General features: G+C 37.2%; 56 protein-coding genes and 2 pseudogenes (2 of these 58 running past the window's edge). 40 read left to right on the top strand and 18 right to left on the bottom strand.

Annotated elements, in window-relative coordinates; translation table 11 throughout:
• The 5 genes from ACQKMF_RS10565 to ACQKMF_RS10545 form a co-directional block, all read left to right on the top strand.
• Positions 1 to 350, top strand: the 3' portion of a protein-coding gene (locus tag ACQKMF_RS10565; RefSeq protein ID WP_427572981.1) for a DUF1796 family putative cysteine peptidase. It extends 343 nt beyond the left edge of the window; 350 of the gene's 693 nt are visible here — the last part of the coding sequence; the start codon falls outside the window, past its left edge; the stop codon is at positions 348 to 350.
• 355 nt (positions 351 to 705) lie between these two features.
• Positions 706 to 1761 (top strand): ABC transporter substrate-binding protein, encoded by a 1056-nt coding sequence (locus ACQKMF_RS10560; RefSeq protein ID WP_427572979.1) that lies wholly within the window; start codon positions 706 to 708, stop codon positions 1759 to 1761.
• Between the two features lie 27 nt (positions 1762 to 1788).
• Positions 1789 to 2604, top strand: a complete 816-nt coding sequence (locus ACQKMF_RS10555; RefSeq protein ID WP_427572977.1) for an ABC transporter ATP-binding protein — start codon at positions 1789 to 1791, stop codon at positions 2602 to 2604.
• A 20-nt stretch (positions 2605 to 2624) separates the two neighbouring features.
• Positions 2625 to 3449, top strand: a complete 825-nt coding sequence (locus ACQKMF_RS10550) for an ABC transporter permease (protein WP_427572975.1) — start codon at positions 2625 to 2627, stop codon at positions 3447 to 3449.
• Positions 3450 to 4051: 602 nt separating this feature from the next.
• Entirely contained in the window at positions 4052 to 4948 is an 897-nt protein-coding gene (locus tag ACQKMF_RS10545; RefSeq protein WP_101221607.1) for a DMT family transporter, read from the top strand.
• Between the two features lie 113 nt (positions 4949 to 5061).
• Here ACQKMF_RS10545 and ACQKMF_RS10540 read toward each other — a convergent pair whose 3' ends face one another.
• Both ACQKMF_RS10540 and ACQKMF_RS10535 read right to left on the bottom strand, forming a co-directional pair.
• Positions 5062 to 6882 (bottom strand): LamG-like jellyroll fold domain-containing protein, encoded by a 1821-nt coding sequence (locus ACQKMF_RS10540; RefSeq protein WP_427572973.1) that lies wholly within the window; start codon positions 6880 to 6882, stop codon positions 5062 to 5064.
• A gap of 376 nt (positions 6883 to 7258) precedes the next feature.
• The gene (locus tag ACQKMF_RS10535; RefSeq protein WP_427572971.1) at positions 7259 to 7669 is read right to left on the bottom strand and encodes a hypothetical protein; all 411 of its coding nucleotides are present in this window, start codon (positions 7667 to 7669) and stop codon (positions 7259 to 7261) included.
• Between the two features lie 494 nt (positions 7670 to 8163).
• On the opposite strand from ACQKMF_RS10535, the gene ACQKMF_RS10530 reads away from it, so the two are divergent.
• Positions 8164 to 8721, top strand: coding sequence for a GNAT family N-acetyltransferase (locus ACQKMF_RS10530; RefSeq protein WP_427572969.1), 558 nt, complete (start codon positions 8164 to 8166; stop codon positions 8719 to 8721).
• Between the two features lie 479 nt (positions 8722 to 9200).
• On the opposite strand, the gene ACQKMF_RS10525 is transcribed toward ACQKMF_RS10530, so the two are convergent.
• On the bottom strand, positions 9201 to 9527 hold the full coding sequence (locus ACQKMF_RS10525) for an antibiotic biosynthesis monooxygenase family protein (RefSeq protein WP_402942052.1): 327 nt from the start codon (positions 9525 to 9527) through the stop codon (positions 9201 to 9203).
• Between the two features lie 178 nt (positions 9528 to 9705).
• Between ACQKMF_RS10525 and ACQKMF_RS10520 the strand changes: the two genes are divergently transcribed.
• The 8 genes and pseudogenes from ACQKMF_RS10520 (at position 9706) to ACQKMF_RS10485 (ending at position 18177) form a co-directional block, all read left to right on the top strand.
• Positions 9706 to 10581, top strand: coding sequence for a hypothetical protein (locus ACQKMF_RS10520; protein ID WP_427572967.1), 876 nt, complete (start codon positions 9706 to 9708; stop codon positions 10579 to 10581).
• 65 nt (positions 10582 to 10646) lie between these two features.
• A pseudogene (locus ACQKMF_RS10515) lies at positions 10647 to 11197 on the top strand (dihydrofolate reductase family protein).
• 144 nt (positions 11198 to 11341) lie between these two features.
• Positions 11342 to 12307, top strand: coding sequence for an alpha/beta fold hydrolase (locus tag ACQKMF_RS10510; protein WP_427572965.1), 966 nt, complete (start codon positions 11342 to 11344; stop codon positions 12305 to 12307).
• An 18-nt stretch (positions 12308 to 12325) separates the two neighbouring features.
• Positions 12326 to 12997: a response regulator transcription factor gene (locus ACQKMF_RS10505; protein ID WP_402942060.1), complete on the top strand. Its 672-nt coding sequence runs from the start codon at positions 12326 to 12328 to the stop codon at positions 12995 to 12997.
• Positions 12994 to 14007 (top strand): sensor histidine kinase, encoded by a 1014-nt coding sequence (locus tag ACQKMF_RS10500; protein ID WP_427572962.1) that lies wholly within the window; start codon positions 12994 to 12996, stop codon positions 14005 to 14007. The genes ACQKMF_RS10505 and ACQKMF_RS10500 overlap by 4 nt, the downstream gene beginning before the upstream one ends.
• 191 nt (positions 14008 to 14198) lie before the next feature.
• Entirely contained in the window at positions 14199 to 15068 is an 870-nt protein-coding gene (locus tag ACQKMF_RS10495) for a cation diffusion facilitator family transporter (RefSeq protein ID WP_101221616.1), read from the top strand.
• A gap of 451 nt (positions 15069 to 15519) precedes the next feature.
• Positions 15520 to 17148 (top strand): ribosomal protection-like ABC-F family protein, encoded by a 1629-nt coding sequence (gene abc-f, locus ACQKMF_RS10490; protein ID WP_427572960.1) that lies wholly within the window; start codon positions 15520 to 15522, stop codon positions 17146 to 17148.
• Positions 17149 to 17589: 441 nt separating this feature from the next.
• The gene (locus ACQKMF_RS10485) at positions 17590 to 18177 is read left to right on the top strand and encodes a cupin domain-containing protein (RefSeq protein WP_264896952.1); all 588 of its coding nucleotides are present in this window, start codon (positions 17590 to 17592) and stop codon (positions 18175 to 18177) included.
• 681 nt (positions 18178 to 18858) lie between these two features.
• Here ACQKMF_RS10485 and ACQKMF_RS10480 read toward each other — a convergent pair.
• The gene (locus ACQKMF_RS10480; RefSeq protein WP_402942069.1) at positions 18859 to 19206 is read right to left on the bottom strand and encodes a potassium channel family protein; all 348 of its coding nucleotides are present in this window, start codon (positions 19204 to 19206) and stop codon (positions 18859 to 18861) included.
• A 203-nt stretch (positions 19207 to 19409) separates the two neighbouring features.
• Between ACQKMF_RS10480 and ACQKMF_RS10475 the strand changes: the two genes are divergently transcribed.
• Entirely contained in the window at positions 19410 to 19835 is a 426-nt protein-coding gene (locus ACQKMF_RS10475; protein WP_427572957.1) for a VOC family protein, read from the top strand.
• Positions 19836 to 20056: 221 nt separating this feature from the next.
• On the opposite strand, the gene ACQKMF_RS10470 is transcribed toward ACQKMF_RS10475, so the two are convergent.
• A complete protein-coding gene (locus ACQKMF_RS10470) occupies positions 20057 to 20329 on the bottom strand; it encodes a ribbon-helix-helix domain-containing protein (RefSeq protein WP_427572955.1) in 273 nt (90 codons plus the stop codon).
• 757 nt (positions 20330 to 21086) lie between these two features.
• On the opposite strand from ACQKMF_RS10470, the gene ACQKMF_RS10465 reads away from it, so the two are divergent.
• Positions 21087 to 21989 (top strand): aldo/keto reductase, encoded by a 903-nt coding sequence (locus ACQKMF_RS10465; RefSeq protein WP_427572953.1) that lies wholly within the window; start codon positions 21087 to 21089, stop codon positions 21987 to 21989.
• Between the two features lie 516 nt (positions 21990 to 22505).
• Here the strand turns inward: ACQKMF_RS10465 and ftsZ are convergent.
• Both ftsZ and ACQKMF_RS10455 read right to left on the bottom strand, forming a co-directional pair.
• A complete protein-coding gene (gene ftsZ / locus ACQKMF_RS10460; RefSeq protein WP_427572951.1) occupies positions 22506 to 23528 on the bottom strand; it encodes a cell division protein FtsZ in 1023 nt (340 codons plus the stop codon).
• A 587-nt stretch (positions 23529 to 24115) separates the two neighbouring features.
• Positions 24116 to 25006, bottom strand: a complete 891-nt coding sequence (locus ACQKMF_RS10455) for a recombinase family protein (RefSeq protein ID WP_427573188.1) — start codon at positions 25004 to 25006, stop codon at positions 24116 to 24118.
• Between the two features lie 265 nt (positions 25007 to 25271).
• On the opposite strand from ACQKMF_RS10455, the gene ACQKMF_RS10450 reads away from it, so the two are divergent.
• The 10 genes from ACQKMF_RS10450 (at position 25272) to ACQKMF_RS10405 (ending at position 35831) form a co-directional block, all read left to right on the top strand.
• Complete coding sequence (locus ACQKMF_RS10450; protein WP_427572949.1) at positions 25272 to 25694, top strand: hypothetical protein; 423 nt, start codon at positions 25272 to 25274, stop codon at positions 25692 to 25694.
• Between the two features lie 84 nt (positions 25695 to 25778).
• Positions 25779 to 26573 (top strand): hypothetical protein, encoded by a 795-nt coding sequence (locus ACQKMF_RS10445; protein ID WP_427572947.1) that lies wholly within the window; start codon positions 25779 to 25781, stop codon positions 26571 to 26573.
• A gap of 623 nt (positions 26574 to 27196) precedes the next feature.
• The gene (locus ACQKMF_RS10440; protein WP_427572945.1) at positions 27197 to 27874 is read left to right on the top strand and encodes a GNAT family N-acetyltransferase; all 678 of its coding nucleotides are present in this window, start codon (positions 27197 to 27199) and stop codon (positions 27872 to 27874) included.
• Positions 27875 to 28491: 617 nt separating this feature from the next.
• Positions 28492 to 29025 carry a hypothetical protein gene (locus ACQKMF_RS10435; protein ID WP_427572943.1) on the top strand — a complete coding sequence of 178 codons (534 nt, stop codon included), beginning with the start codon at positions 28492 to 28494 and terminating at the stop codon, positions 29023 to 29025.
• A gap of 478 nt (positions 29026 to 29503) precedes the next feature.
• Positions 29504 to 29863 carry a helix-turn-helix domain-containing protein gene (locus tag ACQKMF_RS10430; RefSeq protein ID WP_427572941.1) on the top strand — a complete coding sequence of 120 codons (360 nt, stop codon included), beginning with the start codon at positions 29504 to 29506 and terminating at the stop codon, positions 29861 to 29863.
• Positions 29864 to 30791: 928 nt separating this feature from the next.
• Positions 30792 to 31391 carry a nucleotidyltransferase family protein gene (locus ACQKMF_RS10425; RefSeq protein ID WP_427572939.1) on the top strand — a complete coding sequence of 200 codons (600 nt, stop codon included), beginning with the start codon at positions 30792 to 30794 and terminating at the stop codon, positions 31389 to 31391.
• 135 nt (positions 31392 to 31526) lie between these two features.
• Positions 31527 to 33686, top strand: coding sequence for a xanthine dehydrogenase family protein molybdopterin-binding subunit (locus ACQKMF_RS10420; protein WP_101221627.1), 2160 nt, complete (start codon positions 31527 to 31529; stop codon positions 33684 to 33686).
• Positions 33683 to 34147 (top strand): (2Fe-2S)-binding protein, encoded by a 465-nt coding sequence (locus tag ACQKMF_RS10415; protein WP_034312987.1) that lies wholly within the window; start codon positions 33683 to 33685, stop codon positions 34145 to 34147. Before ACQKMF_RS10420 ends, ACQKMF_RS10415 begins: the two co-directional genes overlap by 4 nt.
• The gene (locus ACQKMF_RS10410) at positions 34144 to 35010 is read left to right on the top strand and encodes an FAD binding domain-containing protein (RefSeq protein ID WP_427572937.1); all 867 of its coding nucleotides are present in this window, start codon (positions 34144 to 34146) and stop codon (positions 35008 to 35010) included. Before ACQKMF_RS10415 ends, ACQKMF_RS10410 begins: the two co-directional genes overlap by 4 nt.
• A gap of 26 nt (positions 35011 to 35036) precedes the next feature.
• The gene (locus ACQKMF_RS10405) at positions 35037 to 35831 is read left to right on the top strand and encodes an XdhC family protein (RefSeq protein WP_427572935.1); all 795 of its coding nucleotides are present in this window, start codon (positions 35037 to 35039) and stop codon (positions 35829 to 35831) included.
• Positions 35832 to 36172: 341 nt separating this feature from the next.
• On the opposite strand, the pseudogene ACQKMF_RS10400 reads toward ACQKMF_RS10405, so the two are convergent.
• Positions 36173 to 36270, bottom strand: a pseudogene (locus ACQKMF_RS10400) (IS6 family transposase); the annotation flags it as partial.
• Between the two features lie 99 nt (positions 36271 to 36369).
• Here ACQKMF_RS10400 and ACQKMF_RS10395 point away from each other — a divergent pair.
• Entirely contained in the window at positions 36370 to 37479 is a 1110-nt protein-coding gene (locus ACQKMF_RS10395) for a hypothetical protein (protein WP_402942089.1), read from the top strand.
• Between the two features lie 156 nt (positions 37480 to 37635).
• Here the strand turns inward: ACQKMF_RS10395 and ACQKMF_RS10390 are convergent, their stop codons facing one another.
• Both ACQKMF_RS10390 and ACQKMF_RS10385 read right to left on the bottom strand, forming a co-directional pair.
• Complete coding sequence (locus ACQKMF_RS10390) at positions 37636 to 38190, bottom strand: HPP family protein (protein ID WP_063234631.1); 555 nt, start codon at positions 38188 to 38190, stop codon at positions 37636 to 37638.
• Positions 38191 to 38578: 388 nt separating this feature from the next.
• Positions 38579 to 39160 (bottom strand): CGNR zinc finger domain-containing protein, encoded by a 582-nt coding sequence (locus ACQKMF_RS10385; protein WP_402942091.1) that lies wholly within the window; start codon positions 39158 to 39160, stop codon positions 38579 to 38581.
• Between the two features lie 316 nt (positions 39161 to 39476).
• Here ACQKMF_RS10385 and treP point away from each other — a divergent pair, with 316 nt between their 5' ends.
• From treP to treR, 3 genes are all read left to right on the top strand, one after another.
• Complete coding sequence (gene treP, locus ACQKMF_RS10380) at positions 39477 to 40928, top strand: PTS system trehalose-specific EIIBC component (protein WP_101221630.1); 1452 nt, start codon at positions 39477 to 39479, stop codon at positions 40926 to 40928.
• A gap of 81 nt (positions 40929 to 41009) precedes the next feature.
• Positions 41010 to 42680 carry an alpha,alpha-phosphotrehalase gene (gene treC, locus ACQKMF_RS10375; RefSeq protein ID WP_427572931.1) on the top strand — a complete coding sequence of 557 codons (1671 nt, stop codon included), beginning with the start codon at positions 41010 to 41012 and terminating at the stop codon, positions 42678 to 42680.
• A 31-nt stretch (positions 42681 to 42711) separates the two neighbouring features.
• Positions 42712 to 43425 (top strand): trehalose operon repressor, encoded by a 714-nt coding sequence (gene treR, locus ACQKMF_RS10370; protein WP_427572929.1) that lies wholly within the window; start codon positions 42712 to 42714, stop codon positions 43423 to 43425.
• A 117-nt stretch (positions 43426 to 43542) separates the two neighbouring features.
• Here the strand turns inward: treR and ACQKMF_RS10365 are convergent, their stop codons facing one another.
• The 3 genes from ACQKMF_RS10365 to ACQKMF_RS10355 all read right to left on the bottom strand — a co-directional run bounded on the left by ACQKMF_RS10365 (position 43543) and on the right by ACQKMF_RS10355 (position 45471).
• Positions 43543 to 43890 carry a DMT family transporter gene (locus tag ACQKMF_RS10365; protein ID WP_427572927.1) on the bottom strand — a complete coding sequence of 116 codons (348 nt, stop codon included), beginning with the start codon at positions 43888 to 43890 and terminating at the stop codon, positions 43543 to 43545.
• Positions 43891 to 43914: 24 nt separating this feature from the next.
• On the bottom strand, positions 43915 to 44244 hold the full coding sequence (locus ACQKMF_RS10360) for a DMT family transporter (RefSeq protein ID WP_427572925.1): 330 nt from the start codon (positions 44242 to 44244) through the stop codon (positions 43915 to 43917).
• Positions 44245 to 44979: 735 nt separating this feature from the next.
• The gene (locus ACQKMF_RS10355) at positions 44980 to 45471 is read right to left on the bottom strand and encodes an AAA family ATPase (RefSeq protein WP_427572923.1); all 492 of its coding nucleotides are present in this window, start codon (positions 45469 to 45471) and stop codon (positions 44980 to 44982) included.
• 253 nt (positions 45472 to 45724) lie between these two features.
• Between ACQKMF_RS10355 and ACQKMF_RS10350 the strand changes: the two genes are divergently transcribed.
• A complete protein-coding gene (locus ACQKMF_RS10350; protein ID WP_427572921.1) occupies positions 45725 to 46186 on the top strand; it encodes a GNAT family N-acetyltransferase in 462 nt (153 codons plus the stop codon).
• A gap of 71 nt (positions 46187 to 46257) precedes the next feature.
• Here ACQKMF_RS10350 and ACQKMF_RS10345 read toward each other — a convergent pair whose 3' ends face one another.
• Both ACQKMF_RS10345 and ACQKMF_RS10340 read right to left on the bottom strand, forming a co-directional pair.
• The gene (locus tag ACQKMF_RS10345; protein WP_260357963.1) at positions 46258 to 46491 is read right to left on the bottom strand and encodes a spore coat protein; all 234 of its coding nucleotides are present in this window, start codon (positions 46489 to 46491) and stop codon (positions 46258 to 46260) included.
• Between the two features lie 200 nt (positions 46492 to 46691).
• Positions 46692 to 47612, bottom strand: coding sequence for an aminoglycoside phosphotransferase family protein (locus ACQKMF_RS10340; RefSeq protein WP_427572919.1), 921 nt, complete (start codon positions 47610 to 47612; stop codon positions 46692 to 46694).
• Between the two features lie 147 nt (positions 47613 to 47759).
• Here ACQKMF_RS10340 and ACQKMF_RS10335 point away from each other — a divergent pair, with 147 nt between their 5' ends.
• The 3 genes from ACQKMF_RS10335 (at position 47760) to ACQKMF_RS10325 (ending at position 49524) form a co-directional block, all read left to right on the top strand.
• Entirely contained in the window at positions 47760 to 48089 is a 330-nt protein-coding gene (locus ACQKMF_RS10335) for an alpha/beta fold hydrolase (RefSeq protein ID WP_402942105.1), read from the top strand.
• Between the two features lie 114 nt (positions 48090 to 48203).
• Positions 48204 to 48524, top strand: coding sequence for a hypothetical protein (locus ACQKMF_RS10330; RefSeq protein WP_427572917.1), 321 nt, complete (start codon positions 48204 to 48206; stop codon positions 48522 to 48524).
• A 310-nt stretch (positions 48525 to 48834) separates the two neighbouring features.
• Positions 48835 to 49524: an N-acetylmuramoyl-L-alanine amidase family protein gene (locus ACQKMF_RS10325; protein WP_260357265.1), complete on the top strand. Its 690-nt coding sequence runs from the start codon at positions 48835 to 48837 to the stop codon at positions 49522 to 49524.
• A gap of 1006 nt (positions 49525 to 50530) precedes the next feature.
• On the opposite strand, the gene ACQKMF_RS10320 is transcribed toward ACQKMF_RS10325, so the two are convergent.
• Entirely contained in the window at positions 50531 to 51169 is a 639-nt protein-coding gene (locus ACQKMF_RS10320) for a LexA family protein (RefSeq protein ID WP_101221640.1), read from the bottom strand.
• A gap of 134 nt (positions 51170 to 51303) precedes the next feature.
• On the opposite strand from ACQKMF_RS10320, the gene ACQKMF_RS10315 reads away from it, so the two are divergent.
• Positions 51304 to 51528, top strand: a complete 225-nt coding sequence (locus tag ACQKMF_RS10315; protein ID WP_101221641.1) for a helix-turn-helix transcriptional regulator — start codon at positions 51304 to 51306, stop codon at positions 51526 to 51528.
• Positions 51529 to 52285: 757 nt separating this feature from the next.
• Positions 52286 to 53818, top strand: coding sequence for an esterase/lipase family protein (locus ACQKMF_RS10310; protein ID WP_427573186.1), 1533 nt, complete (start codon positions 52286 to 52288; stop codon positions 53816 to 53818).
• A 380-nt stretch (positions 53819 to 54198) separates the two neighbouring features.
• Here the strand turns inward: ACQKMF_RS10310 and ACQKMF_RS10305 are convergent, their stop codons facing one another.
• The gene (locus ACQKMF_RS10305; RefSeq protein ID WP_101221642.1) at positions 54199 to 54486 is read right to left on the bottom strand and encodes a hypothetical protein; all 288 of its coding nucleotides are present in this window, start codon (positions 54484 to 54486) and stop codon (positions 54199 to 54201) included.
• 364 nt (positions 54487 to 54850) lie between these two features.
• Here ACQKMF_RS10305 and ACQKMF_RS10300 point away from each other — a divergent pair, with 364 nt between their 5' ends.
• Positions 54851 to 55465, top strand: a complete 615-nt coding sequence (locus ACQKMF_RS10300; protein ID WP_157830958.1) for a glucosaminidase domain-containing protein — start codon at positions 54851 to 54853, stop codon at positions 55463 to 55465.
• Positions 55466 to 55670: 205 nt separating this feature from the next.
• On the opposite strand, the gene lexA is transcribed toward ACQKMF_RS10300, so the two are convergent.
• Complete coding sequence (gene lexA, locus ACQKMF_RS10295; RefSeq protein ID WP_101221643.1) at positions 55671 to 56294, bottom strand: transcriptional repressor LexA; 624 nt, start codon at positions 56292 to 56294, stop codon at positions 55671 to 55673.
• A 155-nt stretch (positions 56295 to 56449) separates the two neighbouring features.
• On the opposite strand from lexA, the gene yneA reads away from it, so the two are divergent.
• From yneA to ACQKMF_RS10280, 3 genes are all read left to right on the top strand, one after another.
• Positions 56450 to 56761, top strand: a complete 312-nt coding sequence (gene yneA / locus ACQKMF_RS10290) for a cell division suppressor protein YneA (RefSeq protein ID WP_101221644.1) — start codon at positions 56450 to 56452, stop codon at positions 56759 to 56761.
• Between the two features lie 19 nt (positions 56762 to 56780).
• On the top strand, positions 56781 to 57437 hold the full coding sequence (locus ACQKMF_RS10285) for a YneB family resolvase-like protein (RefSeq protein ID WP_101221645.1): 657 nt from the start codon (positions 56781 to 56783) through the stop codon (positions 57435 to 57437).
• A 65-nt stretch (positions 57438 to 57502) separates the two neighbouring features.
• Positions 57503 to 57671, top strand: partial view of a DUF896 domain-containing protein gene (locus tag ACQKMF_RS10280; protein ID WP_063592970.1) — the 5' portion only. Its footprint extends 65 nt past the window's final position; the window shows 169 of its 234 coding nt (coding positions 1-169); it begins with the start codon at positions 57503 to 57505; its stop codon lies beyond the right edge, outside the window.

Below are 57671 nucleotides of genomic sequence, written 5' to 3'. Positions count from 1 at the left end.
TACCTAATCAAGATTGGACTCATCTTTACCCTGCTTACAAAGAAAAACTTAATTACCGAATAAATAAGTTTATTGAAATAATTTCAAATAGCAAATCCGTCTTATTTGTTAGATGGGGGGCAGTTTCGGTTCACGATGCAGTTGAATTGCAATCCGTCTTGTCCGAAATGATACCGGGGAAATTTAATATCCTCTTCCTTGATCCACTAGCGGGGTTAAAAGGTGTTAATGAAATTGACTGGGGAATCAACGGCATTTGTACAGTGCAAGTACCCAGTGATGGTCCTAATGATGACTCAATGTGGGATTATGTTTATAATGGGCTAACCTTAACAAAAACATATTCTTAGTAGTGATTCCACGTCTTTTATTGCAAACGTTTAAATTTGGTGAAGCATTAATGGATTGAGAATATGTCTTTTTCCTTTATTTGAAGGATGGAACAAAAGAGTTATTTTTACGGAAGAAGAAAATTGTATCTTAAGAGTTAAAGGACACTCATTATTCTAAAAGAGTGTTTTTTTGTGCAGTAATCCACTGAATTATCTAAATTTTCCAAAATTACATTTGACCCAAATGGGACAGCTGATTTAGAATTGATATGTATATGAAATAATGTTTTGTATACAAAACATAAATAGAGAGGGAATATAGTTAGATAGTGAATTAAGTGTAAAAAATATTTGATTTAGGGAGGTAAGTAATATGTTTAAGAAAAAATTGGCGTTCGTTCTGATTTGTTTGGTGTTAATAGTTTCTGCATGCGGTCCAAGTGACGAAACAACTACAGAAGGAAATTCCGGAGGAAAAGCGGTAAAGCTTACTTTTACGGAACCTGCACGGTTATTGTCAGTTGCCCCATTGTATGTAGCCATCGAGCAAGGTTTTTTTGAAAAAGAAGGAATTGAAGCAGAGATTGTATCTGGTGGCGGAGGAGCACAAGTAATTGCTTCTGTATTATCAGGTGAAGCTCAGTTTGCGGTCTCGGGTCCTCGAAGTATGTTTACTCCTCTTGATAAAGGTGAAGAATTAATGGCGATTCAATCTTTAAATTCAGCGCTAACCTATCAAATTACTCTTTCTGAACAATATCAAAAGAAAAAGAATGTTTCTAAAGACTCATCATTTGAAGATAGAGTGGCTTCATTGAATGGCGCAACTATTGGTACAAATCTTGTCGGTGATTCTGGAGACGTATACACCCGCTATTTAATGCAAATGCATGGTGTTGACCCCGATACGCTTAAAACTGTCAAATTGGCAGGAGATGGATCGAAGATTGGCGGTATGCAGGAGGGGATTGTTGACGGTGGTATAGCATCGCCTCCAATGGGTTTACAGGCGGAAAGTAAAGATGTTGGTGAGATTGTAATCAATACAAGTGAAGAGCCAATGTATGGGAATATGGTCTGGGAAGCTGTTTTTGCTAAAAAGGAATATTTAGAAAAAAATCAGGAAACATCTTTGAAAGTAGTTCGGGCAATAGGGAAAGGTATGGAATTCACACGTAATAATCCAAGAGAGGCAGCCCAATCAATCGTATCTTATTTTGATGGAATTGATGTTGATATCCTAGAGGAATCACTAATCGGATTGAAAAACACTTTTAAAGGCTATGGGGAAATGAATCAAGAAGCTTGGGATAATGCCCAGGATCCATTAGTTGAATTCGGCAAGTTGTCAGGCGTTTCTACTAAACAGGATACTACTGAAGATGTTATTTGGACAAATAGTTATATAGAAGAAGCATTTAAAAAATAATTAGATAGAAAGGAGATGATAGGTAAGATGGAAAATGCACAACTGGAAAATTTCAAATTGTCTACTCGTTTTTTGGATGTTACTTACGTAAACAATAAAACTGGTGCAGAAGTGATTGCTCTGCAGAATATAAACTTGAATATCAAAGATGGTGAATTTATATGTATAGTTGGGCCGAGCGGCTGTGGAAAAACCACTTTTTTAAATACTGTAGTTGGATTACTTAAGCCAAGTAAGGGAGAAATTCTATTAGATCAGCAAAAAATTGATGGTCCCGGCAAGGACAGGGCAATGGTTTTTCAAAACCCGAGTCTTTTACCTTGGAGAACAGTATTGGAAAATGTTCTCTATGGAGTTGAACTTTTAAAGCAAATAACGGCAGAGAAAAAGAAAGAGGCGAAGGAATTTATTGAAATGGTCGGTTTAAAAGGTTATGAAAATCATTATCCCCACGAATTATCAGGGGGGATGCAGCAAAGGGTAAACTTGGCTCGAGCATTAACGGTAAACCCGTCCTTAATATTACTGGATGAACCATTTTCGGCATTGGACGCACAAACCAGGGAGTTTATGCAAGGTGAGTTACTTAGAATATGGGATGAGACAAAAAAGACAAGTCTTTTTATTACACACCAAATTGATGAAGCGGTATTTTTAGCTGATAGAGTTTTTGTTTTTGGAGCAAGACCAGGACGTATAGTGGAGGTTGTTGATGTTGATATACCTAGACCGAGAGATCTTCATGTGAAGCGCAGCCCGGAATTTTTAGAGTTTGTAGACCATATATGGTCCATTATTGAACAGGAGTCTTCAAAACAAGGCTTCGATAATAAAGAAAAATAATATAGTGAAAGGAGAATAATATGGCGAAGAGTACGATCCAACTTACACAAACAAAGCACAAGATAAAAAAGGCGAAGAAAATAAAAAAAGAAAAAAAATCATTTTTTATCAGTGTTGCATCTGTTTTAATATTCCTGTTGCTTTGGGAAGTTGCCTCTCAAAACGAATGGATAAATCCATTGTTCATTAGCTCACCAATTGAAATTGCACAAGCGGCAGTGTTAATGGTTCAAGAAGTATCTTTTTGGGAAAATATGAAGGTGAGTGGTTACGAATTTGTTTCAGGCTTTGTTTTAGCAATACTGATTGGAATACCACTTGGTGTGTTATCTGGCTGGAATTCTAACTTTAATGCAGTAGTTAACCCTTTCATTTCAGGATTATATGTAACGCCTAAAGTCGCACTTTTACCAGTGATCATAATTGCATTTGGAATAGGACCAGCATCAAAAATTGTTATAGTATTTTTGATGGCCTTCTTTCCAATAGTGATGAGCGCACAAAAAGCTATGTTAACATTAGATCAAAACTTAATAAAAGCAGCAAGAACATTTAATGCAAGTGAATTTCAGATCTTTAAAACAATTGCTTTGCCTTCGACGGTACCATTCCTTTTAAACGGTATTCGCTTAGGTATAGGCCAAGGATTAATTGCTGTAGTTGTAGGTGAATTATTCGCTTCGACAGCTGGTATTGGATATCAACTGACAAGCAATGGTCAAAATCTACAAACAGATCGTATGTTTGTTGGAGTGTTAGTCATTACGATAACGGGAATCATTCTTACTTCATTATTAGGCATTATTGAAAGACGCTTTTCTTCTTGGAAACCAGAAAATAGTTAATTAAATTTACACTTTAAACGTTATTTTTCAGTATTACAGCACAAAACGGTTACAGTGTAAAAGCCTCAAGCCAATATTTCAAGTAAGCTTAAATTTGGAAAAGGTAATTGTAAACAAGTTTGTAGACAAAAGGGTTTCCATTTGAATTTATAAACAAAGTTGATTGGAACGGAAGGTACGAGACTCCTGCGGGAAAAGCGCGTCCAAGGGAGACCCCACAGGCGCAAGAGCGCCGAGGAGGCTCCCGGACCGCCCGCGGAAAGCGAGTGCCTGGAGTGGAAATTAACGTTCATATTTTACACTCACTCAAAAAAATATAGGCAATCTTAATATCGAGTTTCTCTCCAGTCTAAACCAAAGGTGCTTCCTATACGAAGCACCTTTGGTTTAGTATGCTTTTTAAACCTGATCCATCTTTAAACAAAGTTCTCAAATCCAATCCCAAATGGAATAGAATTTCTTCAGCGATGGTTACAACTCAGAATGTACTTAAATTCGTTATTTTACTGTTCCACTTCACAGTGAGATAGAAAATTTATTGAAGTTCTCCCGTATCCATGATACCTTCAGTTTATAGTGAATGGTCATGGGAGGAATAGATTTTGAACACTAAGGCATTTATATTGGCATCAATTACAGTTATTATTTGGGGATCTACATTCGCTGCTATTCGTGCAAGCTTGCATGGCGGGTATTCAGCTGGCCATTTGGTACTTGTTCGTTATCTTATAGCATCAGGGATTTTTGTCCTTTATGCTCTATGGCCTGGGGTGAAATTTCGACTCCCGAAAAAAGCGGATTTGTTGAGGATATCGATCCTTGCATTTATTGGAATTAGTATTTACCATATTGGAGTGACATTCGGGGAACAAACTGTTTCGGCGGGAACGGCTGGAATGCTGATTGGTTCAGCACCTGTCTTCATAGCGATCATTGCTGCTTTCGTCTTAAAAGAACGCCTCGGCCTATTCGGATGGATCGGTTTAGGAATAGGGTTCACAGGAATTACCTTAATAACTTTAGGTACTGCAGGCCCTTCCCTGAATATTTCTGAAGGAGCCTTTTTAGTGCTGATGTCGGCTATTGCTTCTGCAGTGTTTTTTGTTTTCCAAAAGCCACTGTTCAGCCGTTATAATCCGATTGAATTGACAGCATATTTCACATGGATTGGTACAATACCCTTTTTTATATTTTTTCCTGGGCTATTTCAAGAAATTCAACATGCAACGATGGAAGGTCATTTATCAGCGGTTTTTGTTGGTGTTTTCCCTGCGGCCATCGGTTACGTAACTTGGGCAGTTGCACTTTCATTAGGAAAAGCCAGTTCCGTATCCAGTCTGTTATACATTGAGCCTGTAATTGCCATTTTTGTCGCTTGGGTTTGGCTGCAGGAGGTCCCTAGTACCCTTTCAGTCATTGGCGGCGCAATTGCTATATTTGGGGTTCTTGTCGTTAATGGGTTCGGAAAGTATAAATCGGTGATGAAAAAAGCAGCATGAAAGATGCTTAAACAGACTAGTATAATCGCAGCATTCTTGAATCATCATGGAGGATGTATGACTAAACACAAAGGGAAGGCACCCAAAAAAGGAATTCACCCAGGTTGATGAGGTCAATCAGATACACCTGGGGAATTGGATTTTTCCGCCTCTCTGAAATTAAATCTTTTTTTAAAGTCCCAATCTAATTTAAATGAATTATTTTCACCTGTTAAAAATTTATAATCGATATAGGATTTTTCTTTTTTGGACATTTCGTCGACAAATGGCGAATAGGTCCGGAATAACAATACATTTTTCTTTTCATCAAATTCTACAAGTCTTAGCCAGCCATTACCCCCTCGATAATTCGTTTGGTAATTGACCAGCATTTGAATGACATCATTTCCTGCTGAGTTTTGTTTTACCCGATGTGCTATCCCATAATAATGTCCATTAACCGTCATGAATACTTGATTATGGTCCTTTACGAGTTCATCCCAAATCACCCGGCCATTAGAAGATTCGACGGCAATGGTTTTATCATTCTTAATCTTCGGGAATATAATATCATGCGAGACGAGGATTGTCGGTTTATCTTTATGCTGGTCTAGAACGTTTTTTGACCATTCCAGATCCTTATGCAAATTTTTCATATCCACTATCAAGATTAGATATTCATAACTCCCTGCCTTAGCGATTGCATATGAACTATACCCAGAGTGAGACGACCCCTTATAGTATTTTTTATTCAAAAAACGCTGCGGCCCATAATGCGTTAAGAAAGGATCGCCGTCCGCATAGTCATGATTCCCAGCTGCCATCAAATATGGAATTTCCTTTTTATCCAAATGGGAAATGGCTCCGAGGGAATTCTGCCATTGGTTTTCTGAATCACTATCGACAATGTCCCCAACAAATGTATTCATGATGATATTGTTCTTCTTGGTGTTATTGGAAATCCAGTTCATTTGGCTATTGAAAATCTCTGGATTTTGGCTCGAATATTTCTGGGTATCCGGGACAAATAGAAAATTATAATTCCTTTTATTCGTTAGAAAGGGTAAAGCTTTGTTTGATCCTTCGAATGGTTCATCGTCACGGGCATCCTGTACAAGCCATTCTTTTTCAGTTAAAGCCTTATTCGCAATTCGTATTTGCTGGATATTCCCTTTGAATAGTGCATTAAACTTATTTCCCCACTCAGATGCTCCGATGTTCCAGCCTTTCCCTTTAACTGCTGCAATACCGATTACTTTTTCCGATTTTCCGTAATCGCTGACGCCATTCAAAGTCAGAGTCGTCGTGTCACCATCATTAACAACCGCCAAATGGTACCATTCATCAGCATTTAATGATCGAGACCAATTGCTTACATTATAATTTAAATTAGATGGATGGCTTGTCCAGTGGATTTTTTGATCACTGGATACAGTTAAAGCAGAAAGGATCTTCTTCTCGCCTTCCATTTTATTAAGATCTGCTGCCTGTCCTTGTCTAGAAAAAAGCCCCATGGCAATCTTGGAATCGCTTGGTAACTTGAACACCGCTTCGATGGTAAACCCCTTATCGAATTCCTCCGAATTGATAGGGGAACCCTTTTTGGTTTTAAAATATCTTCCTGAAGGGGCGTTTTCGTAATTAGCGAACTCCAAGCTATCCACTTTTTCTTGATCATGATAATCTTCTTCGGACCATTGAATCATATTTTTTAATTCAGGCGAGGCAGGATCCCCTATCGTCACTAACTCTAAATCATTTCCATGTTTGCTTGTATCTTCTATAATTAAATTACCTTTATCGATTGAACCGCTTTTAACATGTTGTTTTGTGAATTTCCAATTTGCCACGATATTGCTTCGATTATTTTCAGCAACGGAATCAGCCGATTTGGCAATACCAGGAACAATCATACATAAGAGTGAGAGACCTATTAAAGCTTTTTTCATTCTCATAAAACTTCACCCCATTACATTTTGATTAAGCGATATACATTTATCCTTTTTACTACCTGGATTAATTTGTAGCTTACTAAGCCAAGGTAGATTCCGTACAGCTGCAATATGGTATAGTTTGCTTATCTTCTCGATAACTTATTAAGGATGAGTAAAAAAGTCTTATTTCCACAAAACCCATTAGGGAATAAGTCCTAATGGATTGTTTAACTTTTAAATCAAGGTTTTCAATCGATAGAAACCAATATGAGGAGATGTAGTTTGAAGGAATTTGAACATCAGATGGGGAGTAGGAAAACAAGCCTACTGGTAATTGGAGTTAATGGACAAAACGAAGAAAAAGCAAAAAAAGAGACAGCCATAAGCTGTCTTTTTTTCACCATCTACAAATCCAAGTCCAACCAAATCCGGGAACCCATACTCTCCTACAGCGTGGAATCCATTGTCCGTGTTCCCAATGACCGCCACCGTGTCCGTCCCATTGACCGCCGCCATGACCACCACCGTGTCCGTCCCATTGACCGCCGCCATGACCGCCACCGTGTCCGTCCCATTGACCGCCGCCATGACCGCCGCCATGACCGCCACCGTGTCCGTCCCATTGACCGCCGCCATGACCGCCGCCATGACCACCGCCATGACCGCCGCCATGACCACCGCCGTGACCGCCGCCATGACCACCGCCGTGTCCGTCCCATTGACCGCCGCCCGGGCCAGGTATTCGTTCACCATCTATATAATAATACACATTATTAGGGTAATAAGCGCCGTAATTATAATTATACATTCAAGAAATCCTCCTTTTTTTGTTTACCCTTTCAGACTATGTACAAAGGGTGGGAAGGGTCCTATATGGACAATGATGGACAACAAAACAGGGCTGCCTATTTATTGTTGTCAAAATAAAAGACAACAATATTAATGGCTGTTTTTTTTTGCCTCATATTGAATTTTAAACACGAATAGTGCTTAAGTTGTTTTGTTCAGCATTAAAGCAGTAAAGGGGAACCGATCCTTCTAATGAAATGTTAAAAAGTGTTCCTGAAATGAAAGATGAAAATAGAAGACCCATGTTTTTAATCATTTCAGCAGAAAGGAAACAAAAAATTCATTTAATGAAGGAATTAAATAAAACGGGAAAAAGGCGTTTCTACGAAAGTAGGGACTCCTTTTAGTTATTAACATTAATTTTTAAGCAATAATGCGTTGATTATCTTCTTTAATTAGGTAATGATTAAAATAGTTAAATATGGAAAAGGGGATTTAGAGGAGGGAAATTGGATGGAGAAGGTATTTCCGCTTTTTGAAACAAAACGATTGATATTAAGGGAAGTAACACTAGAAGATGCGGGTGACATGTTCAAATATCTATCTGATACAGATGTGGTGAAGCCAATGGGGTTAGACCCATTCGAGACAGTAAATGATGTATGGGATGAAATTAAGTGGTACGAATCTATATTCGAAGAAGGTTCGGGAATCAGATGGGGAATTACATTAAAGAATTCCGGTAAGGTTATAGGAAGTTGTGGTTTTCTGAATTTGGTCTCCAAACATCATCGAGCTGAAATTGGATATGAATTAACTAAAGAACAATGGGGAAAAGGCATTGCGAGTGAAGCGTTGGAAGCCGTGGTTATGTATGGTTATCGTCACTTTCACCTGGAAAGGATTGAAGCCTTGATTGAACCGGATAATCTCCCATCCCAAAAGCTAGTGGAAAAGCAAGGGTTTAGAAGAGAAGGATTGCTAAGGCATTATGAATATACCTGTGGCAAATTCGATGATTTATATATGTACTCACTCATAAAAGAAGATCTTAACGGCATTTCCTTTTAATTAACCCGAAGCTCTTTTGCGATTTTTCTGAGGGAATTATTACCGATTTTAAGGGAATTTTAGCGGTTTCATGTTGAAGACAAACTCAATGTATCACTAGAAATAAAATTTATGAATTTTTACCCATAAAAAAACCGCTTTTACTTTTTAAGGGTTTGTAAATTTGAACGTTGATTTCCATTCCAGGCACTCGCTTTCCGCGGGCGGTCCGGGAGCCTCCTCGGCGCTCTTTGCGCCTGTGGGGTCTCCCTTGGACTCGCTTTTCCCGCAGGAGTCTCGTACCTTCCATTTCAATCAACTTGAATTTTTTTACACTTTAGTCTGTTCATCACAAACCATGTTTAAGACTAAGTTTCCATTATGGGTTTTTACTCTTTTATGAAACACTTATTAGATTGAAGAAATTTACCATACTCCTGGAGAGTAACTGGCAGATACCAAAGAAGCTTGCGGTTAGAACGTTTTTTAAACTGAAGTCATTATTTGCTTGTATAATCTCTTTCAACCTTACAAATTCGGGTAGTGTATGACGAGTACCAATCTTTCATACCTTTTTCTTGTGCCTTTTTGTGAGCGGCATTTTCCTTCCAAAGTCTAATGGCATCCAGGGACTTCCAATAGGATACGGTAATTCCTAACCCGTTTTGATCTCTTACGCTTTCGACTCCTAAATAGCCATCTTGTTGAGCGGCAAGTTCATCCATGAATTCTGCGGTTGAATTATAGCTTTCGGCATCTTTATCGCTTCTTTGCGAAGTGAAAATACAAGCGTAATAGGGCGGTTCGGGAGTATTTGCAAATAACATGAAATGATGCCTCCTTTTAACTTAATATTCAAAATAATACCACATAGGCGAGAATGAGGATAGTTGCCCGGTAAAGAGGTACTCAGCAAAGAAAACAAAGAGGTAAAAAGCAGTATATATCTCTGACACGGCAATTCTGCTAAAGGGATTTTATTCTGATTCACGAATATATATTACTTTGACGGTTTTACAAAAAAAGGAGATGGTTCTGTGTGCGGGATTCGTTAGCAAACATATAGAAAGAGATGCATTTTTACCGGAACAACGCGATATTCTTTTGGAAAATGCATTAAAAGATTTATCGGCAGATCCTGATGTTTTGGCTATTTACATTGCTGGTTCATTAGCAAAAGGAAACGATGATCAATACTCCGATATAGATTTGCACACCATTGTTATTCCAAAGCGTAAAGCAGAATTTTTAAAGGGAAAAAGGGATAGAGCCAATAATTGGGGAGATGTTTCATTTCACGAAGACTGCAATCCTTATTCACCGTATGTCGTCACTCATTATAATAACTTTGTGAAAGTTGATAGCTGGTATCATGCACCAGGAGAAATTGTTCCCTCCATTTGGTTAAAAGAGGTTGAAGTCATCTATGATCCTTTTAATATTATGAGTCCTGTTATAAAAGAATCGGCAGAGAAAGTGTATAAACCTACACCTGATGAAGTTGAGCATTGGAGAGGAAAGCTGCTTGCTTTTGTCCATGAAACCTACAGGGCCGTTATGAGAAGAGAAATGTTATATGCTCTATCCAATCTTGATAGGATACGGTGGCTGATTGTGTCTGGTTGGTATATGGAAATGGAAGAGCATATAGATGTCCCCTATGGAGTATGGGCAAAAATCGAGGGCAATAGAAGTAAATTAGCTGGAAAGCAGTTATCCCTGTTGGAAAGTTGGGATTGTGGCCGCAATTCAAATGAAATTATTAAAACATTGAGACGTATGATCCCAGAATTCCTCAGACTAAATGAATACCTATGTACTCAAGTGGGTGTCGAAACAAATGAAGACCATATCAAAAGAATAATCGATATGGCTATCTGATACCATATGAGGCTAATGAAATAAAGTACGTGTAAAATGTGTAATCTCTATTGGAGGGATGCTGAGTGGCACAATTGGTATATCATGTAGCCGTTTCACTTGATAATTTCATTGCCGACCAAGCAATGTTGGAAGGGGATATCAATCATTCCTTTTTCTTATTTGAAGGAGATCATGTCCCGGACTTTTTATCCGATATCCAGCAATATGAAGCGGTGTTGATGGGAAGTAAAACATATGAATTTGGATTTCAATTCGGAGCTAAACCGGGTGAACCAGGGTATAAGGGTTTGAAACATTATATATTCTCGAGCTCCCTTCAGTTTGAATCGAATGAAGAGGTAGAACTTATCGAAGGAGACGCCGTTGCGTTTATAGAAAACCTCAAACAGCAAGGTGACGGAAAGCTATGGCTTTGCGGGGGCGGAGAACTGGCTGGAACGTTATTAAAACATAAACTCATTGATCAATTGGTGCTTAAAGTGAATCCAGTCATAATCGGAGAAGGCATCCCTCTTTTCGGCAGTGTTAAGCCAAGTCTAAAATTAGATTTAGTTGAAATGAAACAATTCCCAAACGTGTGATTAAACCGACATATAATATTCATTATCCTTAGGGCTGCGCTGGCGCAGCTTTTTTAATGCAAATCAATGGACAATAAAAGGTGAATTTTTCTTTATTGAAAATATACAATGAAAATTAATTAGAAATTTATTTTTAACATATATCCTTTCAATATAACTTGAAAGGAGTTTTCTATATGAGAAAAATGTTGAAAGTATTAAAGAATATATTTTTTACCTTCATTGCTTCCTTCTTATTTGTAGTATTAGCTGTTTTTATTTACCATAATTATCAAAAGGGCAAGGAATCATCATTAATTAATGTAGGAACATCCATTGATTTTAATAACAAAGAAATTAATGTATATACGGAAGGCAACGGGGAGGATACATACGTTTTTATGTCCGGTTCCGGGATTGCTGCTCCTGTTTATGAATTTAAGGGATTATATAGTAAGTTTGCAAAAGAAAATAAGATTGCAGTCATTGAAAGAGCGGGATATGGATACAGTGATGTTTTTCATGATGATAGGGATATTGATGCAATTTTGGAACAAAGCAGGAAATCTTTAATGGAAAGTGGTAATAAACCTCCTTATATTTTGGTACCACACTCATTATCAGGTATTGAAGCTATTTACTGGGCACAAAAATACCCAAGTGAAGTAAAGGGAATTATTGCTTTGGATATTGGTTTACCGCACCAATATGTAACTCATAAAATGGGCATGGTTGATTCATTGACAGTAAGAGGAGTGAATATTTTAACGAAAATGGGTTTGCACCGTCTTATCCCTTCAGCTGTTTATAATCCCGAAGTGATCCGGCAATCATTCTTGACTGACCATGAAAAAGAAATGTATAAAGCACTATCATATAAACAGTTTTTTAATGATGATATGGAGCAAGAGCTTATACAAAGTTACAATAATGGTAAAAAATCTTTTAACCTGCCGATTCCAAAAGAAACACCCATTTTATTTTTAGATGCGGTTGCCGATGAAAATAAAAATTCGAAATATACAATACAAAAAAATGAAGATTATGAGGAGTTTGCAGGGAAACTATTAAAAGCGGATGTAATAAAACTGAAAGGGACGCACAGCATTTATCTATACGCGCCAGATGAAATATATGATCTTGCCATGGAATTTATCAAATGAATATAGAAAGGTCCTGTGATGAAAAGATATAATATTTTAATTGTTGAAGATGATTTGATGATTGGTGATTTATTGAAAAAGATTTTGCAGCGCGAAGAGTACAATGTATGTTGGATGAAAGAAGGAAAAGGAATTATAGATATAATCCATGAGATGGATTTAGTCATTATGGATATTATGCTGCCAGGAGATGATGGCTATCAAATTACCAAGAAAGTAAAAAGTCTAGGATTAAATATTCCAGTTATTTTTCTATCCGCCCGAAATGATATGGATAGCAAACTTCAAGGTTTGACATTTGGTGAGGATTATATGACTAAGCCTTTTGATCCCAGGGAGCTATTACTAAGAATGCAGAAATTGCTGGAAAATCAATATGGTACTTTTACACAAATTAAACATTTATATATTGATGCCGAACATAAAAAGGTATTCAATAATGACTTGCATAATGAAGTGGTTTTTACTGCGATAGAGCGTAAAATATTTTTCTATTTATATGAAAATAGGAATAAGATTTTAACGAAGGAACATTTTTTTGAATATTTATGGCAGCTCGAAGATAGGAATCAAAATATCATAAATGTACATATAAAAAAAGTTAGAACAAAAATCAATGATAACACCGGAGAAATCATCCAAAATATATATGGAGAAGGGTATAGATTGAATACCTATATAAAGAAATGAAGTTAAAGAAAAAATACCAGCTATTGTTATTCAGTGCCGTTATTAGCGTGCCATGTATATTACTGATGATCAGTATCCTTATGTCACTAATTTATGATTGGGCCTTTAAAACTAAAAATGGTGACATTCCTTTTCATGAATCTTTTGCATATCCTACAATGCTGGGAGTATTCATTTTATCATTATTATTGTTAGCCTTCTTATTTTCCAAATCTATTAACTCACTATTAAATAATATAAATATATTGAATGAAACTATCAGGAATTTAGCTAGTGATGAGGAGATTCCGAATAAATTAGAGGTTAATAACAATGATGAAATCGGGAAATTAACTAAATCGGTAAACTTACTAATTGAAAGAACGACCTATCGGGAATTGGAATTAAAGCAACAAGAGGAAATGAAAAAGGAACTCTTAAATAAATTAAGGCATGACATCAATACACCTTTAACAGCAGTAAGGTTACAATTATTTTATTTAGAAGGCCAATATAAGGAACAAGCTCCACTATTACAATCACTATATCAACAAATAAATTATATTTCCGAATTAACAAATGAATATAATATTCAATCCACAGCTGAATTAGATAATTCTTATATCTTGAATGATAAAGTGAATATGCACGCCTTATTAGAAATGATGGTTAAAAAATGGGGCTATTTGTATAACATGCATGGTATTGAATTAATATATCATCCTTTAAATGGAGAGCTGGAATGGATGAGTAATGGCTTGTGGCTGCAAAGGTTATTCGATAACGTCTTTCAAAATGTATTAAACCATTCGAAGGCTGATAAACTTGTGATAACTATTGAAAATAATGTGGTCAGTATCAAGGATAATGGAATTGGTTTTAATATCGAAAGTAAAAGTAAGGGACTTGGCTTAAAAATAATTGAGGATATAGCTAAGACACTATATATAACATATAATTTGGAATCTAATGAAAGCGGAACTTTATTTAGTTTTACAGTCGAAAATACATATGAATCTCAGTTGAATTAGGATATTTTGCGGGGATGACATCCGGGGATTTCGTCAGGGACTCATCAATATCATTCTATTCAGATAGTTTGCCATATGCAACATAGTTATCTATCACTTACTTATATAAAGCGATACAAAAAGGTTGCTATAGACCCACCCATTTTTAAGTTGATATGATATTCAGGTACTTAATTGTGGGGGGAAGTTGAATGGAAGAACAAAAATATAATGATCTTAAATTAGGCGAACGTGGAGCAATCATCAGTATAATTGCTTATATTTGTCTATCGATCATGAAGCTGGCTATCGGATACATAAGCGACTCAGCGGCCTTGAAAGCGGATGGTTTGAATAATACGACTGATATTATTGCGTCCATTGCCGTACTGATCGGTTTAAGGCTAGCTCAAAGACCCCCCGATAAAGATCATGGTTATGGTCATTGGAAAAGTGAAACGATTGCATCGATGGTAGCTTCATTTATTATGTTTGCTGTTGGTGTACAAGTTTTAATAGATGCAGTTGCTTCCATGCTTAAAGGTGGAAAGGAATCTCCTGACATTATTGCCGGGTATGTAGGTGTTTTATCAGCGATAGCCATGTATTTTGTATACCGATATAATAAAAAGCTTGCTATGAAAATTAACAGTAAAGCCGTTATGGCAGCTTCGAAAGATAATATTTCCGATGCTTGGGTAAGTATTGGAACAGCTATAGGGATTTTTGGCTCCCAATTAAACATGCCTTGGCTGGATCCCCTTACTGCAGTCATTGTTGGTTTATTAATATGCAAAACAGCCTGGGATATTTTCATTCAAGCCTCACATGAACTTTCTGACGGATTTGATGAAAATAAAATTCATCTATATAAGGATGTAATTACAAATGTCGATGGGGTCAAGGGGATAAAAGAGATTAAAGGGAGAAATTACGGTAACAACGAAGTGATTGATGTTGTGATCCTTGTCAATTCTACCTTGGATATTAAAGAAGCACATGATATAGCGACACATGTAGAAAAAGTGATGATGACAGATCATGGAGTGTATGATGTTCATGTCCATGTAGAGCCCAATTAATTTTCTCTTTTTATGAATTAAGAAAAAAGGGTATAAATCTGCTTTACAAACATATTAATAATATGCAATCATTAATTCATTACATTGGAAGGAATAGGTACCTTATACAATGAAGCAGTAATCTTATCAAATAAACAGTAAATCTAAATCAATTTCAATGGGTGTTATCGGTTAGATATATTCAATGAAAAACGCGTCACTTTGTTTGCTTACCGGTTTTATCGGTAAGTTAAGTGATCTCACTTTTTCATTTGAACAAGAATCCTTTTAGATACCCATGTGAGATTTTTAATGATTATGTTTAGAGATGGGATACGTCTGTTCGTTTATAGGTACTAATTCATATACAACTACTTTTTCTGTTATCAAAGCAGATGAGGTATATTTGGTTTATGTATATTAATTTAGTAGCAGGCGATCTCTCTCTAGAAAAATGGAGGGGGATTTTTTCATGTTATTTTTAAAAGCGAATGATTTAAAGAAAAGCTACGGGAGCCGTGAAGTTCTTTCTGTAGATACACTTCATCTTTATAGTCATGACCGTGTTGGTTTGGTTGGTAGGAATGGAGAAGGTAAAACGACCCTGCTTTCTATACTAGCGGGCGTGAGGGAACCAGATTCCGGTTATATAGAGAGCAATGGAACAGTCAGCTATATCCCGCAGATGGAAGAAACTGAACAAGAAATAAGCGGTGTATTAACGAGCATATGGAAATTGCCCAATGAGGATCAAGAAAACATAAGCGGCGGCGAACTTACTCGAAGAAAAATCGCCGCAGCCCTTTCTTCCAATGCGGATGTATTGATTGCGGATGAACCTACCAGCCATTTGGATATATTCGGAATTGAACAATTGGAAAAGGATTTAAAATCTTTTAATGGCGCTATTTTGCTTACTTCACATGATAAAGCATTCTTGAATCATCTGTGTACAACAATATGGGAAGTTGAGCAAGGCAAGGTAACGGTATATGAAGGGAATTACGAAGCGTATATCAAACAAAAGCAAGCAAAAACAGAAAAGGAAAATAAGCAATATGAAGAGTATACCCGCGAAAAGAACCGGTTGAAACAGGCTGCACAAAACCTCCAAGCCAAATCTGATTCGATTAGGAAAGCCCCTAAACGAATGGGTAACTCAGAAGCAAGGCTCCATAAACGCAGCGCCGGGAAACAGAAGGCGAAATTGAACCGTTCTGCTGAAGCGATTGAAACTAGGATTGAAAAATTAGCAAAAAGAGAAAAACCGAGGGAGGATCCCCCTATCATCTTTGATATTTCAGAATTTCCATCTTTGCATAGCAAAAGGGTCATTCGATTTAATGGCTGTTCCCTGAAAGTTGGATCAAGGATGCTGAAGCAACATATTTTTGGAGATGTCCAACTAGCTTGCAGACTCGCCATCAATGGTCAAAATGGTTCAGGAAAATCGACATTACTGAAAAAGATAGTGGAAAGGCACCCAGATTTATATGTCGCAAAGCCGGCAAAGATTGGATTTTTTGCACAACAACAAGAAAATTTGAATGAAAGTAAAACGGTTCTTGAAAATATATTGGAGGACAGTCCCTACAATCAGTCTTTTATTCGTACGCTATTATCACGATTAGCTTTTAAAGGAAATGACGTTCACAAACAAGTATCACTTTTAAGCGGTGGGGAAAGAGTCAGGGCTTCCCTAGCAAAAGTTTTTTTGGGAAATTATAATGTACTGGTTTTGGATGAACCTACAAATTACCTGGATATTCATACTAAAGAGGCTTTAACCGAAGTGTTAAAAGCATATCCAGGAACCATCGTTTTTGTGACTCATGATCGTTCATTGATCCAATCGCTTGCAACGCATTCACTTTCATTTGAAGATGAACCTTCGAGAGTAAGTGCTATCAATCAGGAAGCAACAAAAACGGCCACACGCAAGGATGATCATCAAGATAAACAGGCTGAACTTCTTATGATTGAAGTGCAAATCATCGAGACACTTGGGAAACTATCCAGTGTTGTGAAGGAAGAGGAAAAAGAGGAATTGGATAGGGAATATCTCCAACTCTTGAACAAGAAAAAGGAGCTTGAAGATTAAGTGCAACCCATAAAAGGCCCTTCTCAATCGAGAGGGGCCTTTATGATTTAGTTATTTAACATTTATTAAAAGACCATTAAAAAGGATTAAGGTGAAAAATGGTAAAATTAAACAAGTTATGAAGGAGGGACTCATCCTGATTGGAGATCAAATGAAAATTTGATCATTAAATGGCAATGGGGAGCTAAGATTAAGGCAGCCATCGTTACTGTTGAAAAAGGTGTGTACTAAATGTGGAAAGAGTACAGAGTCAGCTTAATATAAGTTCCAGAAGGCCAGAAATTTTTCTGTTGATAAGAATGCTGGCAAAGCCACTATTACTGACTTGTTCCTGCAAAATCTAAGCCCCTTACTTTTATGAATAGGGGCTTTTTATATTTCAAGTACATTCACTTAACAAGTGCATATGATAATTTTATAAACTGTGAAGGGTTGAGAAAAATGTACTATGCTCCTTATATCCATCCCCATCCCTATCAATATCAAAATTCTTATTATGTTAATGAACCAATGTATAACCATTTAAGAAATCCTGATTATTGGAGTGTAAATAATGTTAACCATTTGGGCTATTTACAATCATCAAATGGAAGAAATAATATTGAGGTAAAAGATTATGGACCAAAGCCATTTGTATTGAATATCAATGAGGGTACGAAACAAAACACTACCTACCGTACCGCCTTATGGACAGGAAAACATTTGCAAGTTACATTGATGAGTCTTAAAGTTGGTGAAGATATTGGTTTAGAAATTCACCCAAACGTTGACCAATTTTTACGTATTGAACAAGGTCAAGGGGTTGTTCAAATGGGCAATAGAAAGGATAATTTAAACTTTGTAAGAAACGTCTATGATGATTATGCAATAATGATACCTGCTGGCACATGGCATAATGTAGCCAATACAGGTAATATTCCTCTAAAGCTTTACTCGATATATGCTCCTCCTAATCATCCATTTGGTACTGTTCATGTTACCAAAGCAGATGCAGTGACTGCAGAAGAAGTGCAACGATTATGGCAATAGATCGTATATGCTTCAGCAAGAAAATGTATATATAGAGCAAAAGTATACAGATAGGGTTTTGACAGATTGGTTGACCCTTTTTATTTTGTAAGGTGAACAATTAGAAATCGAATGGAGATAATAAAACTACGGTATTATCTCCACAAGGTATCTCCATCTTTCAAAGCCCACTCTTATAGAGGGTCTTTTTTGGTTTTTATGATCAATACAAAAGAATAACGTGGATACCCTACACCTATTTTTGACTGCGAAACATTGAAAAGCCCCTACTTGCTTTGAGTAGGGACATTTTTTTTGATTCCATAAAGATAATGTAGGTCAACAGCTCAAGAATTTTTAAAATTTACGGGCACCGCATGATATTTGAGCTACCCGCCATTTTTAATCTTCAGCATCAATATAGTCTCTTGGAAAATTATTATTGAATTCTTTTTGATTGTTGCTTAGTACTTTATTTATGAAAAAAATTATTATTTTTAATAAAATATATATTGCTCACCTCGAATGCCGTCTCACTAACATCCTATGTTAATGAAAGTTCGACGGTCCCCAATATAAAGGGGGATTTGTGCCCCTACGTAAACAACTGTTATTCGGCAGAGAACCTGCACTTGTTGTAGTGAAGGGTGATTGTATTACGATAAAAAAGGAATGCCAAGTATTTTAAGCATTCCTATGCATTCAGATTTTGCTGCTGTTGCTCTCGTTTTCCGGTTTCTTTATGATTGCGTATGCCAGGTATCCTATTAAGCCGATAAATAATCCGGTGCCGCCTACAATATAAATCATTGTAAACACTTTTCCTAATGTTGTCTGCGGTTCAAAACTGGGATGCCCAACCGTGCTAAGAGTAACGATGCAGAAGTAAAGGGATTCAATCACAGATAGACCTTCCTGCTTAACATAGAAAATCGTGCCGGAAAATAACATAACGAGGACCAATACGAAAAGAACCTGGAAGTTCTTCAATTTAAAAGCGGACCAGAGCGCTTTTAGAAAACGTTTCAAGGTGAGGATAAATGAAATCATTGGTAATCGAATTTCCTTTCGGTTCATTACATTTTAAGTAAAGTGAATGAGTAAATCCTGATATTCGAGCTTGATCAGTTAATCATTCTACTATACAGGAATTCAGTTTAGATTGACAAAAAAACCTGTTTATTTTGATCTGGTTTGAACTAGAAGCGTTGGTAAACAATAGAAGGAGAAACTAAGTAAGAAGGGGGACAATCATGAAGCCACGTATTACTGTCATTACATTAGGTGTGGATGATTTGGAAAAATCGCTGGAATTCTATCGGGATGGCCTGGGATTTCAAACAGAAGGGATAGTGGGCAAAGAATTTGAGCATGGAGCCGTTGCCTTTTTCGACCTGCAAGAAGGCCTAAAACTTGCCATATGGAGTCGCAGGGATATAGCGCATGAGGCCAAGGTTCCTTTGTCTCCGACAAGTCCTACTGAATTTACCCTTGGTCACAATGTAGGCAGTAAAGAGGAAGTGAATATTGTGTTGGAAAAAGCAAAAAAAGCTGGCGCGATCATAACCGATCCGGCACATGACACTTTCTGGGGAGGATACTCTGCACACTTTCAAGACCCTGATGGACACCTTTGGGAAGTCGTTTGGAATCCGCAGTGGGATATCATAGAATCATGAATGTGATCCATTCATGTTGTTCTCGGTGAATAGAATCATGTTTAGAAAGCACCCTCATACCTCAAGTTTAAGGAGATCCCCGCAGGCGTAAGCCGGGCGGACCGCCCGCGGAGAGCGAGTACCTGGAGTGAATCAACGTTTAAATTGTAAAAATCATAAAAAAACTGTAGGCAAAATTGATTTTCATCGAGTTTGCCTACAGTATGAAACAAGCACTTTACCTAGGGGTTAAGTGCTTGTTTTTTATTGATGAATTCTCTACTTTTTGCAATCATTTCTTTATTCTTTTCAATCGCTTCGTTATTACTGTATTTCACCTGATTAACGGTCTCATTGTCTTCCATGTATTCAAGCAGTAAGTCTACCGCTTTATCCATCAGTCTTTCGATGGGGATACCTCTTTCTTCAGCCAAATTAGCGAGTCTATTAGTCAAGTGCGGATTGAGGGTAATGTTTATAGGTTTTTTCGTTTCAGAATTGAGAGGTCGTTCCACCTTCAGACTTTTAATCTATCATATACCTTTAATTGATGTTAAACAAATATAGTGTAGGGAAATGTAAGTAGGCATGGGCTTGTGCTTAATCGAAAGAAGCATTTTTGGGAAGATAAATTTCTGAACGCATTAGTAAGTCGTTGTTTTAATATTTGGATAACTACCTCAACTGGTTCTGTTGGCTTGAAATAAGGAAACAAATAGCATTTTATGAACGTCGAAATTTAAATCAAATCTCAATAGAAATGTTTAGTTGTGGTTAAAAGAAGACTTAATATGAGACATATATTTATTGCTTCCTGGGAGTTTCTTGATTTTGTTCCAGGCTTCAATCGCTTATTCACGACTTTTCCCTTGATTATTAGGGTCAGCAAAAAAATCACGAATAATTTATTGTATTCAAATTGAGGAGCAATATTTTTAACAAAAGATTTAGCGCCATTTCACACGTTAGGTCCATAAGAAAAAGGCTGCCGCAGCAACCTCTTAAACCCTCTATCAGCATGAATCACTTCGTTAGTTCTTTTGTGTTTTCTCGTGCAATTCCACGATTTCTATCCGACAAGATTTCTTTTGTTAAGGTTCATGAACATTAACAAAAGAAATATGCCATAGGGTCACTCAAAATTAGGATTCTCCGAAAAATTAAATTATACTAATGTTCAAGGCAGCAGCGAATGATACTGACACAAATTAACGTAGGATAATCATGATAGAAAACAAACAATTAATTAGCAAGATCAAAGGGGAGAAAAACATGCAAAGAGTCAATCTAACTGATGAGCTTAGTCTTTCACGAATTGTACACGGTATGTGGAGATTAGCGGATTGGAGATTTTCTACCGAGGAAATCCTATCTCTTATTGAACACGGAATGGATCGTGGCGTCACTACATATGATCACGCCGATATATATGGCAGTTATACGTGTGAGGAGATTTTTGGGAACGCACTTTCATTAAAGCCATCTTTACGCGATAAAATGGAGATCGTTACGAAATGTGGCATAGTTCTTCAATCAAAAAACCGTCCTTCCCATAAAAGTCACCATTATGACACTAGTAAAACCCATATCATAAGGTCTGTTGATCAATCTCTTATGAATCTTAAAACGGATTATATTGATTTATTACTTATCCATCGTCCTGATCCCCTGATGGACCCTGCGGAAACGGCTGAGGCGTTTAATCAATTAAAGGAATCAGGAAAGGTCCGTAACTTTGGAGTATCGAACTTCAAAAAACCGCAATGGGATATGCTTCAATCTTATCTAGAATATCCGCTTGTGACGAATCAGCTGGAGCTTTCTGCATATAATCTTGAAAACTTCGAAGACGGAACCATGAACTTATGTCAGGAAATGGGCGTGGCGCCGATGGCATGGTCACCGCTTGCAGGAGGAAGCATTTTTGAGGAGTCGAATGAAAAGGCTGTCCGCTTAAGAAAAACGTTAGAAATCGTAAAAGAAGAAATCGGGGCCAATGGAATAGATGAAGTGATGTATGCATGGCTGTTGAGACATCCTGCAAAAATCATTCCGATCGTTGGATCAGGTAAGAAAGAACGATTGGACAGCGCCATTGATTCACTAAACCTAAGCATGGAAAAAGAACAATGGTTTAACATTTTAACAAGCTCGATGGGACATGATATTCCGTAATGAATTGTACCGTTGAACAAGAATCCTTGCCTTCATTAATGGGGACCTCCGTAAAGAGGTCCCCATTATTAAATTTCAAACAATGACGAGATGGACTTTCACTTTTCAAAGCATGATTTTTGGTGAATTTTTTTAAGTGCTAATAAGATTTTGCCATATAATAAAAATACTATTTGATTTTCGAGGTGAAACAACATGAAAATCGGGGTAAGAGGCTCAAAATATTTTGTTGGAATCCATATCAATCCACTTTCCCATGTTTCCCAAACAATTCATTTCCGTTCAATATGATATGTGGAAGAAAGTAGTCTATTAATAGAAAATGCGGGAAAACAAACCGATCTATTACTGTTTTCAGGTTCCATACCTTTTTTATGGATATGAAAAGGTTAAAAGGAGCTTAATAGAAACTATTTATGTCCCATCTTCTGGACTTTCAGATAATTCTTGCCCCATACCTTCTATTTGACTTTCACTAACTGTGGTCTGGGTGAATTATAATGATCGTATTTTGCATCAAAACTCGTGTGAAAGCCGTTTTTCCATTTCTGTTATTGAAGGGCGCGCAGGCATTTTCAATGATGGAACCTCCTGATCATTCAAGCCAGTAGCAATGATAATTACTATAATTTCATCTTTTAAGTTTTCATTAATAACAGAACCGAAAATCATATTTAACTCTGAGTCTGCCTCGGAAGTAACAATATTTGCTGCCTCTTGTACTTCATATAGACTTATATTGGCGCCTGTGAGTTTCATTAGCACACCTTGGGCTCCGTCGATGGAAGTGTTAAGTAACGGACTGGAAATGGCTTTCTTTGCAGCTTCCGCAGCGCGATGTTTACCTGTTGCTCTGCCAATGCCTATTAAGGCAGACCCTTTATTGGACATGATTGTTTTCACGTCTGCAAAATCTATGTTGATTAAACCTGGTACAGCAATTAAATCCGATATACCTTGGATACTTTGGCGAATAACATTATCCGCTTCAAGAAATGCTTCAAGCATTGGTGTAGCTTTATGTAAAATCTCCAATAAGCGATCGTTTGGAATAACAATTAATGTGTCCACTGCTTTCTTCATTAAGGAGATTCCTCCTGCTGCTTGTGTTGCACGCTTATTGCCCTCAAACGCAAACGGAAGTGTTACAACGCCAATGGTTAGTATGTCAAGCTCACGGGCAATTTGAGCAATGGCAGGGGCAGCACCCGTTCCTATACCGCCGCCCATTCCGGCTGTAATGAGTACCATGTCTGTACCTTTTAATGCTTCTTGGATCTGCTCTTTGCTTTCTTTAACTGCTTGTTTACCTACCTCTGGATTTGCCCCTGATCCTAAACCTTTTGTCAATGTTGCACCGATTTGTATCTTGATCTCTGCTTTTGATATATTAAGAGCTTGTGCATCTGTATTAACAGCTATAAATTCTACACCTTTAACTCCATGTTCGATCATACGGTTAACGGCGTTATTTCCTCCGCCGCCAATACCAATTACTTTAATGTTGACTGATGAGTTTACACTTGTAACAAACTCCATTTATAAGACCTCCTAGTCATTGAAATTACCTTATTTCAAATTATTCAAATAAATAGCGGAAACAACACTCATTCTTTTATTAGAAATGTTTTGTCTTTCTTATATTTAGATTTAGTTAAAGAAAAAGGCATTGTCGTTAGCAGTCCCGTAAAGGAGACTTCTAACGACAATGCCTTTCATTGAACCCTTCCATTCTTTGTTAAAGGTGGTTGGGTTCGATATCCTAAAAAGGTAATCTTTGTTTTAATTCTAAGGTAATTCCACTTTTAAATCAATATATATACATTATTATAAACAAATACGTATTCATGAAGATGGCGACGACCATCAGATTAGAATTATTTACAGTGTGTAACCTAATAAGGTTAAAGATAATGATATCTTTAGGAGTTTTAAAAGTTGAAACTAACTGAGTTAAATTACCGTGCTGTATACCTTTAATTCATCAACAAGAAAATAGATAAGCAAAGATGCACCACTACATCTCATCTTTATTTTGTATATTTCCTACCGTCTGCACTCTACACACGCCGAATGTATCTCGCAACTCATTTTAAAAGAAGGCAACTAACCCTTGTGGTTGTTGCCTATTTTTGTTCTTCGAAAGGATTTACGAAGTTGTAATGAATACGTAGATTACCTTCAATACTACAGGTTATTTTATTCACTAACGAGTGCAAGACTTGAGGAGTTAAATTATCTAGTAATGAAACGTCTTTAAGCTTCTTGCCTAAATCAATTGCATAGTTCTCACTTTCACACTCTTCAAGTTTTTCTTGATACTCAATCTTGGCTGTTTCAAGTTCAGTTAATTCCTGATCTATCTGCTTTCTATATTCAACCAGTTCTTCTCGAGATATAATTTGGTCAGCGTACATATCAAGGTAATCTTTCTTTCTAGAACGTAATTTATTTGCTTTATTTTCGATTTTTGTTAGTTCCTTTGTAATCGAAACCTTCTTTTGATCCAATCTTTTATGTAGACTCTGTATAAACTCATCATCTTGAATGGATTGGAATAGTTGCTGCAAATCCTCTAGGATAATTTGTTTTAGTTCTTGTTCTCTGATAACAACTCTATTTAGACAGAACGTATCACCGTACTTAATATTTCCTCCGCATCTATACCCTTTTTGATTTGCCTTGTACCACATTCCTTTTTGGCAATTTTCACTGAATAAAACGTTCGTAAACAGATGCCTTTTTGGAGCGGTAGTTGTACGTGTTCTAGTTTGAAGCATTTTTTTCACTGCCTGAAATGTTTCTCTTGAGATGATAGCATCGTGTGTATCTTCTTGGATTGTAGTTTGGTCTACATCTAGAGTTCTTCGTTTAGTAGTTGTTACTGAAACTGTTTCAGTTCTGTTCTGAACAAGATCACCACAGTAATGTTGATTGTTTAAAATGTTTTTAATCGTTGTAGCGTGCCACAAAGGTGATGCGTTAGTCTTATTTGCAATTTGTGAAGGAGTAGGAATTTTTTCTGAAAAATTATCCTCAGATTAATAGAGATTTTAAGTTAAAAATTTATATTTGTGAAAATATAATAGACGAATTGGATACAATCTTTTAAAATTGTCCGGGCTTGAGCAATAGATTTTAATTAGGAAAAGAGCCGCAACCTTTATATAGGTTTCGATTTTTTTTGTGAATCACTTCATACTGGTGAAAATATACAAGATGGTGGGATTCTTTTATTAATCAGAGGAAAATAACTCTATCTTAGAAAGGTGGTAAATGGATTTGGAATTATTTCAGATAGTAAAGGGTGTTAGCGAAGAGCAATTGCATCCAAAATTTAAATTGTTAATAGAGAGTATTACTATGAATGACGAGCGAGATATTTTACTTGGCTGGACGGCAGGATTTGTGGATAGAGATAAAAAAATAGTAAGAGAATTTCAAGAAACATTTCATTCAAGTTTTTGGGAATTTTATTTAAACGCCTGTTTTAATGAAATGGCGTTTAAACTTGAACAGTCTTACAATAGGCCGGATTTTATTATCACATCTCCATACAAAATATATGTTGAGGCTGTAGTTTCAAATATTAAGCAGGGTGGAAGAGAAGAAAAAGATAGAGATTTAAATGATTTAATGGAAATGTTCATTCCTCCAAGTCAACAACCGGATTTTGCTGAAGTGTTAGATGAAGCTATAATTTAGCATTCCAATACCATAACATATAAAATAAATAAGTATTTTCAAGAATATTCTAAATGTGAGTGGATTGAAGAGGATGTTCCATTTGTGGTGGCTATGAGTTCTTATGATCAGGTAAATTATGGACGAGAATATATTTATCCTATGATGGCATTGCTTTACGGATTGTATTATGTACCAGAAGAAAACCATTACATAAAAAGGGATACAGTTGTTAAGCCTGAAACAGGAGCAAAAATTCCTATTGGAATATTTAATTCTGATAAATATAGTAATATTTCAGCAATTATTTATTCTTGTACTACAACTTTAGGGAAATTAACTTCTCTGGCACTATCATCAGGAAAAAGTTCTACAAATATAGTATACAATCTTAGAAGGGATTATGAAGATAATGATATTCCGTACAAATTACAGGTCGTAAATAAAGAAGTTCCAGAATTATTGACAGATGGACTTTTTATTTTTCATAATCCATATGCAAAAAATAAATTGGATATTGCCTGTTTTGAAGATACTAACATAACACAATATTTTATAGAAAATGGAGAAATTAAGTTTACAAGCAATACCTATCCAATTGTAACGAGGCTTAATATTCCTAGACTTCTTCAGCCAGGTTTTGAAATGCTGATTCAAGAATATCTACGGCAATATAATAATGTTTCCCCAAATGATTTTTATAATATTTCAAATCCACAAAAAGGGAAGATTAATTTTGATATTATGTGTCGTGTTTGTTTTTTTGTAAAAGTTTCAGGGAGAAACCAACCAGTAATATTTTATTATGAGCGACCACAATTTATCCCAGATGATGTCTTAACAAGGGAAGCGTTAGAAAATTTTGCTGATATGCGAGATAACAAAATAGAGAATATTTAAGAATTGATAGGTATTTATATAGCTAGAACAGAAGAGGAATATAATTCTATTGAACTTTAGAAAATCCATTGGTGTTTACCAATGACCCTCACCCTAATTTAAACAAGCAAAGGTCGTTTTTTTGATGATTTAAATTTATCTTCCCTTATTATTAACAATCAGATTTAAATAAATACTTCTTCCATTTAGTTATTAGTATTCAACCATCCCGTGCTCGTTGCAATATGCAAGGTGGGTTGTGGCACGTTTCGTGGTGAAACGGTTGGTAAAGCGAGACCTGGGCGACTCAGAAGTGCATTTGATACACTTGCTGGTACTACAAAATAATGGCGGCTCCAAACGCAAAAAAGGAGTTTTCAATTAATGCCAATTCTACCCCTAAAGTGAAGGGTGAATTCTGGGCTTCACCACCACAAAGAACGAACAACATTTCGTAAAGTTTACATACAATCACTTAAAAGATAACGGCGGTTTACTTAAATAAGACTAAAGCTCTTCCCTTAATCAAGTAGAGAGGAGTTTAGTACAATAAATTAAGAAAATTGGCACAGAAAAGCTCGTTTTATGATATAGTTAATTTTTACCAAATAATAAAACCAAATGATTATTAGGGGGGGAATAGTATGACCACAATTAGAGAAATAATTGGTGGGATTTCGGTTGAGCAAAAGAAGGAAATTCTTGAACTTGTAAGCAATAATTTTGAAGATGTTAGTGCATTTGTTATTCAAAGAAATTCACCTTTTTATGAATATGTAAGGGTCCTTGAAATAACTAGAACAGAAATGTATCTAGACAAATTGAAAACAGCTGAGCCTGAGAAAACATACTTAATAGTTGCTGAGGATTCTGGAAAGATTATTGGCTATATATTATTCAATAGAGATTCTACCTGTTTTGACGATGCATCTATATGTAGTACCGTTGTATCTGAAAAATATCGCAATCTAGGGATCTTTACTAAAATGATGGATTTACTTAAGGTTAAAACTAAATGTATAACACTAAGTTGCTTTATTGATAAAGTTAATTTCTATCAAAAATTTGATTTTAGGGTTGATGGAACATTTGAAACTCAAGTTGCGATGACTTATGGCACATATGGTGGAAAGGGTGATTTTAAGGCAGCTATTGATACTGATGTGGTAGGTTCCAGTAAACCTTGTCTTGACGAGATAAGGAAGCTTCAGAAATCTTTAGGAGAATCCTTTCAACAAGAGTATATTAAAGTGATGTTAGAAAGTGATAAAGAAAAATCAAAAGTGAAAGAATTTGTTGAAGATAATAGTAGAATTAATTAACACATTAATTTATTTGTTATCATTACAAGAGGCTATTTTGATTTTAAATATAGTTATTTGGTTTGAAACTACTGTTCTTAAAGTATCGGTTGCGTTAGTTTAACAAGTGTGTTAACTGAGAGAAAAAAACCTTAAGAATGTTGATAAACCCACCAACATCTTTTGTGTTGTCAAATACACTCCACACATTTTGAAATTGTTTTAAAATAAGTAAAAAACAGCCTAATCGCTGGTGTGATTAGGTTTTTATTGTTAAAGATCAGTAAATCTGGGTATACAGAAACAAAGGAAACACTGAGTAAAGTGAAAAACTGAATTGGATAATTTGGTGATATCTTAGAAAAAACACAGAAAAAGCTTCAAGCGTCTAGCAATGAATTGAAAAATGTGACGTGTAAAAAGATAACCATCGAAAGACGTTTAAGCAAAGTTCAAAAGTTTCCTGTTAATGATACTGACTTCATTCTTTCTTAGCATATTTTTTATACAGATTATATCTGTAGTTGATCCCTAAGTGTTAGAATATAACTAGAAATAATTACAATAAGTGGATATTTTATATAATAGTTGAGTTATTGCTAGAATGACCTTCGCAAATTATTAAGGGAGGAATAGTGGTGAAAAAATTAGTTTTTATGACGCTTTTCTTATTTCTTATCTCTGCTTGTAGTACTAGCACCAGTGGCAACGCCAACAGGGAGTATGTTAAAAAGTTAGATAAAGCCCAGAGTAATATGGAAGAATACGCAAATGATAATTTTGACATCGTTCAAGACTATCTAGATGTTTGGTACAATGATCTTAACAGCCGTTTAGCATTTAACAATGGAAGAATTGGCGTAATAGGTAAATATAATCAGTACGTTGAAAAAGGGGATATCAAAGTAAGCTTGGACCGACATAAAAAAATGGAAAAAACCATCAATGAACTAAAAGATACTCCATCAGGCTATGAAAAAGTGTATGAGAGTTTGGTAGAAATGTTTGAAGCATACGATAAGTCTGCCATTCTTGCTACCAATCCAGCGTATTATTTAGTAGATGGCGGTGTGAACGATTATGAAATTTTTTCTAAAGAAGCCGAAAATACGAACGAACTCTTTAGAGATACTAACGATAAAGCCGAGGTATTAATTGAAGGAAAAAAATAATTGACCTTTGATATCCAAAAGTAGTGAGGAGTTTTTCGAGATAAATATAATTATGTATACAATGTTAGTGGACTAACTTCTTCCAGGCGAGTAATGCAAGATAAAATAAAATAATGACCTACTGTTATTGAATCAATTAATATTTTAGAAGAAAGAATTTATTTTAAAAGAAGAGTATAACGGATATTACTCTAATTAAAAAGTAGTCTTCATAACCACTGCGGGTTTATATAGCTTTTAAAAAATTTGTATAAAGAAAAAGCAGAAACTGTAAATAGTTTCTGCTTTTTCTATGGGAGTGTTGGTTCATTAATTAAGGTAATCGTTACTTTAGGAGACAATTGAAACAAGGTTTCCTGATAATGTAATCGTTTGGAAATGTAGAAAATGATTGCTGCTAGGTATTTTGTTAATGTTTAATTAAGGTTGTATACAGGCAAAAGGAATATTGACTACTTGAGAGGGGGACCGTTTTAATATGGATATATTTGCAACAAGACTAAAAGAATTAAGGTTAACGAATGACTATACTATGCAAGCTCTTGGTGAAAAGTTGGGAGTAGGAAAGTCTGCAATAGCTGCATATGAGTCAGGTGAGAAGAAACCACCAATATCTAGATTAAAAGAGATTGCAGAAATTATGGGAGTGTCTACAGATTTTCTACTGGGAAATACAGAGGACCCTATAAATAAAGAAATGACCAGAAATTTAGCAGTATTACTCAAAGAGCCAAATGATTTTCATTACAATGGTATTCCGTTATCTGAAGACGATATAAAATTATTCAAATGTATCCTTGAAAGAATGCTAATAGGTCCTAGAAATAAGAATAATTAATCTTCCAAAAATATTTCAGCTAAACCGTTAAACAGTGGTGGGTGCAGTCGGTTTTTTTATTTTCTATTTAAAGTTCGGTTATATTATAAGGTTAAAAAACTCTTCAAAATTTTTAAAAAAGTACTAATATCCATTCTTGTAATAAGAATAATAAAATATGTTTGGAGTGAAAAATTAATGAAAGAAATTATTAAGGAAAGGATTTTGAAGTGCGTCGGAGATTTTCCGAGTGCTGCAAGCTTTCGGATATCGAATCTTATCTTGAGGAAGTTGGAATACCCTATAAAGGGGAGGTAATATTTAATATGTCTGGAAATCCCAGCATCTTTTTATGGAAAGGAATGTCTGAAAGATTATTTAAAAGCTATAGAGGAATTAATCTTAGACATAAGATTGTACCTGTAAAAACAAATATGTGGCCTATATGATGAGAGATACAAAAATTTTTAAGCGAGTTGCTAAGAACCCAAAGTATCATTATAAAAATATACATTGGCTACCTGTGGTATTTAAAATTCAAGTCAAACAAATTCCATAGTGATGTTGATAAACCCACCAACATCTTGTGTGTTGTCAATTACAGTCGATACATATAGTATGTGGGAACATAGTTTACACCTAAAATAATTTTAATGTTGTGAAAATTTAGGGGTGAAATGATTCTGATTCTTATTTTGAATAAACTAAAACAGACAGGAAAATATTTATCCTGTCTGTTTTTTGCCTCTTAAATAACTACGGTGAAGCGTACCGTAAGTAATATAATGAGGCTTTTACGCATATAAAGAAAAAACAGTATCAGATTCTTTAATTAAAATTCAAAACATAAACAATCAATGTTCTCTTAATAGTCCATACAGCAAATCCTTCCTCCGCTTGTGATTTTATTGTGAGATTAAAGAAAAATGATAGGTAGAAGGTGACGAATATGGAAGCAATCGTCCTGGCTGCTGGATATTCCAGCCGAGCGAATGCATTTAAAATGACTTTGCCGATGGGGCAAATGAGCGTGTTGGAGCAAACGATCTCTAAATTTGAAGGATTATGCAACAAGGTCATCGTCGTAGCTGGATTTCAAGCGGAAATCATCCAAGAGGAAATTGTCAAAATTATCAGTGAAAATGCTTATTCATTTCAGATCAAGTTTGTTTATAATGAAAACTTTAACCAGGGAATGTTTCATTCCATTCAAAAGGGCTGCAACGAAGTAAATGACCCAACCTTCTTTATAACACCCGGCGATTGTCCGCTTGTAAAAAAAGAGACTGTTCAGCTACTAGCAAAACACAAAGGAAACGTGGTTATTCCCAGCTTTGACTTTAAAGGCGGCCATCCCATTAAATTATCAAGCGAAGTGAAACAGAAAATTCTCGAAACCAATCCAGAAAGTAATTTGCGTGTGGTCCTGGGCGGTTACGAAAAGCAATACATGAATGTAGATGATGCGGGAGTATTAATGGATGTTGATACACCGGAGGATTACCAAAAAGCCATTGATTATGATAATGCTTTAAATTTCTCGAAGTAAAAATAAAAATAAAAACTACGAAAATCTTGAATAGAAATGAATCATAAAAGATCATTCTCATTGATAAAATCATTGGAAGAGGTTTCTATTCAGAATATGTCCCATTAAAAAAATGAGTCGAAGGGTGTTGTTGCAATGAATCTCAAAGACATAAGCACCTCAGTGCCCAAAAAGGACCATAAAGGTAAAGTATCGGGCCAGTTGCCCTATATTAGTGACGTAAAAGTGGAAAATATGGTTTATGGTGTTTTGTATCGATCGCCAATTGCTTATGGAAAAATCATATCCATTCAATTACCTAACCTTCCAGAAGGGTATGAAGCTGTTGGAGCAGAGCATATCCCCGGACCGAATTATGTCAAAATTATCAAAGAAGATCAGCCCATTTTTGCCAATGAGTGGGTCAATTATATTGGTGAGCCAATTCTCATGCTCACGGGCAAAGACCTGGATATCCTGTACAGTTTGTTAAATGAAGTGAAGGTTGAATTTGAAGAACATCAGGCTATCTATACATTGGACGAAGCAATCAAGCAAAAATCAGTATCCTTAGTTTTGGCAAGCTATGAATTTGGGGAAAGCTTAGAAAACATTTCAGCTATCGAGCAGGGAGCCCATCAAATCATCGAAGAAGAATATGATACGGGTTATCAGGAGCATGTCTATCTTGAGCCGCAAGGAATGCTCGCCGTTTATAAGGATGATGAAATTGTCGTCCAGGGATCGATGCAATGTCTTTATTATATAAAAAATGCATTGCTAAGCGCATTAGCCTGTGGTGACGATGAAGTCAGGGTTGTTCAAAGTCCTACCGGCGGAGGTTTTGGTGGCAAAGAAGATTATCCTTCTATGATGGCTTGTCACGTAGCCGTTGCCGCAAGAGCAGTAAAAAAATCGGTAATGCTCGTGTTCGACCGTTCTGAGGATATGCTGGTAACGACGAAAAGGCATCCGGCCAAACTCAAATATCGGACGGCCCTTGATAAGGAAGGAAATATTTTGAGCATGTGTGTTGACATCTTTCTCGATGGAGGGGCAAATGTTGGATTGAGCTCTGTCGTGCTGCAGCGCGCATTATTAAACAGTGCCGGTGTTTATAAAATTCCGCATTTTCATGCAAAAGGCTATGTCTTAAAAACCAATACCGTTCCGAACGGCGCCTTCAGAGGCTTTGGTGCTCCTCAAAGCTTTGCCGGAATCGAAAGTCATATTGGACATCTTAGTAAACTGGCAAAAATCGACCCGCTTGAATATAAACGAAAATACCTCGTCAAACAAGGAGACCCCACCATCACCAAAGGTAAATTCCGCGACCCGATATTAGTGGAAGATATGATTGAGGACGTACTCAACGTGTCAGAATACAACAAGAAAAAAGAAGACTTTCAGCGCTTAAATCAACAAAATCAGCGCTATAAAAAAGGCATAGGAACTTCGCTGTTCCTCCACGGCTGTGGATTTACTGGCAGTGGCGAAAGAGATCATATTAAAGCAAAGGTGAAACTGGTTAAATCAAAGGACGACCAGGTATCACTAAAAATCTCAAACTCTGATATGGGACAAGGTATTTTGACGACGTTGTGTAAAATTGTCGCCAAAGAACTTAATCTCCCGTTCGAAGATATTTTGTACCCTTATCCCGACACAAAAGAGGTTCCCGACTCGGGTCCGACCGTAGCTTCCAGGACGACGATGATTGTCGGAAAATTGCTTGAGCGGGCCGCAAAAAAACTTAAGAATCAGTGGCAAACAGGGGTGGAACAGGAAGTGGTTGAGCACTATGTTCACCGTGAAATGATTCCTTGGGACGAGAAAACCTTCACTGGAGATGCCTACCCGGCTTATTCATGGGGCGTTAATATCGTTGAAGTAGAAGTTGATACGTTAACAGGTAATTTAAAGTTAGAAAAAGTATACGGCAATTATGAAGTTGGGAAGGTCATCGATGAACGGATTATGAAAGGCCAAATTGACGGTGGTTTGGCTCAAGGGCTAGCATACGGTTATCTAGAAAAGATGACGTCAAAACAAGGTAGAATCCAACAAAAAAGCATATCGGATTATGGACCGCCGACTTCATTGGATATTGTTTCAATTGAAAGCAAGGTCTTTGATAACCCCTATGCTGATGGTCCATACGGGGCGAAGGGTGCAGGTGAATTGACTTTAATCGGAGGCGCTCCAGCAGTCCAAGCTGCGATTGAGGATGCCCTGCACACTTCTTTTCAGCAAATTCCGATTACACCGGAAGTCATTATTGAAAGTCTTTGGATGAAAGAAGGTGAAGAGGGTTGATTAAATTCACACTAAATGGAAGAACGGTAGAAACTGACGCCCCTGCTACAGCAAGATTACTAGATTTATTAAGAGATGAGTTTGAGTTAATCGGAACAAAGGAAGGCTGTGGTGAAGGGGAGTGCGGAGCCTGCAGTGTTTTTGTGAATAACCTCCTGCAAAACAGCTGCCTTATTCCAATTGGCTCGATTGCTGGTGCCGATATTCAAACGATCGAAGGCATCATTGAAACGGAACAATTTAAAATTTTAGATGAAAGCTATTCCATAGCCGGGGGAGTGCAATGCGGCTATTGCATACCGGGAATGATTATGGCAAGTGCAGCTTTGTTATCTGAAAATCCTCATCCTTCAGAGGCTGAAATTCGTGAGGGCATCTCCGGAAATCTGTGCCGATGTACGGGCTACAATATGATTGTTGAGGCGATTAACCTAGCAGCTAAAAAAGGTGATGGCTTATGATAGAGAAAATAACAGCGTATCGCTTCGAGCGTTTAGACGAAACTTTGAGCCAATTGAATAGAGAAGATTGTGCAATCATAGCCGGGGGCACCGATGTTATGGTTCTTCACAAAAGTAGAAGAGGAGTACCTCCAAAAATCCCTAAACCGATTGTTTTTATTAATCATCTTTCCGAATTAAAGCAGGTGTATCAACATCACAAGGATCTCCACATCGGGGCCTGCTGTACCTATAGTGAATTACTTGAAAATCCGTTGATTCCTTTTGCTTTAAAGAATGCAATTAAAACAATTGCTGCCCCGGCAATTAGAAACCGGGGAACATTAGGCGGTAATATTTGCAACGCCTCTCCAGCCGGTGACATGCTTCCTTTATTATATGTATACAATGCAAAGCTTCTGTTGCGCTCCGTAAATGGTGATCGCATGGTTGCGATTAGCGATTTTATTCAAGGTCCACGACAGGTTCAACGCTTTCACAATGAAATAGTAACGGAGATTATTCTGCCGTTCGTATTAGGAGATTCACATGTCGTTTTCGAGAAAGTCGGCAACCGCAACGCAGATGCCATTGCCAAAGTATCGTTTGCGGGTTTCGTCCGGATAAGCAAAGATCGAATCGATGACATTCGATTTGCCTTCGGGGCGGTCGGACCTACGATGGTTCGTTCCATTGATATTGAGAGGAAGCTGGTTGGAAAAACGATACCATTAGCCGATGCAGACATTGCTGAAATTGTGGCAGCCTTCGATAAGATCATTAGACCAATCGACGATCAACGCTCCACTGCGGCATACAGAAAAACCGTCGCGTTACATCTTTTACGTTATTTTCTTAGCATGAAGCAATATCAACCGAATTAATGTTTAAAGATAGGGGGGAGCTTTTCATGCAGCTAATGGAAAAAGTGGCCATGCTGACGCGTCAAAACGAAACCTTTGCTTTAGCCATGATTATTGAATCAAAGGGCTCGACTCCCAGGCATGTTGGAAAAATGATTGTCTACCGGGATGGTACCATTGAAGGGACTGTCGGAGGGGGCTTGGCTGAACACTATGTGATCGAAGATTGTGTAAAGGCGATCCAAGATGGCCAATCGAAAATCGTTGAATATAAATTGAATAAACATGCAAAAGACGGAATTCAGATGAATTGTGGCGGCACGTTACGGGTCTTTATTGAAGTCTATACGAGCAGGCCTGAACTCATTCTGGCTGGGGCCGGTCATTTAGGCCATGCGTTGGCAAAGCTCGCTGATTTCCTTGAATATCCTTATTGCATTGTCGATGATCGCGTTGGTTATTGTACAAAGGAACGCTTTCCGAATGCGACAAACCTTTTTGTGAACGAGGATATTGGAAAGGCTTTGCTCGCAGCCAACCTAAATGAAAAATCATATGTGGTAATTGTTACAAAAGATTGTGATGATATTGTATTAAAAACGGCACTGCAATTTCCGATTGCATATGTTGGGATGGTAGCCAGTAAACGCAAGGTCATAAGCATATTTGAAAAGTTAAAAAGTGAAGGGGTCACGCAAGAACAGTTGGAGCAGGTCCATTCTCCAATCGGATTGGAAATTGACTCGGAAACATCAGAAGAAATTGCCATCAGTATTATCGGTCAAATCATCAAATTAAGCAAGGAAAAAAAGCCTGTAAAAGTGAAACAATTAAATAGATAAGTAGAAAGGTCAGATAAAGCTAAAATCAAAATTTCTAATAGACAATTAGGTCAGTCCCCACTGTGTTAAAGTATTAACTCAGTGGGGACTGACCCTTTTTCTTTAGATAAAAGCTAGAAGCAGGCCCTTGCTCTTCAGAGTGGGCTTTTTGTCGTTTTGATTAATTCATTAATATGGTAGGAATATTTTACTTTATATGCTACTACTATCATACTATACACAAAGGAAAACTCCTGGAGGGATTTTGTATGGGGATATTAGATGGACTTATGGGAAACGGGTTCTGGTGCAAAGATTACATCCATTGGAAAAAGGTATATAGATTCCTATAGAATCAACTATTATGCAGCCATTCCAAATAGTGATGAATGAACTTCACTTGATTTTGGACAGACTTGTTCTGTAAAGTAAGCTGTCCTTTTTTAATGATATGTATCGCTCTATGGATGAGAGTGCATAACATAGTTTGAAATGATAGCTGATAGGTAGTGCAAGTATCGAAAAAGAAAATTTACCCTGAAGAAAAGAAGTGAATTAAATGGCTGAGCCTTTAAAGGATTTATATAATGAAACGTTCATTCGTGAATTCGGTGAAAAAGTAAAGGGTGTCCATCCGTCCTTCTCTACTGAATCGTTTATAGGGGAAGTGATTGATGAGCATTGGGACGAGAGGAAGTTAAAAGAACGAATAAGGCACATTTCCATTACTCTTGGAAAGCATCTTCCAAGTGATTATCAAGAGGCTTTGGATATTTTGTATCGGCTTGATAAGGATTGTGAAGGGTTTAGATATTTATTTTTCCCGGATTTTGTAGAGGTGCATGGATTGAATAAGAAAGATTGGCCGTTATCGCTAGATGCGTTGGAGCGTTTTACAGCAAGGTCATCCTCTGAGTTTGCAATCCGTGCTTTTATCTTGCTTGATCCCGTTTTAATGATCGAGAAGATGAAGGAATGGACCAATCATGATGATGAGCATGTCCGCAGGCTGGCTAGTGAGGGATGCAGACCCAGGTTACCTTGGGGGCAAGCTTTACCGATGTTCAAATCCGATCCGGCACCAGTTTTGGGATTACTTGAGAACCTGAAAAACGACCCGTCCCTATATGTTCGCAAAAGTGTGGCCAATAACTTGAATGATATTGCCAGAGATAATCCGAATGTCGTCATAGAAACTGCCAAGCGTTGGCATGAAAGCGGAGAACCTAACACGATTTGGATTGTCCGACGGGGATGCAGGACCCTAGTTCGCCAAGCAGATCCTGAGGTCCTTTCATTATTTGGATACATGGATGTATTAAATAATCCGAGTATCATTACAAACGCATTTATTAGAAATGAACCAGACTCTATTTTTATCGGGGAAACCAGTGAACTTCATTTCGGGTTACAAGTGCATGTGAAGAATATAGCGAAGCTTCGTATTGAGTACGCCATCGATTTTGTAAAAGCGAATCAGAAAACGTCTCGCAAAATATTCCTACTGGCAGATAGGAATTTCTCAGATGGTGAAGAAGTTGAAAGAGTGAGGATTCACAATTGGAAAGACCTGACGACACGGCGACATTACATGGGAATCCATCGAATATCACTTCTTGTAAATGGTGTGGAAGTTGCAGAAACGCAAGTGAAACTAAATGATGGATGATAAAGGTTATTGAAAAGTGTGGGAGATCTTAATAACAATACCAGCACTTATAGCTGACAAAAACGAGGAACCTGAGAGTTCCTCGTTTTTAATTATTTCCTGATAGTGAAACGTAGTTACTTTTCATTCTTTCTCTCATAACACATTAAAAAGCAATCAAATCCAAAAAGTTGGATAGCTCCGATTGCTGCGCAAATTATTAATTAACAACGCCAGTAAAACGATTATCACAGCACCAGTTAAAACAGGCGTAAATAAATAACTCCAGCTATACTGGCCAAGCATGACTACAAGTGGGTCTGCCCCAGCAGGTGGGTGCGTCGTTTTTGTTAGCATCATTACCGCAATTGCTAATCCGACAGCCAAGCCGATTGCCCAAGGTTCATCGCCAAAAAAATGATAGGAAGCTAAACCTACGAATGTTGAAACAAAATGACCGCCTATAATATTACGCGGTTGTGATAATGGTGCGTTCCACAGACCGAACGCCAGCACACAGCTGGCACCAAATGGAGCCATTAACCACACTGCTGATGTTATTTTTGTTAAGAGAATTAAGGCGAATATAGTTAAAAATCCCCCAATCAACCCCGTTATTGCGTCCTTTACATTTATTTGTAAAGGGCTTCTTCCTTTTCCCTTCATCTTCGATAAATAATGAATATGAAAATAGCGTTTTTCTTTATGCCTCGCGGCTGAAATACGGTCCAAAGTGAACCCTCCTTTTTTATATAATTAGACTTTACATGAAATAAACTAACCTGTCAAAATTAATTTAATGGTTAGTTTAAAAATCCAAAAAAAAAGCCAACTCAATGTGTCAATAAGAGGAGGTTCAGAATAGTTTCATCCCGAATCATTTTACGGTTTTATGAAATCCTAAATGGATTTGAAGAAATTTACGACACTCCTGCCGAATGACTGGCTAGCCAAGACCCCACAGTCGCTCGCTTTGGGGAGGCTTGGCAGACAGTCGGCGGAAAGGGAGCGGATTTCTTAAATCAACTGGAACCATTTTGTAATGAAAAAAATGCAGGCAACCAGCTTACTTCAAATTTGTTTACATTCTGACAAACTTATTTAATAAGGTAGATCTTCATTAATCATCAGATTTCCGGTGTTGAAATCGGGCTACCTTTTTCCTATTCCCGCATATTTTCATTGAACACCATTTGCGTCTTCCGCTTTCATCGATAAATAACAGGACGCAATCATCATTCGAGCATCGCTTTAATGATGATAGCTTATTTTTTTCAATTAAAGTTAATGAGTCAAAGGCAATATAGGATTGCAGGATATCTTCCGCTTCTCCAACAGGTATGGGAACCAGTTTTTGATCACTTAATTTATATGTGAAAGGCGATTTTTCGATTTTTTTTTCTAAATAGGCGATAAACTCATCAGGAATCGGATTCCCATCTGCTATTAATTCAAATTGTTTTCTTAAAATAGTACGCATTTCTAGAATGCCTGCAAATACTCGTTGAATTCTCTCTTTAATTTTTGATGATAATTGATTATCCAAATATGAGTTATTCCCTTTTATTACAGTAAGCCAGTCCAGCACATCACGTTCTGATAGTAATAAGTCTTGCCGTTGGCCACGACTGACCAGTTCCGTATTCACTAAATCCAGAGAAATATTACCTGATATAAGTGGAAATTTATTAGTTTCAGACATAAGTTCATCTCCCATTCCTTGCTAAATTCTAACCATTAAAATATTAATTGAGGGGTTATATCTTCATTATACCTTATTTCTGAATTTTTCAGCTACTCGTCTTAAATTACGGGTTAATATGGATGTTATCAAACATCCATATTAGCAATAACAGAATTGCAATTGAAAGTACATGATAATCAATCCTTTTAAAGTGAGGAAAAAAGTTATTGACAAAGCCTGTACGTACAGGATAATATGAAAGCGTATACAGAACCTATACGTACAGGTTATAAAAACAACTATATTTTGCTTTCTAGGGAAAGGAAGTAGTGAAATGGGTAAATACACAGAACCAGCAACGGATTTGCTCCAACATGTCGGAGGGAAAGAAAATATTGCGACGGTTACGCATTGTGCGACAAGAATGCGTTTTGCGTTGAAAGATCCCGCCAAGGCGGATGTAACGAATATCGAATCGATTAAGCTTGTGAAAGGAACGTTTACACAAGCTGGCCAGTTCCAGGTCATAATCGGGAACGAAGTATCATCGTTTTATAATGAATTCGTTTCCATAGCTGGACTTCAGGAAGCGTCAAAAGAAGATGTGAAAAATGCAGCAAAACAGAATATGAGCTGGCTGCAGCGTATGATTGCACATCTTGCGGATATTTTCACCCCGCTAATTCCTGCCATAGTCGTTGGCGGACTCATTCTGGGTTTCCGCAATATTATTGGGGATATAAAAATGTTCGATGACAGCACAAAGACCCTTGTGGATATTTCACAATTTTGGGCAGGGGTACACGCCTTCCTTTGGCTGATAGGTGAAGCCATTTTTCATTTTCTTCCTGTTGGGATTACATGGTCGATCTCGAAGAAAATGGGCACGACTCAAATTCTCGGCATCGTCCTTGGTTTGACCCTGGTTTCCCCACAGCTTCTTAATGCATATGCAGTGGCAAACACAAAGGCAAGTGACATACCTTTTTGGGATTTCGGTTTTGCCCAAGTCGATATGATCGGCTACCAGGCACAAGTCATCCCAGCGATACTTGCAGGGTTCGTCTTGGCGTATTTAGAACGGTTCTTGAGAGATAAAGTGCACAATTCCATTTCCATGATCGTCGTTCCATTTTTCGCTTTACTTCCAACTGTAATCATTGCCCATACCATTCTGGGGCCAATAGGCTGGAAAATCGGTTCTGTCATTTCTACGGTTGTATATTCCGGATTGACTTCATCAGTTGGCTGGCTGTTTGCTGCCGTTTTCGGCTTTGCCTATGCACCGCTTGTCATCACAGGCCTGCATCATATGACCAACGCAATCGATCTTCAGCTTATGAGTGAACTTGGCGGTACGAACCTATGGCCAATGATCGCATTATCCAATATTGCACAAGGTACGGCAGTGCTAGCAATGATTTACATCAACAGAAAAGACCAGGAGGAAAGACAGGTTTCCATACCTGCCACGATTTCATGTTATCTCGGTGTAACCGAGCCAGCCATGTTCGGAATTAACTTGAAATACGGCTTTCCGTTCTTAGCGGGTATGATCGGTTCACTTTTTGCAGGCATCGTTTCAGTGGGGTCTGGAGTAATGGCAAACTCAATCGGTGTTGGAGGGATTCCAGGTATCCTATCCATCCAGCCGCAGCATATGGGAATGTTTGCACTCGCGATGCTGGTTGCATTCGTTGTGCCATTCATTTTGACCATAGCATTCTCCAAGCGTCCTAATATGAACTTGAAAACAAGAACGAAAACAACGAAATTAAATGCTTAATAACGCGGAGGGAGAGCATTCTCCCTCTTTTTTTACCATACTGGCAAAAGATACATCAGGGATAGCAGGGGAGGAATTACAATGAAGGATTTTAAAAATAGTACGATCTATCAAATTTATCCGAAGTCATTTAAGGACTCGAACGGTGACGGCATCGGGGACATAAATGGTGTGATAGAAAAACTTGATTATTTGAGTATACTGGGAGTGGATTATATTTGGCTGACCCCTTTTTATCGTTCACCTCAAAATGATAATGGATATGATGTAGCGGATTATACATCCATTGATCCTGTTTTTGGGACGATGGATGATTTCGAAAGATTGGTGAAGGAGGCTAATTCGCGGGGTATCCAAATCATGTTGGATATGGTATTCAACCATACATCAACAGAGCATGAATGGTTCCAAAAAGCATTGGCTGGAGAGAAAGAATATAAGGACTATTATATTTTCAAGAAATCGAAAAATGGTGAGCCCCCTACGAATTGGATTTCGAAATTCGGAGGCCCTGCATGGGAATATGTAGCGGAACATGATGAATACTACCTCCATTTGTTCGATCGGACACAAGCTGACCTTAATTGGGAAAATCCCAGAGTGAGGCAGGAAATCTTCAATGTAGTAAACTTCTGGCTGGATAAAGGTGTCAAAGGATTCCGTTTGGATGTCATCAATCTTATTTCGAAACCTGACATCTATGAAAATGACAAAGATGGAGATGGACGATGCTTTTATACAGACGGTCCCAAGATTCATCAATTCCTAAAAGAGATGAATGAAGAAACTTTCGGGAAGGATGAAGAGGTGATGACTGTAGGGGAGATGTCATCGACGACCATTGACCATTGCATCAAATATTCATCTCCAGTTGAAAAGGAGCTGTCGATGGTATTCAGTTTTCATCATCTAAAGGTGGATTATAAGGATGGGGAAAAGTGGTCACTTGCAGATTTTGACTTCAGTCAGTTAAAGGAAATCCTAAGCAGCTGGCAATATGGGATGCAAGAAGGAAATGGATGGAATGCCCTGTTCTGGTGTAACCATGACCAGCCGAGGATCGTATCCAGGTTTGGGAATGATCAAGAGTATCACAAGGAATCGGCCAAGATGCTGGCAACAGCGATTCATATGCTTAGGGGAACCCCTTATATTTATCAAGGGGAGGAAATAGGGATGACCAACCCGAAATTCAATGATATTGGACAATATCGGGACGTGGAATCGATTAATTATTACAATATTTTAAAAGAGGCAGGCAAGGAAGAAAAGGAAATAATCGAAATCCTTCAAGCTAAATCCCGTGATAACTCGAGAACTCCCATGCAGTGGGGTAATGCGGAACATGCAGGCTTTACAAAAGGGACTCCATGGATTGCAGTGCCTGATAATGCCAAAATCATCAATGCTGAACACGCACTGATGGATCAGGATTCCATTTTTCATCATTACCAAAAACTTATATTCTTACGCAAGAAACATGATATCATTGCATATGGGGACTATCAGGAAATTCTTGGCGACCATGACCAATTGTACGCTTATGTACGCAGTTATGAAGACGAGAAACTTTTGGTCGTCAATAACTTTTATGCAAAAGAAACGGTCTTCGAAATTCCAAAGGATATAGACCTATCCGGATACAACTCAGAGCTCCTTCTCTCAAACTATATCGATTCGAAAGAACATGCAGGTGATTTTATCCTTCGTCCCTATGAATCGGTGGTCTATTTGTTGAAAAAGGACGAGTAGCAGACTAAGAAAAATATATTGTGGTGATGAAATGAACAGCAAATACCTATCGCTATATGGTGATATCGTTTCAAAAATTGAAGAAGGAACCTTTCCGACAAATTCAAAGCTTCCTTCCGAAAGCAGCTTCATGGAAGAGTATGACATATCCAGGGATACTGTGAGAAAATCCTTACAGTTGCTTGAACAAAATGGATATATCCATAAAATCAAAGGCAAGGGTTCCTTTGTCTTGGATTTCAGCAAATTTAATTTTCCTGTAGCAGGCTTGATTTCCTATAAAGAAATGGTGGAAAAGTTGAATTTGCATTCCAAAACGATCATCCACAAGTTGGAGCTTGAGACCCCCGACTCAAAAATGGCCAAGCTTCTAGACTTAACTGATGATGGTGAAATATGGAAGGTGTTCCGGGTACGCCAAATCAATGGGAAGAAAATCATACTGGACAAAGACTATTTCAAAAGCGAATTCGTAACTAACCTGACCAAGGAAATTTGTGAGGATTCTATTTATGGATATATCGAAAAGGATCTCGGGCTCCAGATTGGTTTTTCCAACAAGGAAATTACCGTGGAGCCATGCAGTGATGAAGATAAACAATTATTGGACATTGAAGACTTCGATATGGTGGCAGTTGTGAAAAGTACGGTCCATTTAATCGATGGAAGCTTGTTTCAATATAGCGAATCCAGGCATAGACCCGATAAATTCAAGTTCACTGACTTTGCACGAAGGACTTGGTGAAGGTTAAGGAAGAAATGAAGGACTGACTCTTGAAAGTTCAGTCCCATTCAAAATGAGAACCCCGCCGTTGAAGATATTTTTATTTTTGAACGAGCGGGGAGATGAGGAGAGTCAAACTTAAGTTGACTCTCCTTCCGCTTGTTTAGTGGTATGGGAAGCATTTAGTAAAATCACTCCGCCAATGATTAATACTAAACCGCCTAATGTAGTGATACTAAATGGCTCGTTCCATAATAGTACGCCAATCATTGCCGTTAAAGCTGTGCCTATTCCTGACCAAATGGCATATGCTAAGCTTAATGGAATTGTTTTAAGACATAAAGATAAGCTATAAAATGCAATGCTAAACCCAATTATAACCCCAAATGAAGCGAATAAATGAGTAAAGCCTTCAGACAACTTAAGCATGGTCGTACCAAATACTTCACTAATGATTGATATTCCTAAGGCTATGTATCCCTTCATATTATTACCTCCATTACTAAATTGTTAAGAAGTGCCTCCACTAGAGAGTTTCAAAACAACCACTCCTCCAATGATCAGGACTAAACCTAAAAATTTTTTCAAGTTAAAGCTTTCTTTATAAACGATAACTCCCACTAAAGCAGTTAAAGCAGTGCCTATTCCCGACCAAATGGCATAAGCCGTTCCAAGCGGTATGGTTATTAATGATAATGACAGGCAATAAAAAGCCAAACCCATTCCAATTACCACACCAATGGAAGGGAATAACCTTTTAAACCCGTTTGATACTTTTAACATCGAACTGCCAAACACTTCACTTAGGATGGCTATTGCCAAAAACGCATAAGGATTCAAGATGAACTCCTCCTAAATATTGATCTATTTTCGACCACTTCCCCCAAGAATCTTATCATCTAAAGGACTCATATTAAACTAAAACCACCTATAGTCAGTATCATATTTTCTGTCTTTGCTATTCACGCTCAATATTCATCTTAAAGTGATACAATAAGCCGCTTCTTCGAACCTGGTAGCAACATATAAGAAGGGTGAACAGGGATTTCTAGGAATTTTGTCGAATTATTCCTTTAACGATTATATTACTTAAGAAATAGGGAAACGGTAGAATATGAAATTAATTAATAGTTATTCGGATAAATTTACTTTTACACTGGGGAAGAACCTCTGTAAGTACATTATTTATTTTAAAATATACCTCGATAGAATAAACAAATGATGTAGCTACACTTAGAATCCGTATTTCATCTCTATTAGCAACAACTTTAATAGGATTAGGCTTCCCGTTCTGGGGGAATAGATCACGTTCACAACAATTTAGGTATCCCACTTTAGTGCATACTCTATACAAAGCTAGTTAATTTAATCAGATGTTACCGGGATGTAAAAAGGGATTTCTATAGGAAGATCCCTTTTTACTACTTATTCAACTAACGACCCTTAAATCAAAAGCTAAACAAAAAGGCTTTGGTTATACCGGTACGTTTATTTGGCAAAGAAAGCCAGCAGCAGACAAGAGTGGATTTGGGAACAAAGGTCCATATCTGCATTTATAACAAGATTTTCCTTTATTTAGGCAAGCTTCTCCATTATCCATTGTTTAATTAACTTAGCGACTTGGGGCGGCGAAGTGGTAGAAGTGTCTATAGAAGGTATTGGTGGAACTGATGTTTTGGCTTCTTGAACTAACTTCTCAGATAGTTCATTCATATAATTAATGCTGTCAGCCGTCCATTTGCCACGAGCCGATAATCGTTGTGTACGCGCTTCACCGTTACAATAAAGATGTAGGTAATGAACTGGATTAAATAAAGGGAAATGGTCGCAAATTTCAACATTATAGGGATCGGGTACATTGCCGAATAATACGGAATTACGTCCGGAATAAGCACTATAATAGGCAACCTTCAACCAATTATCACATGCTGTTTGATAATCGTCATTGTTAACGATAAGATCCATATCAAATACATTGAAATCCACCATGATTTTCTGCAATTCCAGTGAAGTTGCTGATTTACCTGAGCCACTAATGCCAGTCACAATAAAAAGAGGGTAAGTCATGATCATCACCTTCCAGTATATTAAGGAAATAGGTTACTAATATCATAATGATATTTTCCACTTTATTTATTAGTATGTTCAAACTGTTAATTCGCATCTTTTTTTTACCCAGAATGAAAAAAGAACTTTGCCTGCCTCTCTAGGAATGTAATTCTTCTTTACGGCTATTGACTGGCCTATATAAATAATTGTACTTTGAATATGAACATTACTGGTATATGGAAATTCACAGGATATAGTCAGGGGGATAATTATGTATGTTAGTCAAACCAGGGATCATGAAGTAATTGCAAAACTAAATAGAAATGTCCACGATCTGCATGCAAAACTATATCCTAAGTATTTTAAGGAATATAATTATAGTGCAATGAAGGAATCTTTCAAAAGTTTGGTTGAAAATAACAGTTTTGTTTTTCTCGTTTTAAAAGAACATGAAGAACCGATCGGTTACGTATGGATTGAAATTAAAAAATATCCAGAAAGTGCTTTTAAAAATGCGTATAAATCAGTTTATGTGCATCAGCTTAGTATCGTTGAAAATCAAACCAAAAAAGGTTACGGTAAAATACTAATGAATGAGGTCTATGGAATTGCCAAAAAGAATGATATAGGTTTAATTGAACTGGATTATTGGTTTGAAAACAAAGCTGCAAAAGAGTTTTATCAAAAACAACACTTTAAAAAGTATAGGGAGTTTGCATTTAGACAGTTGTAAATCCTTTGACACTCATTATTCAAAGGATGGAGGAAGGAATTAATAAAAACCCCGAATTGGGGTTTTTTTAATTAATATCTTACCATTCTCCTTGAAAAACTAGGGGGTTGAGGAACTCCACAAATAAAGCTTTGGGAATAACACTCTTTCACGATACTTCGGGTATGCGGTATATATGTGTTGAAGTGTTTATTCACCGTAGTTGTATGTGTCGGGTGAAAAACCGGAATCACCGTGTTGATGACATTGGTTTTTACATATTGCTTTGCTGGGGAGATTTGAGGTGGATTATACTGTGTAGGCATTCTGTGAGGTGGGCAATATTGTCGTGGACATTGACCGCCTTTCGGATGCCCCCAGGGCTTATTATACATTTAAACACCTCCTGGATTTTTTTTTGAAAGTCATTATTAGTTTATGAAAATAAATGATAAAGGGACTAGTATAAATGCCTTTATCAAAAATATCCTGGGCATATCAGATTTTTCACTCATTTTAAAAAGCATTAATTTAAACGAATTCGGTTAATCGCTTGACGAACAAATGACTTGTGTCTTTTTCGCCAATTATTTTCCTTGCTCTTTTCCAAGCCCCATTCAGGAAATGTAGATAACCGTAATACGGCAAATAATTGCCAGTAGGGTAAGTTTGTAAAATTCACCTCAGGCATCAGGGTTTTATATTGATTGGTGAAGTCATTCATCGCTTGCATTCCAAAATGATAAAAGATTTCGAGTTGACTATTGGCAAGGTCAATCAAAGGGTCCCCTAAGCCTGAATCTTCCCAATCAATTATGGAAACTAGTTTACCCTCTATCCATAATAGATTTCCTGGCCAATAATCACCATGAAGAATCACTTCCTTATTAATGGACGGTAAAGGCGTGAAAAATTTTAACAAATCCCTAATCAAACTCATATTTAATGTTTCGTCCAGGATTACCCTATCTTTATTATTTAACATTTCGATATATGTATTTTCTAATTTAGGCAGGAATGATAAAGATAGATTTGCACAATCAACACGATGGATTTTTGCTAGATTTATTGCCGATTGTAAGATATGATCATTGAGATTTGAGGGTGTGAATTCTGACTTCCCTTCAATAAACTCGATAAGTATGCATGGCTTGGAAAAAATCTCGCACGATTGCTCTAGGTAATATGGCATCGGTACAGGCAAACCTGCAGCTTTCAATATCCCTAGGAGCTTGTGTTCATCAGCTGCAACATTTGGATTCCGTTTTAGGTCAGGATCACCATGCTGACGAACGATCATTTTCATGAGCCGTCCTGAAGGATGTAATACTTCAAGGCCTGTAACCTGTGCAGAAATTCCGCCTTTTAATTCCCATGCGCGAATTAGCTTGCTTCCTTGATCAAACTTTTGAACCAATTGTTCAAACTTACCATATTCATTCATCATACAACTCTCCTTTAAAAAATTTTAGCTATAGGATAAGTTTCCAGATAACTTTCGTAAAAATTAAAGCATTATGTTAGAACTTCAATAAATGAAACCAAAGCTTGTTACACTCGTAGAGTAATCTAAACAAAGTGAGGTGCGCTGACATTGAAAATAGAAAAATATAAAGTGGAAACACCAAAAGGGACGTTACAATATAATATTAGTGGAAAAGGCAAACCAAATATAGTTTTGATTAACGGTGGTTCTGGACCGATAGAGGGTTGGATGAAAATACTACCGGCAATTTCTGAAACATCATCTGTATTTTCCTATAATCGCTTTGGTGTTGCTGGCAGCGATAAACCTAAGGAAAGCCAAGACGGGAAAAGAATTGTTAACACTTTACGTGAGGCATTAACAATCGTGGGGTTTGAACCTCCATACTTATTGGTCGGACATTCGCTAGGCGGCCTATATGCTAATTTATATGCCTGACTTTACCCAAATGAAGTGGGGGGAATAGTTTTTTTAGAATCCAGTACAACGAAAGATATAAGCCTTAATGAATATCAAGGCAAGGCCGTAAAAACCGTTAATAGGATGTTCAAGGTGTTTGATTCCTTATCCTCGCATAAACAATTCAATGAAGTTAATTTTGTAAAAAAAACTGTGGATCAAATGCAGCAAATTGATACATTTCCCGAAATGCCTGTATTTGTCATTACTGGTGGACAAGAAAATCGAATGATGCCAGAGGAAATTCGAAAAAAACGACTTAAGAATCAATTGGAATTGCTTTCATTGTCAAGAAACAGCAAACACATTGTCGCAAAAAAAAGTGGGCATTTTCTGCAATTATCAGAACCAACTATAGTGATTGACTCAATCAAAGATTGTGCAGAACAATTAAATAAAACAAACCATAACTAAATAAATGCAAGCATTTAGTTAGAGTATTTTTGTTAATGTTGACTTTTTTAATCTCTCTATCTCCTTCTATCACTTTATTTGTAGACGCCCAATAATTCCTGATAGAAAAGTATAAAAATGGAAAGGCTTTTTAAAAATTCCGCGTCCATTTGGCGAATGTTATCGTATAATGCCATAACACCTTTAGGGTGTATTTTTTTTGGAACTGTGGCCGAGAGATGAATTCTTTATTTTGAAATTTCTTTAATCAGATAGTTATGTGTACAAGCATTTATTGATACGTAACATAAGATTAATAGAGGTGATAGAAATGGTAAAAGTATTTATTGATCCCGGCCACGGCGGTACGGATCCAGGCTCGGTGGGGAATGGATTGAGAGAAAAGGATTTAACTTTATCCATTGCAACTCGAATTAAAGACATCTTATTAATAGAATATAATAACGTTTCTGTAAAAATGAGCAGGTACCAAGATACGTACCCCTCTTTAAACGATAGGACGAATGCAGCGAACGCGTGGGGAGCCGACTTTTATCTCTCCATCCACATCAATGCCGGCGGCGGCACTGGGTATGAGGATTACGTTTATACGTCTACTAATCAGATTACGAAAACGTATCAAGATCATATTCATTCAGAGGTCTTGAAGCTTATCAACATCCAAGACAGAGGACAAAAAACAGGAGATTTACATGTGCTCCGTGAAACGGACATGCCTGCACTACTGACTGAAAATGGATTTATCGATAATGTCAATGACGCAGCCAAATTGAAAACGGCAGCCTTTATCGAATCACTGGCTCGCGGGCATGTAAACGGTTTAGTTAAATGCTTCGATCTTAAAAAGAAAAATACAGCTGTATACCACACAGTCGTTAATGGTGACACCGTATACTCCTTAAGCATGGCATATGGCAGTACGGTTCAGCAAATTAAAGATTGGAACGCTCTTGACAGTCAGTACACAATTACAGTAAACCAAAAATTGCGGGTTAAATGAATAATTAATAGTTGCCTGGTTAAATTATTTTTAACTTCCAGAAGCACACCACACAGGAAGCCCTTCTCAAAAAGAGTTTGTCTACAGTTTTTAAGGATTAGTACAATTTGAACGTTGATTTCCACTACAGGCACTCGTTTTCCGCGGGCGGTCCGGAAGCCTCCTCGACGCCTTTGCGCCTGGCGGGGACTTCCTTGGCCACGCATTTCCCTCAGGCGTCTCGCCACCCGCTCCAATCAACTTTGTTTTAACTTTTAGAGAGAACCTAAACTCAGCCCCTCTCAAAAAGAGAGGGGCTTTTCCTCGTTCAGGAATATGCAAGTAATAAAATAGTCGTGTACATTCTACTGTCCTAAATGAGTACTTAGATAATAGCGGAAGAAGTGAAAGGGAAAAAAATTTGCACAGAAGGCAAAAGTGGAATTGAATATATACTCGCATTTTCCAAGAAACAAGCCTCTGACGGGATTCGAACCCGCACTCCTTTCGTAAGCATAGGCTAGGGGAGAACACGCTTCCCTACGGATTTTCACCGGCAGGAATTCCACCTGCCTCAGCGTATTTGCTTTTCGGTGCTTCTGAAACCCTTACCTTGCGACCCGGTGGCTACAAATGTTTTCCGGCGCTCTTCCCTTCTAGAGCTACAGAGGCAAATGCTTATCATCCTATTATAAGATTCCCATATGAGGTTGTGAACCGAATAATAAAAATATGATAATTTGATTGCCTAATACAGACAATTATATTCATTCTGCATGAAAGGGAAATCTGAAATAAAAGCCCGAGGAAGCTTATAGCTCCAAAAACATTCACTCAATGAAATAAGTAATCTGGGGAAAACGGATATGCCTTTGTTTATAGGCTGACACAAATTCTATTTATCCTTTGCAAAGACATATATAAAGAACAATACTAATAAGCACAAACCATGATGGCTTGTACCTAATATGTATCAGTCAACAAAGAGAACTAAATTAATACTCCATAAAGAAACTCTAAGTGGATATTAATCGTATATTTTAATGGCTTGAACCACTTTTCCTAAAATTCGAACTCTATCATTTTTGATGTTATAGGTTTTTTCTTCATAAAAAGGATCCGTGCTGCAGGGAGTGAGTGTGATGTTTTCTGCATCGATATTCACTTTTTTGACAGTGGCATCGTGACCATTTACCAAGACCACTCCGATTTTTCCTTTATCAACGTAGGTTGTTTTTTCAACGAGAATCAATGATCCGTCACTGAATTCTTTGTTCATGCTATTGCCATTCACTCTAAGGAAAAAATATTCTTTATTCGTTTTTAGCATCGAATTTAATGTCGGCATATAGGCTTCTATATATTCATTGGTAAAATTAGGCTCTCCAGCAGGGATATTGCCGTATACTCCAATTAATCTTACATTCTTTTCATTTAGAAATTCCATTCCTGGAGCATTTCTAACGTTAGGTGCTCCTTCAATGAGGTGGGATAGCGGTATTTCAAAGCATGAGGACATCATGCCCAATTTATCCATTAAAGGTTTATTCCGTCCGGATTCCCATGCTGATACTGCCGTTGGTGCCACCTTTAATATATTTGCCAAATCTTCTTGTGTCATTTTTCTTTCTTTTCTTAACATTTTAATCCGTTCACCAATGTGCATATTTCTTCACCTCTTACTTGAATATACACCATGAGTGAAGGTGAGTAAACTTAAAGTGCGTGAATTTTGCGAAAAATTGTTGGTAACTATACTTCAAGTGTGATATCATTTTTTTAGATAGGTGGTGACAAGATATGACAAACGTTAAGTTCACACTTAAACAAGCGAGGAAGTATAAAGGTTTAACACAGGAAGAAATGGCTAAAGTGCTGAAGATGGCCAAAAGGACTTACATTGACTATGAGCAATATAAGATTCCTTTGCGAATCGATAAGGCTTATTTGTTTGCTGAATGTGTAGGGTTCTCGATCGACGATATTATTTTTTTTGATCCCCACCTACACTTCAAATGTAGTTAAGGGATCAAGTCTATCAATCATTTATTCACCAAAGTAACCATTCCTGGGGCAAATTTAAGTAATGATCGAAACAGGGTGAAAAAATGGGAAAGGAAAATCAGATAAATAAATTATACAATTGGAAGAGCGAGCATAGCCCTGATATTATTTATCCAGTTCTCATTGTGAAATACGCGTATGGGCGTTTAGGGGAGGGCTTTAAGGAGTTAATAATCCAAATACACGATTGATACTGAGATCCCTATGAATGACATCCAATTGCTGTCAACAATTTACTTAATGTATAGGATGGACTTCAAAACAATATGAATAGGAGCAATTGGAAAGTGGCAAATTCGAAGAATAATATTTGGATGCTCATAAATATAGTCAAGCCCTACATCCGTTGCAGGAGAAGGGCTTATTCTCTTTTTCTTCATGAACATACAGCATTCGATATATGGATTTCCTCTATAAGGATAATTTCATAATTGGAAAATGACTGTATACATAAACGAATTGAAGGCAAACCATCATACTATATCTCCATTTTTTATGAATTCTTCTAGTTTATTTCTCCTATCTTTATGAAGATAGCAGGTAATGGTATGCAAAAGTACAAATATATACTAATGAAGGCTATCAAAGGCATGGAAGGAGGGAGTTGAAAATAGGATGAGTTCGAAAGAATTCCACATGATATTGGAGGAGATAACAATTGAAAAGGAATGTAATCAATTATGTCGTTTTTCTTGTCCTCATTCTAACCATATTAATTATGGCCAAGCCAGACATTTCCTCAGCAGGAAAATTAAAGCCCCCTTCCGAAACTTTCAGTCCAGGGGATTGGTTTCTTGGAAGTATTCCTCCCAATCTTGATACAAAGAAACCACCGATCGTGTTTGTTCAAGGGAAAAACGGCAGTTCAACCAGCTGGTACGGTGAAACGGATTATCATGGTGTCAATGATATGTATACCAAAGCGTATGAAGCAGGCTACCAAACTGTTTTTGTTCAGCTTCATGATTCAGCTGGAAATGGATCAGTGAGCCAATATGCTAATGGAAGGCTTTTAGCTCAAATGCTTGCAGAAATCAGTAACCATTTCGGGGGTGAAAAAGTAAATATTATAGCTCACAGCAAAGGGGGCCCAGATACCCAAGCGGCTCTAGTGCACTATGGAGCACACCAGTATGTTGGAAGGGTGATCACTTTAGCTTCCCCCCATCATGGTTCTCACCTAGCTGATTTGGCTTATAGCTGGTATGCGGGCTGGCTTGGTTCCCTATTAGGTCAAAAAGATGAGGGAACTTATTCTTTACAAGTTGGTAAAATGGCTGAATTTCGTTCGGTCACGGATAACCATGTTAATTCTCGTAAAAACATGTATTTCACTGTGGCAGGCATGAACAGAGGCCCGGTTCTATCAGCCTTATCAATGGGTGGACAATATTTATCTTCATATGGGGAAAATGATGGTCTAGTGAATGTATGGAGTACAAAAATACCCTATGCAACACAATTATTTTCAGATCCCAACTTTGATCACGACAATATACGAGTCGGCTCAGCTGTATTTTCAAGAATTGAACCATATTTAAGAAGCACTTCCACCGCTGGAATCCCTGAATATAATGTCAATTATAAAGAACGGGTTGAAGATGATGTCATTACCACCGCACTCGCTCAAACCGTTCTGGGTGATGTCCTGAAACAAAATGTCTGGATCGAACTAAGCTTCCATGTAAATGAATCAGCCCCAGGCAATATAAACATATATACAGCATCAAATGATGTCGAGGTTGAAATGATTTCTCCATCCAATAAAAAGTATTCACCTTCCTTAATGGTTCATTCAGCCAAAAACGAAACTTCCTTTTTTAATGGTGCAACCGTCCAATCATTCAATAGAAACAACCTTGAAATTGGTGATTGGAAAGTGCGTATGAAGACTAAATCGCCAAAAGACGCCTACCTGTTCACAGCACAATTTAACGAAAAGAATCCCATTACATTAAGTATGGCCGGTAAAGTTAAGCAAAAAGATGCGAAATTTTTAATAAAGAACCCAATAAATGATAAAAAAAGGCCAATAAGCACAACATTTTTGGTTCATCTAATAGATGAAACAGGTAATGAAATTAGTGAAAAAAGCTCAATTAAGGCAATGGATACAGAAAATTTTACTGGCACCCTTCCGGAAGTACCTAGGTCAGGTGTTTATAATGTAACAATAGATGTCAAGGAAAAAAATGTGGATGGTACTGAAAGAACCCGGACAATGATTCGTTCGGTCTATATTGAGAAATAGTGAAATGCATTCTCTTCTTTGAGAGGGTATCAGACTGTAGACAAATTCGAAGTTTGCCTTCAGTCTTTTCTTGAATAATAGATCCAGTTGAATACAGAAATCCGCTCCCTTTCCGCAGATCCTACCAAGCCGCCTCGGCAGGAGTGTAAAAAACATAATAACCCACATTGCATCCAAAAAATCCCTTCTCATAATTGAAAAGGTTTTTTTTGGATGTAATGTGGTGCTAACATGGGTGGTTTGTTTTAGCCAAAGGATTCAGCCAGTTTGTAATTACTAATACAGCGATTAAATTAATGGTGTTCGATGGAAAATAAAGCTAGTAAGGTCATCTAGCAATAAAAAGATTGATGAATTTCAGCTAGACAACAAGAATAGATTTAATCCGTCTTTTTGTAGGATTCTCTATAAGACAAAATACCAGTTTTGAGTGCAGCATAATTGCCTATGCTTGCATAGCCATAAAACCAGCCCATGAAAATTCCTGAAACCAAGTGATGACGATGACTGATGAAAATGGAAATGAACAAGCCAAGACCCAAAGCGATGGTAGGGACGAATTTTGGATGAATATGAAACATGACCTTAATAAGTTGAGTAAGAATCATGATGGTAGGAATGGCTATCACTGCATCCCAGAAGTTTGTATGGACGGTTGGGTAGTCCATGATTTCACCACCTTGAAATGAAGTTTTTAAAAATAGTTTTTGTTTTTCATCAAGGTTTTATACAAAAATAAATAATTACAAATTTAAAATTAACGAACAAGTTTTGAAGATTTTCAGTGTTCAATAGGAAAAGCCGTCAATCCATTTAATTAAATGGATTGACGGCTTTTCCTGTTTGGTAGGGAAATGGATAAATAATACTCGAAGCAGGCCACTCTAGGTAAGAAATCTATAATAAAAACAATTAGCCAAACATCAGAACCTTTTGTATGGGACTTGCTGTAACCTTTTTCATAGATGAGAATACGATAAGAATGAAGATGAACAGTGAAAAATAAAGTAAAACCATTGATGGGAGGTTCTAATGAGCAAGGAAACATTTATTAAGGAAATTGCTCCCTATGCCCAGAAAATTCAACAGGAATTTAAAATATTACCTTCTGTTGTCATTGCACAAGCTTGTTTGGAGAGTGGATATGGGACAAGTTTATTAGCAAGCAAAGGAAAAAATATATTCGGTACAAAAGGTGACTTCAAGGGTGAGTCAGTCATCATTCAGACAATGGAATATGTCAATGGCGTACCCGTTCAAGTATGGAACAAATTCAGAAAATACCCATCTTGGGAAGAAAGTCTTAGAGATCTTGCCAATTTATATGTAAAGGGGACTTCATGGAATAGAAGTCTTTATACGGCTGTCATTGGAGAAAAAGATTACAGAAAAGCACTCAAAGCAATTTTCGATGCTGGGTACGCCTCGGATCCCAACTATATTGAAAAACTGGTGAACCTTATCGAAACAAGCGATTTAACAAAATATGATGCAAGTATAGAAGAGGTTTATCATATTGTCCAAAAAGGGGATACCGTCTCTGCGCTTGCAAAAGCATACGGTTCTACACAAGTGCAGATTCAACAGTGGAACGGCTTGGTAGATCTTAACCTAATTAAAGTGAACCAAAGATTACGAGTGAAGTGAATTTTAACTGGGAGCGGTAGTTAAAGCTCTCTTTTTTATTGTAATCAGATTGTTACCAAAGTACATATTAGGCGATCGTATACTTCCGTTCGTAATTAAGGACGTTTAAATACCCATGAAAACTTGATTCTATTAAAATTCCATATGCATATTGAGAGAATTCGGGACATAGATTAAACAAACAAAAAAAGCGCGGTTAGCGCTTTTAGTGTATTTGTCTATATAAGCCTATTACTTTTCCAAGTATCGAAACATCTCGTAAAATAATTGGTTCCATATTCGAGTTCTCAGGCTGAAGCCTTATGTAATCCGGTTCCTTAAAGAATCGTTTTACAGTGGCTTCATCATCTTCCGTCATGGCCACGACGATATCTCCATTATTGGCATTGCTTTGTTGTTTCACGATGACATAATCCCCATCATGAATTCCTGCTTCGATCATACTTTCACCCATGATTTCCAGCATGAATACATGGTCATCATGTGGAACCATGCTTTCGGGAAGCGGAAAGTATTCTTCTATGTTCTCAATGGCCGTTATCGGCATTCCCGCTGTTACTTTTCCAAGTAACGGCACGTTCACGACATTGACTTTTGGAATATTGTTCGCTTCCTCCAAATTCATTATTTCAATGGCCCTTGGCTTGGTTGGGTCACGTCTAATCAGGCCTTTGCTTTCCAGGCGTGATAAATGCCCGTGTACTGTTGAACTTGAAGCAAGTCCCACTGCTTCACCAATCTCCCGTACGGAAGGTGGATACCCTTTTTGGCGGACCTCTTCTTTAATGAAATCAAGAATATCTTGCTGCCTTTTTGATAGTTTAGTCATATGTGCACCTCTTCCCCAATGTTCTTTGCTACATTATAGCATGGCCCCCAATTCTATACAAACATAAGTTCGAATTTTGTTGTTGACTGAAACAAGCGTTCGTATTATAATTTGACCATAACATACGAACGAACATTCGCTTTGGAGGGATATTTATGAAAAATTTATACAAAAATTATATTTATACGATTCTATTAGCGGGATCAGTATTCATCTTTTCAATTTTATTCTCTTGTACATTGAACAATGATCCAAAAAAGGATTTCCTTTCTATAGAAGTAAGTGAAGGTGATACCCTATGGGGAATCGCTGAAGAATATGAAGAAGCAAATTTGACAAAAAAAGAATTCATTGGTTGGATAGAAGAGCATAATGGTGTCAGGGCGGATACAATTAAACCTGGTCAAGTCATCGTCATACCGGTTAAAGGGGAAGAACTTGTCCAGAATTTGGCCAGTGAGCAGTAAGCAGTGAAGGTAGGGTATTATGAAGGCGGTAATCTATTGTAGGGTCAGCACAGAAAAAGAGTCACAGGAAACATCATTGGCAAGGCAGGAAGATGAGTTAGTCAAATTGGCAGAAAAGATGGATGTTGAAGTTATATCCATAATAAAAGAGCAGGCAAGTGGTTATGAGTTGAATCGGGATGGCATTTTTGACATGCTCGAACTATTTAAAACTAAAGAAGCTGAAGTACTATTAATCCAGGATGAAACAAGGCTGGGAAGAGGGAATGCCAAAATAGCCCTTTTCCATGTCATCCTTAAAGAAAATGTTAAAATTTATACACTCTCACATGACGGGGAGCTTGAGTTATCGGATTCGGATGCCATGGTCATCCAGATAGTCGGTATTGTAGAAGAATACCAAAGGAAACTACATAATCTTAAAATAAAGCGCGGGATGATAAGAGCCGTTGAAAAAGGATACCGTCCTCAAAAAAACCTTCAGAATCAAAGGAATTCCACTGGAAGGGACCGTATGGAAATCCCTATTGAAGAAATTATTAAACTTCGGGCCAATGGATTGACATTCGCAGAAATCGCAGCCACTTTAAGGGGATTTGGATACAATGTTTCAAAGGCTACTGTGAACAGGCGTTTTCTCGAACATCAACTGAATACAAATGAAAGTAAATCTTAGAACTTGTAATTTCGCTTTTTTTTTAATACCATGACAATATCCGGAGATTATGAAGGAGCGAAATTATGTTATCAAAAGAAAAAATAGCCCGTATTAATGAACTTTCTAAAAAGGCAAAGGCTGAAGGTTTGACGGAAGTTGAGGCGAAAGAGCAAACCCAATTGAGAAGTGAGTATTTGGAAACATTCAGAAAGTCCATGTCCGATACGTTGGAGCATGTGAAGGTCGTTGATC

This window comes from Peribacillus sp. NPDC101480, assembly GCF_050277335.1.
In the GTDB taxonomy this organism is placed as follows: domain Bacteria; phylum Bacillota; class Bacilli; order Bacillales; family DSM-1321; genus Peribacillus.
This window is presented reverse-complemented; position numbering and strand designations above follow the sequence as displayed.

Bases quoted from the DNA above. Each gene is read 5' to 3' on its own strand.
- ACQKMF_RS10465 (WP_427572953.1), top strand. From the start codon at position 21,087: ATGCAAAGAGTCAATCTAACTGATGAGCTTAGTCTTTCACGAATTGTA.
- ACQKMF_RS10395 (WP_402942089.1), top strand. From the start codon at position 36,370: ATGGCTGAGCCTTTAAAGGATTTATATAATGAAACGTTCATTCGTGAA.
- ACQKMF_RS10430 (WP_427572941.1), top strand. From the start codon at position 29,504: ATGGATATATTTGCAACAAGACTAAAAGAATTAAGGTTAACGAATGAC.
- ACQKMF_RS10305 (WP_101221642.1), bottom strand. From the start codon at position 54,486: ATGGACTACCCAACCGTCCATACAAACTTCTGGGATGCAGTGATAGCC.
- treP (WP_101221630.1), top strand. From the start codon at position 39,477: ATGGGTAAATACACAGAACCAGCAACGGATTTGCTCCAACATGTCGGA.
- yneA (WP_101221644.1), top strand. From the start codon at position 56,450: ATGAAAAATTTATACAAAAATTATATTTATACGATTCTATTAGCGGGA.
- ACQKMF_RS10350 (WP_427572921.1), top strand. From the start codon at position 45,725: ATGTATGTTAGTCAAACCAGGGATCATGAAGTAATTGCAAAACTAAAT.
- ACQKMF_RS10425 (WP_427572939.1), top strand. From the start codon at position 30,792: ATGGAAGCAATCGTCCTGGCTGCTGGATATTCCAGCCGAGCGAATGCA.
- ACQKMF_RS10510 (WP_427572965.1), top strand. From the start codon at position 11,342: ATGAGAAAAATGTTGAAAGTATTAAAGAATATATTTTTTACCTTCATT.
- ACQKMF_RS10500 (WP_427572962.1), top strand. From the start codon at position 12,994: ATGAAGTTAAAGAAAAAATACCAGCTATTGTTATTCAGTGCCGTTATT.
- ACQKMF_RS10540 (WP_427572973.1), bottom strand. From the start codon at position 6,882: ATGAGAATGAAAAAAGCTTTAATAGGTCTCTCACTCTTATGTATGATT.
- ACQKMF_RS10525 (WP_402942052.1), bottom strand. From the start codon at position 9,527: ATGTTATTTGCAAATACTCCCGAACCGCCCTATTACGCTTGTATTTTC.
- ACQKMF_RS10550 (WP_427572975.1), top strand. From the start codon at position 2,625: ATGGCGAAGAGTACGATCCAACTTACACAAACAAAGCACAAGATAAAA.
- ACQKMF_RS10405 (WP_427572935.1), top strand. From the start codon at position 35,037: ATGCAGCTAATGGAAAAAGTGGCCATGCTGACGCGTCAAAACGAAACC.
- ACQKMF_RS10285 (WP_101221645.1), top strand. From the start codon at position 56,781: ATGAAGGCGGTAATCTATTGTAGGGTCAGCACAGAAAAAGAGTCACAG.
- ACQKMF_RS10420 (WP_101221627.1), top strand. From the start codon at position 31,527: ATGAATCTCAAAGACATAAGCACCTCAGTGCCCAAAAAGGACCATAAA.
- ACQKMF_RS10505 (WP_402942060.1), top strand. From the start codon at position 12,326: ATGAAAAGATATAATATTTTAATTGTTGAAGATGATTTGATGATTGGT.
- ACQKMF_RS10300 (WP_157830958.1), top strand. From the start codon at position 54,851: ATGAGCAAGGAAACATTTATTAAGGAAATTGCTCCCTATGCCCAGAAA.
- ACQKMF_RS10325 (WP_260357265.1), top strand. From the start codon at position 48,835: ATGGTAAAAGTATTTATTGATCCCGGCCACGGCGGTACGGATCCAGGC.
- treC (WP_427572931.1), top strand. From the start codon at position 41,010: ATGAAGGATTTTAAAAATAGTACGATCTATCAAATTTATCCGAAGTCA.
- treR (WP_427572929.1), top strand. From the start codon at position 42,712: ATGAACAGCAAATACCTATCGCTATATGGTGATATCGTTTCAAAAATT.
- ACQKMF_RS10485 (WP_264896952.1), top strand. From the start codon at position 17,590: ATGTACTATGCTCCTTATATCCATCCCCATCCCTATCAATATCAAAAT.
- ACQKMF_RS10475 (WP_427572957.1), top strand. From the start codon at position 19,410: ATGAAGCCACGTATTACTGTCATTACATTAGGTGTGGATGATTTGGAA.
- ACQKMF_RS10355 (WP_427572923.1), bottom strand. From the start codon at position 45,471: ATGACTTACCCTCTTTTTATTGTGACTGGCATTAGTGGCTCAGGTAAA.
- ACQKMF_RS10535 (WP_427572971.1), bottom strand. From the start codon at position 7,669: ATGTATAATTATAATTACGGCGCTTATTACCCTAATAATGTGTATTAT.
- ACQKMF_RS10315 (WP_101221641.1), top strand. From the start codon at position 51,304: ATGACAAACGTTAAGTTCACACTTAAACAAGCGAGGAAGTATAAAGGT.
- lexA (WP_101221643.1), bottom strand. From the start codon at position 56,294: ATGACTAAACTATCAAAAAGGCAGCAAGATATTCTTGATTTCATTAAA.
- ACQKMF_RS10440 (WP_427572945.1), top strand. From the start codon at position 27,197: ATGACCACAATTAGAGAAATAATTGGTGGGATTTCGGTTGAGCAAAAG.
- abc-f (WP_427572960.1), top strand. From the start codon at position 15,520: ATGTTATTTTTAAAAGCGAATGATTTAAAGAAAAGCTACGGGAGCCGT.
- ACQKMF_RS10495 (WP_101221616.1), top strand. From the start codon at position 14,199: ATGGAAGAACAAAAATATAATGATCTTAAATTAGGCGAACGTGGAGCA.
- ACQKMF_RS10530 (WP_427572969.1), top strand. From the start codon at position 8,164: ATGGAGAAGGTATTTCCGCTTTTTGAAACAAAACGATTGATATTAAGG.
- ftsZ (WP_427572951.1), bottom strand. From the start codon at position 23,528: ATGGAGTTTGTTACAAGTGTAAACTCATCAGTCAACATTAAAGTAATT.
- ACQKMF_RS10560 (WP_427572979.1), top strand. From the start codon at position 706: ATGTTTAAGAAAAAATTGGCGTTCGTTCTGATTTGTTTGGTGTTAATA.
- ACQKMF_RS10310 (WP_427573186.1), top strand. From the start codon at position 52,286: ATGGCCAAGCCAGACATTTCCTCAGCAGGAAAATTAAAGCCCCCTTCC.
- ACQKMF_RS10320 (WP_101221640.1), bottom strand. From the start codon at position 51,169: ATGCACATTGGTGAACGGATTAAAATGTTAAGAAAAGAAAGAAAAATG.
- ACQKMF_RS10555 (WP_427572977.1), top strand. From the start codon at position 1,789: ATGGAAAATGCACAACTGGAAAATTTCAAATTGTCTACTCGTTTTTTG.
- ACQKMF_RS10365 (WP_427572927.1), bottom strand. From the start codon at position 43,890: ATGAAGGGATACATAGCCTTAGGAATATCAATCATTAGTGAAGTATTT.
- ACQKMF_RS10340 (WP_427572919.1), bottom strand. From the start codon at position 47,612: ATGATGAATGAATATGGTAAGTTTGAACAATTGGTTCAAAAGTTTGAT.
- ACQKMF_RS10480 (WP_402942069.1), bottom strand. From the start codon at position 19,206: ATGATTTCATTTATCCTCACCTTGAAACGTTTTCTAAAAGCGCTCTGG.
- ACQKMF_RS10410 (WP_427572937.1), top strand. From the start codon at position 34,144: ATGATAGAGAAAATAACAGCGTATCGCTTCGAGCGTTTAGACGAAACT.
- ACQKMF_RS10345 (WP_260357963.1), bottom strand. From the start codon at position 46,491: ATGCCTACACAGTATAATCCACCTCAAATCTCCCCAGCAAAGCAATAT.
- ACQKMF_RS10385 (WP_402942091.1), bottom strand. From the start codon at position 39,160: ATGTCTGAAACTAATAAATTTCCACTTATATCAGGTAATATTTCTCTG.